This is a genomic window from Pantoea sp. SO10 (assembly GCF_005281435.1).
GTDB lineage: Bacteria > Pseudomonadota > Gammaproteobacteria > Enterobacterales > Enterobacteriaceae > Pantoea > Pantoea leporis.
This window is the reverse complement of sequence record NZ_CP040095.1, coordinates 1379200-1436625: the sequence shown is the minus strand read 5'-3', so window position 1 is coordinate 1436625 and position 57426 is coordinate 1379200. Positions and strand designations below refer to the sequence as shown.

Genomic DNA, 57426 nt, shown 5'->3' with positions numbered 1-57426 from the left:
ATGGCCACGCTCCTCCGCGGCGTCGCGCAGACGCTTACACGAATAGATCGATCCATCGCGAGTGAGAATGGCCATTTTCATTGCAGAGTTCCTTGTGCTTAGCGCGTCGCCCAGCCCTGCTGATGCAGGTAATCCAGTATGAAGGGACGCGTTTCTTTAATAATCAGACGCTGAATCAGCTGACTCCAGGTTTCGGAACGCTGGTTGCTATCACGCTGCTGATAATAGGCGGTAATTTGCTCATCGTATTGCGCCAACAGATTTTTATCGACTGCATGATAGCGGTTTTCATGTACCAGCATCGCGTGCGGCATGCGGGGTTTAACATCGGGTGTATCAGCCGGATGACCGATGCAGAAGCCGAACAGCGGCAGCACAAACTTCGGCAGTTCAAGCAGCTCGGTCACTTCAGCGATGCTGTTGCGAATCCCGCCAATAAATACGCCGCCAAGGCCCAGCGATTCCGCCGCCACCATGGCATTTTGCGCCATTAGCGCGGTATCAACGCAACCGAGCAGCAGCTGTTCAGCACGCCCCAGTTGCGCATCCGGGCAGATCTGTTGATGACGATTGAAATCCGCGCAGAACACCCAAAACTCCGCCGCTGCGCTGACCCAAGGCTGGCCGCCGGTCAGCTGGACCAGCTGCTCGCGCTTAGCGGGATCGGTGATACGAATAATTGAGGAGCACTGTAAAAAGCTGGAGGTCGAAGCCGCTTGTGCCGCTGCAATGATGGCGCTGCGTTGCGCCTCGTCAATGCCCTGTTCGGTAAAAGCGCGAATGGAACGGTGGCTGCACAGTAAATCGATAGTCGGCGTCATAAATTCTCTCCGGTGGTTACTTCTTTTTGTTGGAATGATTGAACAATTGTGGGGCCATCGCCTTCGCCGTGCGCCACATCATCATCCATGCCGCAGGCAGCATCAGCGCGATGCCAAGAAAAAACAGCAGCGTCGCCAGCGGCTTTTTGTCGATGAAATCAGGTGCGCTCACCCAATCGTTAGTAAGCAACAAGGCGCCAATGACGGCAAGCACGCCGAGCACTTCGAGTAGCAACACGGGTTTGGGTAATGTGGCGAGATTACGCATGCGATGGTTCCTTGATTGTTCTTTCAGCGTTAGCCGCATTTTACCCAATGTATAGGCGGTAAGTATTAGAGTAACAGGTATATTCTTCTTCCTTTAAGCAGGATGGGCGGGCATGATGTGACGCATTATTCACGCTGTGATGTGATTCTAGTCACAAAACAGCAGCGGAAGGAGAGAAGCAATGATTGCAGTGATTTTTGGCCGTTCTAGCTGCCCTTACTGCGTACGTGCGAAAGAGTTGGCGGCTAAGCTGACCAGCGAGCGCGACGATTTTAACTATCAGTACGTGGATATTCAGGCCACCGGCATTACTAAAGCCGATCTGGAAGCCCGTGCCGGCAAGCCGGTGACAACCGTGCCGCAGATTTTCCTCGACGATCAGCACATCGGTGGTTACACCGAATTCGCTGCCTGGACCAAAGAAAACCTGGGTATCGAAGCCTAAGAGAACGGGCCTGCGGGCCCGTTTTTGCAGGTGCTATTCGGCTCGCATCGCCAGCATAATCCGCAGCAAGCGCACCAGCAGCGCACCACAGCCCGCCCAAAACAGCGCACTCAAACTCCAGGCCACAATCAACAAGCCGCTGTGCGTCATTGGCACCGCTAGCATTAACCACATCATACCCAGCAGCGTACCGCCTAGTGCGACCCACAAGGTGCTGATAAGCGGACTATCCGGCTGCAGTAGCGCCATCAAACATCCCGGCAGTAAAAACAGCAGTAATTCTGGCTGTCCGCGAACGGCTTGTTCACTGGCGGCGGACCAGAAATGATGTGCATAAATAAACACCAGCGTATAAAGCATCACGCCCAGAATGGATGCTGGCCAGCGATTATTGCGCTGCAACATAATTATCCTCAACTTTGACGTTAACAATTATGAAACTTTTACTGCCCTGATGCGCACGACTGGAAATAAAAAGAAACAGCTGGAGGCGAAAGGAATGAAAACTGCCGATAGCTGAGGGTGTTAATTATGATTAGAATGACGCCGCTTTAGATTTCGGCTTGAACGCTTTTGTTGCAAGAACCTTAACGTTCGGCACAAGATAGCGAAAAAAGTCCCTCTCATCAACTGGTTACAGGTTAAGAAGAAGTTAAACCGTGAACATTAACGTCGCAGAATTGTTAAGCGGAAATGACGTTCTGTTATTATTTGTCGTTTTAGCCCTCGGACTCTGCTTAGGTAAATTACGCCTCGGCTCGGTCCAGCTCGGTAATTCCATTGGAGTCCTGGTTGTTTCGTTGATTTTAGGTCAACAGCATTTCGCCATTAATACTGACGCATTAAGTCTTGGCTTTATGTTGTTTATTTTTTGTGTTGGCGTGGAAGCCGGGCCTAACTTTTTCTCGATATTTTTCCGCGACGGTAAAAACTACTTCTTTCTGGCGATTGTCATGGTGGTCAGCGCGCTGTTAATCGCCCTGACGCTCGGCAAAGTATTCGGCTGGGATATTGGTTTAACCGCGGGCATGTTGGCCGGTTCAATGACCTCAACGCCGGTGCTTGTAGGTGCTGGCGATACGTTGCGGCAAAGTATCAGCGACAGCCATCAGCTCACTTTGATGCAGGATAACCTCAGCCTCGGTTATGCCCTCACTTATCTGGTGGGTTTAGTCAGCCTGATTTTTGGCGCCCGCTATCTGCCGCGCCTGCAGCACCAGGATCTGCCGACTTGCGCGCAGCAAATCGCGCGCGAGCGCGGCCTCGACGCCGATAGCCAGCGCAAAGTGTTTCTGCCGGTGATCCGCGCGTATCGGGTGGGTCCGGAACTGGTGGAGTGGAGCGGCGGTAAAAACCTGCGCGAGCTGGGCATTCATCGCCAGACCGGCTGCTACATCGAGCGTTTGCGCCGCAACGGTATTCTCGCCAGCCCGGACGGTGACGCGATGCTGCAGCTGGGCGACGATATCTCGCTGGTGGGCTATCCCGATGCGCACGCGCGTCTTGATCCCAGCTTCCGTAACGGCAAAGAGGTGTTCGACCGTGATTTGCTGGATATGCGCATCGTCACCGAAGAGATCGTGGTGAAAAATCACAATGCGGTGAACAAGCGCCTGAGTCATCTCAAACTGACCGATCACGGCTGCTTCCTCAACCGGGTGATTCGCAGCCAAATCGAAATGCCGATCGATGACAGCATTATGCTAAACAAAGGCGATGTGCTGCAGGTAAGCGGCGAAGCGCGTCGCGTGAAAAGCCTGGCCGATCGCATTGGCTTTATCGCCATCCACAGCCAAATCACCGATCTGCTGGCCTTCTGCGCCTTCTTTATCGTCGGCTTGATGGTCGGGATGATCACCTTCCAGTTCAGCAATTTCAGCTTCGGCATCGGTAACGCCGCTGGATTGTTGTTCGCAGGCATCATGCTGGGCTTTATGCGCGCTAACCATCCTACATTTGGCTACATCCCGCAGGGTGCGCTGACGATGGTGAAAGAGTTTGGCCTGATGGTGTTTATGGCGGGCGTAGGTCTGAGCGCGGGCAGCGGCTTGCAGCACGGTTTCGGCAGCGCCGGCGCGTTGATGCTGCTGAGTGGCTTGCTGGTGAGTTTGCTGCCGGTGGTGATTTGCTATCTGTTCGGCGCTTACGTGCTGCGTATGAACCGCGCGCTGCTGTTTGGTGCCATCATGGGCGCGCGTACCTGTGCGCCAGCGATGGAGATCATCAGCGATACCGCGCGCAGCAGCATCCCAGCCTTGGGCTATGCAGGAACATATGCGATCGCGAATGTTTTGCTGACGCTGGCCGGTACCCTGATCGTGATAATCTGGCCGCTTTTGCCTTTATAAAAATATTTTTGCGCTGTCCAGAACTTTCTTCTGGGGTCGCAGTCTGAATAAGTGCCACTGCTTTTCTTTGAAATCCCCAAATTGTGGAGCCCGCCGGTCACTGACTTGCGGGTTTTTTTATGGCTGCGATTTGTCGGGTTAATTACTTATCGGCGCTGTCGCTGCAACGAATCTCTTAGGTGCGAGAGTTCATTATCTGTTTTCAGACCCAGCTTGCGCATCCCCGCTTGTTTCTGACCGCTGATGGTCTTAATGCTGCGGGAAAATTTCTCCGCGATTTCTGTCACAGTCATTCCTTCCAGCAAGCAGTACATCACGTCCTGTACTTTTGGTGACAAAACTGAAAGCTGAGACGATAAAGGCAACGATTGTAATTTTTGGCCTGGTGCCCTATCCGCCTTCACTACGCGTTCATGAATTTGTGCCAGCTGCATTGCCATAAGCGGCTCAAGATAGATGTTACCGCTGCCGGCAACCTGCACCGCATTCAGCAACTCACCCTCTGAAGCCGTTTTACTGATAAATCCACTGGCACCGTAACGCAAAGCCTGCGCCACCGTCGCACTGTTGTAAAAGTTTGACGCCACCAGTATGCGCATACCTGGATTACGCAGATGCACTTCTCTGATGAGGTTTAGGCCGTTAGTATCTTGTGGCGCAAGAGCATGGTCCATAATCAACATATCTGCTTCTGTCGTGGCAAACGACGCCCACAAATCCCGACTGTGACTAAAAATGCCCATTACTTTTAGTGTGGGTTCTTGCGTTAACACCGCATTAAGTCCACGCAAAAAAATGGCATGATCGTCCAGCAGATAAATACGCAGTGGTTGTGTGCGGCTGAAAGTCATTTCTCTTTTCCTGTTAACTCTGGTCATTTGGGCGGCAAGCAAGATCGCCCACCATTAACGTGCTGTTTTCACGTTTCGCGTTCGCCGTATCCAGCATGACTTTGCATTGCTTGCCTTCACGCGAATGAATCGTCAATTCAGGCGTATGTTCATGCATATCGGTGACGAAGAATCCGTCACTCTCCGCAATGCCATGTCCCGCATGATTGACCAGTTTTGCGCCAGACATCGGCTCGCCTTTGTGGTCGATAACACGCCCAATCACCGTAACGGTTTTCATCACGCGTACTTTGCCAGACGCCACGCCGCCTTTATTTAAGTGATAAGGCAGCTCTGCAGGCCAGATTTTCAGCGCCGGACCATCATTACCGACAAAATCAATTTGCAGTTGCCCAGACTTCCACGCATTCACCGGCACAAAATTGCGTCCCGCGCCTAGCGTGCTGCTGGTGCCATTGCTATCCCAGGCTTTTAATCTGACGTTAGGATCGTCACTTTCGACATCAATAATCATGCCGGTGTGACTTGCCCAGCTCTCTGGGCTGTGGCTGGCCGACACTTTTCCACCGCCAATCGCCAGCGTGTTGTTCATATTGATGCCGCCACTCAACGATTGTGATGCGCTGGATTGCTGGGCATACACCGAACCGCTGGCATAACGGTGCTTGAAGTCGCTATAAAGATTGCCACCGAGACCATATTGATCGCCGGTTACCCCAGCGGAAAGGCGCTCGATTGGGCCATTTTCGAAAGATTGCACCACGCCTGCTGAAGCAAACATTTCACGTCCGCCGCGATTGTCATTACGGCTGCCTAAGGAAGCCGTCACGTTGCGTTTATTCTCGCCGAGTGAGAACGACAGATTGAGATGGGCTCCGCGGTTGCGTGATGCGCCATTCTGGTTATAAGGACGATCAAATACGTTCAACGTGAGCGAGACCGGCGTATCTTTCACGGAAAGACGCGTGCGCCAGTTGGCATCAACGCCCACGCCATTCTCACGGCTGTTGTGTGTTCCACGCAGTGACAGTGAATCACCGTTCCCCAGACGATGATTAACCGTCGCTCCGCTGTTGTGCTGTTTATTGGTCTTACACGTACTCACCGAGCAGCGACTGCTCTCATCCTGATACCAGCTCTGACTGTGGTTCAGCAGCAAACTGGTCTGCGGTTGCACCTGCCAGCTGAACTGGCTATCAAAACGTGAACCCCATTGGTCACTGACACCCGCGCTACCGTACAAACGCGTGCTCTGGCTGGATTGGATATCAGTTGAAACACCCAACTGATTGCTGCCCGCATTACGTTGCGCTGCGCCGCCCACAATCACCTGTGGATGCAACAGATAATTGGTGCTGATACCGAAGGCCGCATCGCCATCCGCCTGGTTATAGCGGTTATTACCGAGTTGCTTCTCTACACCGCCATAAAGATTGTACTGCCAGCGACGATCGGGATTGCGCCAGCTGGTGGGTTTATAGATGGTCTCTTCCGTACGGCTGATTTCACGGCCATCTTCGACCAGCCGCACTTCAACGCCGTAAATGCCGCCGGGCAAAACAGTGGTATCCAGTTGCTGCATCCCCGTCTGCACGGGTTGGCTGTTAATCAGCACACCATCACGATAAATTTCGGCAATCGAATCGCGGTTAGCGGTGACATAAACGGGATAAAGACTGGCCTGCGCCTGGCTTTCCAATAAGGTGTCGGAACTCCCTACCATCATACCTGCGACGGTATTCACACTGCTGCGGCCAGGCATCACCGGTTGTCGCAGGATCCCTTGAGAATCCGGCATAAATAACCCAGCACGTACCGCTGTGCCGGGCAGTTCACGCTGTAAAAAGAGTGAACTTACACGTGCATCGGTGTTACTGTTTTCAATGTCACTGCGACTGAGCTGGCTGCTGGCTTGCGCGGTCCATTTGCCAATGCTGCCTTCCAACTGCAACCCTTGATACCCCGACCAAGGCTGCTGTTCACCGCCAATCAGGTTAAGTTGGTTGCGTAATATCAATCCACTGCTGCCTTGTTCAGGCAAGGCAATATGCTTCACTTTCCCTTTTTCCTCTTTTGCTGCTGAGGAGCTGATATATAACGTGGTATTGGCCAAGCTGTAATGCAGGCTAATTAACCCTTCTGCACACTCTTGTTCACATTTACCGAGAGGAAATGCATTTTTAAATATATTACTCCAGCGACTACGTGCGGCAGCGGGTAATTTACTTTCAGAAAATTCGGTGAATTTTACTAACTGAACGGTTTTGGCACGAGATAATAAAATCATGGCGTCACCTAGATATTCACCATCCAGCTCGACTTTCGTCAACAGCGGTGCATCAAAGAAGTGTGCACTGAAATCTTCCGGCAGATTATCTGCCTGAGTTACCAGATCTTCCATGGGCACCGCAGATACCGTCAGTGGCAGCATAAATAGCGCCACGGCGATAGCCAGAGTTTTTTTATTAAGTAACAACATGAGTTTATCCGCTAAAAAAAGGACGCAGAATGCGTCCTTTATATCAGAATGCAATTAAGGAATTTCGTGATCGAATACCATGGTAACTTCGCCAGTGTAGCTGCCGCCCTCATAAGTTGGAGTGCCAGTAGGACTCACCACTAATGGCAATGTTTTTTCATCAGCAGCATTGGCTGCTGTAAGTATATCGGCAGCATTCGCAGGCCCAACACCAAGATCCGTAGAACCAACCCGGATAGTTAATGGAATATTATTCGCTGGAGTATCTTCATGATCTAATACTGCAGCGTTCAAAAGGTGTGCGCTAATTTTCCCTTCTGTATTGCGCGCCTGTAGAGTAGTTGAGACATTATTCAGAATATTAGCATTTTCATCCCAAACCATTTCCTGCCTGGTTGAACCGAAACCAGGATCAGAAAATTTAACGTATGAACGTTCTAATGGGATAGTGGCTTCTAATTCAAAATTTAGCTGTTGTTGCTTGTCTGCCACAGCCAGTGAACTTACAGCGACCAGACTAGCTATTAAAGATTTATAAAAAAGTTTCATGGTGTTAACTCACTTAAAAGAGGATATTATCCGAATTTCTTCGGTGTTTTTTTACTACCTTCCAGCAAAGTAAATTGCCAGTTTTTTTGACTTTCTTGCTTCAAATTATGTTGCTTACCTGGCATGAGAATAACTGACGATGCATCGCCACATTTTATCCCCTGACACAATTTGATGCCTTCAAGTTTGATACTGCTGTTACCTTTATTGGTGATAATGATTTTATTATCACGCTGCGCGATATCGGTATCAAATACGACATTTTCAGGTCGTACTATCACCATTGCACCGTAACCGGTTAATATGCTTACGCCTGCATTGAGTGATTTCTTATATTCTTCATACTGTTTTTTTGACTGACCGAACTCATATTGGTCCTTCGGCATGACAGGAATATATCGAACGCGGTAATAACGCTCTTTATCTCTTTTTCCTACAACCACTAACCTTCCAGTTTGCATGCCATTTGCCGGGATAATCATGCGGGAGGGTGTAAAGATTAATCCATCAACTTTTCCACTTGCCGCCGCTGTAGCATCGATTTTTTTCTCTGACTTTCCGCCGTTCGGCAGGTAAGTCACTTCACTCACATCAACTCGGACATAACCGGTGTCATCACCACTATTACGAATTCTTTTTAGCAATGTACTCTTATCGCTTTCAATAAAATCGTACATTGAGCCCACCGTAATTTTAGGAATAGCAGCAGCGTGCAAACTTGCTCCCGCCAGTGCTAAGGCAAGAATAACTTTAAACATAGTAACCTCATTGGAATGAGTGCCACCGGTAAACAGTTGTCCTTGTTAGGCAGCACTTATTTGATGGGGAGTAATATGCCAAAACCTTTTTAGTTCACTCTATGAGAGCACTCTCAAAGCAAGACAATAAGACAAAACCTTCTCAACCTTCAAACCATGAATGAACATCTCAAATATAATGTGCATTAAATTCTGATATATATCTTACATTTTGAGAGTGCTCTCGTTTTCCTCAAGGTCTTATTAAGATAAGATTGCCTGTAGAAAACGTCATTCATCATGATGATGGAGGTTGTTTAAACTTATCACGCCTTCATTTATCACTTACTTTGGAACTACCGGTGAAACTAAAATCCAGTAAAAACCTCCCGCACACCTTATTAAGGTCTTTTTTTTATGGGGCTATTTTGTTTTTGAGTTCATTTTTATTTTTTTCAACATCAGTTCGCGCAGAAACATTAAATGTAACTGCTGAATTTCGTCCCTCAGCAGCCAATCCTCGAGTCGATAAGTTCCATAATACCACACCCGTTGCGGGCTTTTGCCTGGATTATCAGAGGTTTTGTGGAGAGGGTGTTTTTTCAATTGCCACCAACCTGAATGTCAATAATCGTTCCCTTATCGCTGGAAGTAACAATAATAATGAACGTGTTTTTCAGAAATTAGATGCGAACTGGAAAACTATATCATTAACTGATGATGAAACTGGTCTGTCAATTACCGTCCAGTTTCGCTTAATGCTGCTCGGTCAACGCTTCTCACGCTCCGGAGGCGGTTTTGTTATTGCTGATTTTAATTCAGCTGGCGGTAACCCTCAAGGTGGGTGCGGTGGCACGATAGGAGCAGGAAGTGAAAACAGTCACTTTCGATTTGCATGGAACCATAGCTCCTTGCCTGCCTCTTGCTATAGAAACGTAGTTAATATGAATTATACAGATTTCAAGATTAGTGATATTTCTGTCGGTTATGAGATGAAAAGCAGTTCCCCGATGGATATGCCTAATGGAACATTTAAGGGATCAGTTAGTTACTCCGTAGGAAACGGACAGCAGATTGATTTAGGGGCGGGGGATTACTCCGATAATATACTGGAAATTAAAATTGAAGCTCAGATCGAACATGAGTTAAAGTTTGAAATGGTCGGTTCCGAAAAGGTGTCTATGATTCCACCTGGTGGCTGGCAGGATTGGACTTCAAGCGGCGCAACACAATTTAGGCTTGAGGGTACGGGTTCTTTTAGAACCACAGCTTCAGCGCCATTCAGCGTCTATCTCGAATGCCAGCATAAAGTGCTAAACAGTTGTGCTATGCAAAGGGAAGGTGACGATACTCTCGTGCAAGTTGATACAACAATAACAATACCCTTTGTTATTGAACGTGCTAGTGGTGGGGATATTACCAATTGGCCGATATATGTTCGTTCAATACATACTCCCGATTATGTTTTTGAACCAAGATCATACATTAACGGCTTTTTATCGACAGTAAAGTTTAGTGTCAATGAGGTCGAAAGTTTGCGCATGGGTAATTATCCCGGCAGCACTTGGCGCGGAAGCGCTACGCTGATATTTGATGCCGAAATTAACTCACCCTAGCCTTCACACTTTTTATCTTTTGAGGTGGGCGTCATTTTTTCGCCCGCTGCGCACCCGCAAATCTTCATGCAACTTTCATCAAAGTTAAACACTCCAACAACCCGCGATAAGATTAAGAGCGCGACTATGTACGCATAGGCGCGCGGCTTTTAAGCTATCACGCTTATTTTGCAGGCAATTTTGCTCTGCTGTTTTTCGGGTAAACAAGACGAGGACAAGGAATCGGGATGGAAGCATTGAACCACACGCTCTTTTTATGGATCAACGCCACAGAGTATTCACCGCAGTGGCTGATCACTCTGGCGACCTTTATCGCCAAAGATGTGATAGCCATCGTACCGCTGCTGATTGTGGCGCTGTGGCTGTGGGGACCGCGCGATCAGGTGCAGTCTCAACGCGAGCTGGTGCTAAAAACCGGCATGGCGCTGTTGTATGCGCTGAGCATTTCGTGGTGCGTCGGGCAGCTGCTGCCACATCCGCGTCCGTTCGCGATTGGTTTTGGCCATCAGTTACTGTCACACCGACCTGATGATTCCTATCCGAGCGATCATGGCACCACCATTTTCACCTTCGCGCTGGCATTTATCTTCTGGCATCGCCTTTGGTCAGGTGTGGTGTTGCTGGTGATAGGCAGCGCCATCGCTTGGTCACGCGTCTATCTTGGCGTGCACTGGCCGCTGGATATGCTGGGCGGATTCTTGGTCGGCTTGCTGGGTTGTCTGGCGTCGCACATGGCGTGGCAGCTGTATGGCGAACGCATGCTGGCGTTTACGCATCAGGTGTACCGCGCGCTGTTCGCCATGCCGATTAAGAAAGGGTGGATTCGTGAGTAAGCGATGGGGTCGCCATTAATGGCGAGCCTGTAAAAAACGGTGCGCATCAAGCGCACCGTTTTTGTCTTAACTAAACCACTTCCCGAACCAGCCGTGGAATTTCATCATGATGAAATCCCAAATGCGGCCAACAAAGCCACCTTCCGGCACCGCTTCCATCGTCACCAGCGGACGTTGCTCAATGGTTTTGCCATCCAGCTGGAAATCGATAGTGCCCACCACCTGATTCTTCTCCAGCGGCGCTTCCAGCTGCGGTGAATTCAGGGTAAAGCTGGCCTTGAGGTTTTTCATCTGCCCTTTTGGCACGGTGATCGCGGCGTCTTTGGCGACGCCAAGATTGACCTGGCTGCGATCGCCAAACCAAACGCGCTGCTGCGCAAACGGTTTATCGGCCTTAATCGGCGTCACGGTTTCATAGAAGCGGAAGCCCCACGTCAGCAACTTCTCACTTTCGCGGAAACGCGTGGCATCGGTCGCCGCACCGAGCACCACGGAAATCAGCCGCATATCGCCTTCGGTTGCCGACGCCACCAGATTGTTACCCGCGCCGGAGGTGTGACCGGTTTTAATGCCATCCACCTTGAGATTGGTGCTCCACAGCAGACGGTTGCGGTTCATCTGCTTAATCTTATTGAAGGTGAACTCTTTTTCACTGTTGATCGCATACTCTTCCGGCACATCGCTAATCAGGCGCTGGCCGATAATCGCCATATCACGCGCGGTGCTGTACTGCCCTTCGGCGTCCAGGCCGTGTACCGTCATAAAGTGGGTGTTTTGCAGGCCAAAGGCTTTGACGTAGTTGTTCATCAACCCGATAAACGAATCCTGGCTGCCCGCGACATAATCAGCAAGCGCGATACAGGCATCGTTGCCGGATTGAATCACCACACCTTTATTCAGCTCAGAGACCGGAATGCGATCGCCGGGCTTAAGGAACATCAGCGATGAGCCGCGCAGCTTGGGATTGCCGGTTGCCCACGCATCCTGGCCGATGGTAACCATGTCATCGTTGTGAATCTTGCCCGATTTCAGTGCCTGGCCGACCACATAGCTGGTCATCATTTTGGTCAAACTGGCGGGATCGAGGCGTTGATCGGCATTGGATTCCGCCAACACTTTGCCGCTGTTGTAATCCATTAAAATCCAGGCTTTGGCGTCAATTTGCGGTGCCGCAGGTGCCTGTTCAGCCAGGGTGGCTGCGGGGATAAAGAGTAAAAGAAGTGAAGACGCAGCCAACGGCCGCCAGACAGAAGCGAAGGTGTTTTTTCTCATGAGCGTGACCAGATTGTCCTTGTTAAATCTCGGTTTTCTTGCAGGCAAGACATGTCTTGCCCCACGCTAACGGTTCAGGCCAGCGAAAAAAACCGCTCAATCGTAAAGTTTTATAGAGTTTATTAGAGTAACCCTGGCACCAACCGCGCAGCGCCGCCACTTTTGCCCATCTGACTATTCAAAAATTTTGCGTGTAATTCCGATTTTTCGCAGAACGGTTAAGCCAGTCACAAATTTCCGCTAACCTGAACTCAGTCAGCCTGAGGAGAGCCGCAATGGACTTAGCCATTTTCGATTTGGACGAAACCCTGATTTGTGAAGACAGCACCAGCCTCTGGCTGCGCTGGTTGGTTTCACAGGGCTTTGCCCCCGAAGAGATCATCCAGCAGGAGAAAATCCTGATGGAGCAATATCACACCGGTACGTTATCCATTGAAGAGTATATGAACACCACGCTGGCGCCACTCGCCGGCATGGCTACGATGACCGTTGAAGGCTGGGTACGCCGCTTTATCCATCGCGACATCATGCCGCGCGTGTTCCCTGCCGCCCGCGAGCGTATTAAGTGGCACCAGCAGCGCGGCGACACGGTAATGATCATCACCGCCAGCGGCGATCATCTTGCGGTGCCCATCGCCGAACGCCTTGGTGTACACGGCGCGCTGGCGATTGGCGTGGAAGTGGTCGATGAACGCTACAGCGGACAAACCTACGGCACCATGACCTATCGCGAAGGTAAAGTGACACGCCTCAGTGACTGGAAAGCGTTACAGCAAGATCAACGCTTTGAACGCACCTGGGCTTACAGCGATTCGATGAATGATTTACCGCTGCTGGCACATGCCGATCATGCGTGGGTGGTCAATCCCAATCCGCTGCTGCTGCAAGAAGCACAACAGCGCGGATGGGAAGTGTGTAACTGGGCACGCTAACTTAACCGCGTGGGGCGCTGGCTGTGTCTGGCAGCCCCACTTTCAGCAGCTTGCCGTTGGATTCATCGGTTAGCACGTACAGATAACCATCCGGGCCTTGCCGCACATCTCGAATACGCTCACCACGATTTTCCAGCAATCTCTGCTCCTCCACCACTTTCTCGCCGTTGACCTGCAAGCGAATCAAACTCTTCTCTTTCAGCGCACCAATAAACAGGGAATTTTTCCACTGCGGGAAGCGCGCGCTGTTGTAGAACGCCATGCCGCTGATGGCCGGCGAGACTTTCCAGAAATGCAGCGGTTGCTCAGTGCCTTCCACTTCACTGCCCTTTGCTTCCGGCACTTTCTGCCCGCTGTAATCAATGCCATGCGTCGCCAGCGGCCAGCCGTAATTTTTGCCCTTCTCGGGGATGTTGACCTCATCACCACCGCGCGGGCCGTGTTCGCTTTCCCACATTTGCTGCGTCCACGGATTGAGCGCCAGCCCTTGCGGATTGCGCATGCCGTAGGACCAGATTTCCGCGCGCGCGCCTTGACGATCAACAAACGGATTGTCCGGCGGGATTTCACCGTCTTTGGTCAGACGCACGATTTTACCGGAGAGCTTATCCAGCTGTTGCGCGCTGCTGCTGGCGAAGTTGTCACCGAAGGCGATATAGAGAAAGCCCTGGCGATCAAATGCCAGTCGCGTGCCGATATTGGCGCCGCCCGACAGCTTCGGCGTTTGCTCCAGCACCACTTTAAAGCCACTCAGCTGACGGTTGTCATCGCTCAGGCGACCATAACCCACCACGCTACCCGCCCGACCGCTAGCATCGGCGGTGGTGTAGCTGAGCCACACGCGGCGGCTTTCGGCGAAGTCCGGTGCCAGCACCACATCCAGCAAGCCACCCTGACGATTCGCCCACACCTTCGGCACCCCGCCGATCGGTGGCGACAAGCCTTTACCCGGCTGCCAGCTGCGCAGCTGGCCGGATCGTTCAGTGATTAACAGCGTTTGATTATCGGGTAGAAAAGCCACGGACCACGGATGGTCGAGCTTGTCCTGAAGCACCTGAACCTGCACATCGGCAGCGAATAACGGTAAGGACGTGCTTAAAGCGCCAAACAGCAGCGCGGCGGGCAGTAAACGCATGGAATTCTCCTTTATCGCGGTCTGCCGTAAAGCGTAGTCAGCGCGTGACAAAGGATGTGCAGGATTTACAAAACATTAAGCCCGGCACGCCGCCGGGCGAGAATTTACTGTGCGGGGAAGGTCAGCGCATCGCGGACCATCTCGTCGATGCCCGGACGCAGATCGTTAAGTGTGATTGGCGCACTGTTGTTCGGCAGATTTTTACCAAATGCCTTGCGCACCACCTTGATCAGCGGCTTGCCAGTCTGCGCATCCAGCGCTTCCATTTCGAGGAACAGCGCGCTGTTTTGCGTGCGATGTCCAGTCGCTGCCATGGTGCTGGCAACAACAGCGGCAATTGGCACCACTTCATAGAACTGCACGCCTTCATTTTCGGCAGAAACGGCGGTGATAGCGGTTTTAACTACCAGCGTGTGAGGGCCTTTTTGCGTCACCAGCGGTTTACGCTGGGAAATCGCGTGCTTGAGTTGCGTATCGGTATAGCTGCGGATCGCATCCAATGTTTGCTGATCGATACGTGCCGTGGGGTGCGCCGCCGGATAATAGACCACTGGCGTATACACCACGCCTTTATAATCAGCATCATGGTAATCGGGTGAAATCCAGCGCAAGGTCGGTTTACCGCTGGGCGACTCGGTGGCCTTCAACTCACTGTAATCGCCGAGAAATCCTGAATATTGTTGTTGATTAGTCACATGAGAGGTACAGCCCGCCGCCAGTATTGCCAGCGTTAAAACAGAAGCATAAAGGGGAAATCGCATGAGAAAGCCCTTATCAGAGGTAATTGCTTCTCAAGTGTAGGAGGTCGTCAAAAACGTGGCGGGAAATATTAACGAAATGCGAGGATAACCACCTGCAATGCAGGTGGTTAGGCGGAATTACTCGAAGCAGGTTTCCGGGTTTTCCGACAGCGAAATAAAGGATTCACCGCCTTTGGTCAGGGCAATGATTCCGCCACTCTCAATATCATAAACCCATCCATGCAGGCGAATTTTGCCTTTACGCAGCGCTACCGCTACGGAAGGGTGTGTTTTGATATTGTTCAGCTGCGCAATCACGTTCTCTTTCACCATTTCGTTGAGACGCTTCTCAACGGAATCGTAGTTACGCTCTTCCACCACCGCTTTCGCCGCGTTGGCGTAGTGCAACCAGTGATCGACCGCGGGCATGGTTTCCAGATCGGCATTGGAAGCAATGGCGTTCATGGCACCGCAGTTAGAGTGACCACAAATAATAATTTCGGTCACGCCCAAAGCGACAACCGCGTACTCAATGGTAGCGGACACGCCGCCCGGCTCTGGACCAAACGGTGGCACGATATTACCGGCGTTTCGGATCACGAACAGCTGACCCGGCTCCGACTGCGTCACCAGCTCTGGCACCAGACGGCTGTCTGAGCAGGAGATAAACAGGGCTTTGGGATTTTGGTTGGATGCCAAACTTTTGAAAAGATCCTTCCTTTCAGGGAACACATTCTGTTGAAAATTCAGAAAACCTTTGACGATCTCTTGCATATGTCTGCTCTCACATTATCCACTTCTGCCCTGGCAGTGAGGATTCACTATCAGTGCGATTTGAAATTTTCAGCGAAGATAACAACTTACCTTCACCGACCCAACATTTAAGCAAAAGGCGCCAGCTTACACAACTCGGATCGCCACAGAGGGCCATTGCGCCAGCGAGTGAGCCGCACCGCCAACAGAGTTAAGCACAATCATCATGCATTAGTTACCCCATAAGGAGATTCTTACACAGCCTATACATTTTCCCCGGCAACCTCTGTACAATCGCCCCCCTATCCACACTAATTATGATGAATTTTTATCCTTATGAGCCATGTCAAAAATCCACCGCGCGTGGGGTTCGTCTCCCTCGGCTGTCCGAAAAACCTCGTCGACTCTGAACGCATCCTGACGGAGCTGCGTACTGAAGGCTATGACGTGGTGCCACGCTACGATGATGCGGAGATCGTCATCGTTAACACCTGTGGATTTATTGACAGCGCCGTACAGGAATCTCTGGAGGCGATTGGTGAAGCGCTGAACGAGAACGGCAAAGTGATCGTCACCGGTTGCCTCGGTGCCAAAGTGGATCAGATCCGCGAAGTGCATCCGAAAGTGCTGGAGATCACTGGCCCGCACAGCTACGAGCAGGTGCTGTCGCATGTGCACACTTATGTGCCAAAACCAGAACACAATCCGTTCCTGAGTTTAGTGCCAGAGCAAGGCGTCAAACTGACGCCGCGCCATTACGCCTACCTGAAAATTTCCGAAGGCTGCAACCATCGCTGCACCTTCTGCATCATTCCATCAATGCGTGGCGATCTTGATAGCCGCCCAATCGGTTCGGTGCTCGACGAAGCTAAACGTCTGGTTGAAGCGGGCGTGAAAGAGCTGCTGGTAATCTCACAAGACACCTCCGCTTACGGCGTGGATGTTAAACATCGCACCGGTTTCTGGAACGGATCGCCGGTGAAAACCAGCATGGTGAGCCTGTGCGAGCAGTTAGCCAAACTCGGCGTGTGGGTGCGTCTGCACTACGTTTATCCTTATCCGCATGTGGATGATGTGATCCCGCTGATGGCCGAAGGCAAGATTCTGCCGTACCTCGATATTCCGCTGCAGCACGCCAGCCCGCGCATCCTCAAGCTGATGAAGCGTCCCGGCGCGGTAGAGCGCACGCTGGAGCGCATTAAGCGCTGGCGTGAAATCTGTCCGGAGCTGACGCTGCGTTCAACCTTTATCGTCGGTTTCCCCGGTGAAACCGAAGAAGATTTCCAGATGCTGCTCGACTTCCTGCAGGAAGCGCGCCTCGATCGCGTTGGCTGCTTCCAGTACAGCCCGGTAGATGGCGCAACTGCTAACCAGCTGCCGGATCAGGTACCGGACGACGTGAAGCAGGATCGTTTTGATCGCTTCATGCAGCTGCAGCAGAAGATCTCCAGCGAACGTCTGCAGGAGAAAATCGGCCGCGAAGTGCTGGTGCTGATTGATGAAGTGGACGAAGAAGGCGCGGTGGGACGCAGCATGGCTGACGCCCCGGAAATCGATGGCGCGGTTTATCTGAACGGCGATCGTCAGGTGAAAGTCGGCGACGTGGTCCGCGTTAAAGTGGAACACGCCGATGAATATGATCTGTGGGGCACGCGCGTTTAACCATACTTCTGCTGGTGCGCACGCTTGCGCGCCAGATAGTCAGTATCCGCGCGCAGTTTATCCCAGCACGCTTTGAAAACGGCCGCCGCAGCGGCCTTCTCTTTTTCTGTGGTACGCGGCAGTTCGTTGCCCGCCTCGTCATATTTACGCCCGCCCTGATGATTACTGTAGCGGCGTGCACGCGTATAACCCATCTGAATATATTTGCGCGCCATATCCATACCGACAAAATCGTCCTGCGCGCGATATGCCTCAAACAGCTGCATAATCTGCTGTGAAGATTCTTTTGCCAGCTCGACGGTGCGAAAACGCCAGTGCGGCAGAATCTCACTTTTATAGGGCTCGACCATCAGCACGCCCTGCTCGCCGCGCCCCACCTGATACAGCTCAGGCTGCTGGCGAAAATTGATGTGCTTGAAATCCTGCTCGTAGTTAAACGCTTTCATCTGTTTTTCCCGCCTCTCATCGTCCCGTGACGTAATTATTTCCTGCTGGCACTTAAGCGATTTGCTTTTATACCGATAACCTGGATATCAGCCTACTTCCTCAGAGACGCACCTATGTTTAAACGAATGAAAATTGTGACAGCCATCATGATGATATTGGTGGTTTTCACCGCGATGCAGGCGATTTCCGGCTCGCTGTTTTTATCATCACTGATTACCGGACAGCATAATTTCACCACCAGTAATCAGCTGTCACATCAGCAGCGTGAGCTGGCCGACGGTTGGCAAACGCTGGTGAAAACGCGCGTGATCATTAACCGCGTCGCCATTCGTATCCTGAAAAAACAGACGGATGAAGCGTCCGTCGCCGCCATCAACAAACTGCTGATCAGCGCAGGTGCGTCACTGGATGAAGCAAAGCAACATTATGACCTCTACCAGAGCATGCCGCGCATTGCCGGACAAAGCGCTGATTCAGCCAGTGTAGTCGACGCTAAATTTGCTGCCTTCGCAGAATTGCTGAAACAGTCGGCAGCGTTCCTGAAAGCCAATGATTACGCCGCCTATGGCAACCTTGACGCCCAGCAGGCGCAGGACGATCTGGAAGTCGCGTACAAGCAATGGCGCGAGCACAACGTGCAGCTGCTGGCCGAGCGCAATGCGGAATATGATAATAACTATCAGCACATGCTGGTGTTGGTCGCCGTGATGGCGATAGTTGTGGTGCTGTTGCTGGTTGCGGTGTGGATTCTGGTGCGTCGCATCCTGCTGGCACCGATGAAGCAGGTACAGCAGCAGATGGAGCGCTTCGCCGACGGCGATCTCTCCGCCCGTTTGCAGGTGGAAGGCCGCAGTGAAATGGCATCGATTGCCGCCAGCCTCAACCATATGCAGCAGTCGCTGCTCAGCACCATTAACAATGTGCGTGATAGTGCGGATGCGATTTTTGGCAGCGCCAGCGAGATTGCCATCGGCAATAACGATCTCTCTTCACGCACCGAGCAGCAAGCGGCATCGCTGGAAGAGACCGCCGCCAGTATGGAACAGCTGACCGCCACGGTGAAACAGAACGCCGATAACGCGCGTCAGGCCACACAGCTGGCGAAAACCGCCTCGGAAACCGCCGACAAAGGCGGCAACGTGGTGGATGGTGTGGTGAAAACCATGCGCGATATCGCCGACAGCTCGAAGAAAATCGCCGATATCACCAGCGTGATTGATGGCATCGCCTTCCAGACCAACATCCTCGCGCTGAACGCGGCAGTTGAAGCGGCGCGCGCCGGTGAACAAGGACGCGGTTTTGCCGTGGTAGCGGGTGAAGTGCGCAATCTGGCACAGCGCAGCGCTCAGGCGGCGAAAGAGATCAAACTGCTGATTGAGAATTCCGTGCAGCGTGTCAACACCGGTTCGCAGCAGGTGAGCAGCGCCGGTGAAACCATGCAGGAAATCGTCAGCGCTGTTACCCGCGTCACCGATATCATGGGCGAGATTGCTTCAGCGTCCGATGAGCAGAGCCGCGGCATCGACCAGATTGGTCAGGCGGTCAACGAGATGGATCGCGTCACGCAGCAGAACGCCACGCTGGTGCAGGAATCGGCTAACGCCTCAGCGTCGCTGGAGCAGCAGGCCAGCAGCCTCTCTTCTGCGGTGGCCCGCTTCAAAACCGGCACGCGCCAGGCGACTGCGACGGTGGCGAAAGTGGTAAAACCGGTGATAACACCAACCCGCGCGCAGCCTGCCGCCGCGCACAGTAATGACAATTGGGAAACGTTCTAAGACCGGAGTGGTGCGGTTATTGAAGAGGTCGCCATAAATGGCGACCGGACCCACCATCAGGTCTTCAATTTCGGATCCAGCGCATCACGCAAACCATCACCCAGCAGGTTAAACGCCAGCACGGTGAGGAAAATCGCCAGGCTAGGGAAGATGGCGACATGCGGCGCAATTACCATATCGGCGCGCGCTTCATTGAGCATCGCGCCCCACTCCGGCGTGGGCGGCTGCGCGCCGAGGCCGAGAAAGGACAAACTCGCCGCCGTGATAATCGAGGTACCGATACGCATGGTGAAATAGACCACAATCGACGACACCGTGCCGGGCAGGATGTGACGCATAATAATGGTCCAGTCCGACGCGCCAATACTGCGTGCCGACTCGATATAGGTTTGATGTTTCAGCACCAGCGTATTGCCGCGCACCAAACGGGCAAACGCCGGAATGCTGAAGATCGCCACCGCGACAATCACGTTGCTCATGCCGCTGCCCATAATCGCCACCACCGCAATCGCCAGCAGAATGCCGGGGAAAGCGAACAGCACATCGCAGATACGCATGGTGATGCGATCCCACCAGCCTTCGTAATAGCCCGCCAGCAGACCTAAAACGGTGCCGATCAGCGCGCCAATCGCCACCGAGAAGAAACCGGCGATCAGCGAGATACGCGTGCCCACCAGCACACGGCTGAAGATATCGCGCCCCAACGAGTCAACGCCAAACCAGTGCATCAGCGACGGCCCTTCGTTTAGCCGGTCGTAATCGAAATAGTTTTCCGCATCAAACGGCGCAATCAGCGGCGCGATAAATGCCACCACGATCAGCAGCAGCACAAACAGTCCGGCCAGCAGCGCCACATGCTGACGGCGAAAGCGTCGCCAGAATTCGCGCCACGGCGTGCGTACCCGGTTTTCCGTGATAGTCGGCAGGGTTTTCAATGCCGCGGCTCGTCGCCAGTTCTTCAATTGCAACTCCTTACTTGTAGCGAATTGCCGGGTTGATTGCCGCGTACAGCACATCGACAATCAGGTTAATCAGGATGAACTCCAGCGAGAACAGCAGCACTTCGGCCTGAATCACCGGGTAATCGCGCATCTCGACCGAATCCACCAGCAAGCGGCCCAGGCCTGGCCAGTTGAACACCACCTCCACCACAATCGAGCCGCCGAGCAGGAAACCAAACTGCAGGCCCATCATGGTGACCACCGGGATCATCGCGTTGCGCAGGCCGTGTTTCACCACCACCAGCGATTCGCGCACCCCTTTGGCGCGCGCGGTGCGCATGTAATCTTCCTGCATCACCTCCACGAACGACGCGCGGGTGAAGCGTGCCATCACCGCCGCCACCGCTGCACCCAAGGTGATCGATGGCAAAATGTAGTGTTTCCAGCTATCCGCGCCCACGGTCGGCAACCAGCCGAGCTCGACAGAAAACACCTGCATCAGCAGCATGCCGAGCGCAAACGCCGGGAATGAGATGCCCGACACCGCCAGCGTCATGCCGATGCGATCCGGCCAGCGATTGCGCCACACCGCCGAGGTGATGCCAATCGCCATACCGAATATCACCGCCCACACCATGCTGCTGAGTGTCAGCCACAGCGTCGGGAAAAAGCGCGCGGCAATTTCGTCAATCACCGGACGTTTCGAGACCAGCGAATGGCCAAAATCGCCCTGCACCGCATTGATCATAAAGTGCCAGAACTGCTTGATCAGCGGCTGATCGAGGCCGAGATCCTGACGCACCAGCGCCACCACCGAGGCATCCGCTTCCGGGCCGGCAATCAGGCGCGCCGGATCGCCTGGCAGCAAATGGACGAACAGGAACACCAGCACCGCCACAATCAGCAGCGTGGGAATCAGTCCCAGTAATCGTTTGAGAAAATAGTTGAGCATGCGAAGTCCTGCGCAGCATCGGCCAGCCCGCTAAGGCTGGCCGCGTCTGTTACTTCAGATCGGCCTCATCAAAATTGAATGAGGTATCGGGCATGACATAAAAACCGCTGAGGTTTTTATTGTTGGCTGACAGCAGTTGTTCAACCACCAGCGGGATCCACGGATGGTCGTTCCAGATGCGATCCTGCGCGTCTTTGTACAGCTTAGCTTTCTGATCGCGATCGGTGGTTTTCAGCGCATCGGCGAGATCTTTATCCACCTGCGGATTGCTGTAGAACGCGGTGTTGAAGATTGCTGGCGGCCATGAAGTGGTGGCGAACAGCGGCGTCAGCGCCCAGTCGGCTTCACCGGTCGAGGCGGACCAGCCGGTGTAGAACATGCGTACACCGCTCTCTTTCTGCCCTTTGCTCTCTACTTCAGCGGCACGCTGACCGGCATCCATCGCCGTCACTTTCACCTTCACGCCCACCTGCGCCAGCTGCTGCTGGGTGAACTGCAGCACTTTCTGCGCGGTGCTGTGGTTGTGCGACGACCACAACGTGGTTTCGAAACCGTTCGGGAAGCCCGCTTCTTTCAGCAGTTCGCGCGCTTTGGCGGGATCATATTTGATTGCCGGATAGCTCTGCGCAAAGTCGATGCTCGGCGGCACGATGCCGTTGGCTGGCGTGGCGTAACCGGCAAAGGCGACTTTTGCCAGTGCCTGACGGTTGATGGCGTACTCCAGCGCTTCACGCACTTTCGGATTATCAAACGGCTTTTGCGTCACGTTGAGGCTGATGTAGCGCTGCATGATTGACGGCGTGGTGACCACATCGAGCTTGCTGTTGCCTTCCAGCAGTTTGGCCTGCTCGAACGGCACCGGGAACGCAAAGCTCGCTTCGCCAGTTTGCAGCATCGCCGCGCGGGTGTTGTTATCCACCACCGGACGCCAGGTAATGCTATCCAGCTTCGGATAGCCTTTTTTCCAGTAGCCGTCCCACTTCTTCACTTTCACGAAGTCGGTCTGGTTCCAGGTATCAAAGGCAAACGGGCCGGTTCCTACCGGATGGAAGCCGATCTCTTTGCCATATTTCTTCAGCGCGGTCGGGGAAATCATCACCGCCGCCGGATGCGCGAGATTATTAATGAAGGCCGAGAACGGCTGCTTCAGGGTGATTTTCACTGTGGTCGGATCGACCACTTCGGTGGTGGCGATATATTTGAACAGGTTATAGCGTTTGAGATGGTTATCCGGATTGCTGGCGCGATCGAGGTTCACCTTCACCGCTTCGGCATTAAAGTCAGTGCCATCCTGGAATTTCACGCCGGCGCGCAGCTTAATGGTGTAGGTCAGGCCGTCACTGCTCGCCTGATAACTTTCCGCCAGCACGTTGGTCAGCTTCATGTCTTTATCGAAGCCGAACAAGCCCTGATAGAAGGACTTCGCCACCGCCTGCGACAGCGTATCGTTAGCGTCATACGGATCGAGCGTGGTAAAGGTCGAGGCCACCGCAATCACCGCATCTTTCGCCGCCCACGCGGGCAGCGCCAGCGCCGAACTCAACAAACCGGCAGTGATAACCCCTTTTCGCATAATATGGTGCATCGTTATCGTTCTCCTGTAATCCCTGTCATGCGCGACATCCAAAGATGTGCGGTTGTTTGCTGCTCAGGCGCCGCTAATTGCGTGCCGGGCGACAAAATGGCCCGGTGCCACTTCCAGTAAAGGCGCCACTTCTGGCTCATCGCCCAGCGGGCGAATCGGGCTGGGGATCTCATCCACCATCAGCGCCCGCTCACGATGCCGATGGGCCGGATCGGCCACCGGCACTGCGGCCATCAGTTTTTTGGTGTAGGGATGGCGCGGCTGCTCAAATACCGCCTGACGCGGCCCCATCTCCACAATTTGTCCGAGATACATCACCGCCACGCGATGGCTGATGCGTTCCACCACCGCCATATCGTGCGAGATAAATAAGAAAGCGATACCAAATTCACGCTGTAAATCGAGCATCAGGTTGATGATTTGCGCCTGAATCGACACATCCAGCGCCGACACCGATTCATCGGCGATCACCACTTTGGGATTGAGCGCCAGCGCGCGCGCAATGCAGATGCGCTGGCGCTGGCCGCCGGAAAATTCGTGCGGATAGCGCTGCGCATGTTCCGGCAGCAGGCCGACACGCTCCAGCAGCCAGGCAACGCGTTTCTCCGCCTGACGGCGATCCAGCGTTTTGTGCACCAGCAGCGGTTCCATGATCGAAAAACCCACGGTCAAACGCGGATCGAGCGAGGCGTAAGGATCCTGGAAGATAAACTGGATATCGCGACGCAGCGACGCCAGCGCATTGCCCTGCAGCGCATCGATGCGTTGGCCGTCAAAAGTAATGGTGCCGCCCTGGCTGGCTACCAGCCGCAGCAGCGAACGCCCGGTAGTGGATTTTCCGCAGCCGGATTCCCCCACCAGCGCCAGCGTTTCACCGGCATGGAGATCGAAACTGACTTTCTCCACCGCGTGCACGCGGCGTTTAACGCGATTGAGCAAGCCGCCGCGAATATCAAAGCGCGTGACTAAATCGCGCACCTGCAAAATCGGCGGTCGATCGTGACGCACCGTGTCCTGCGGCGCGGCCTGTTCTTCACGTCCGTTGCTATGCAATAAGGGAAATTTAGCCGGTAGCGGCTGACCATGCATCGCCCCCAGTTTGGGCACCGCCGCCAGCAACGCGCGGGTATAGGGCTGCTGCGGGTCGGCAAACAGCTGCTGCACCGACGCGCGCTCTACCACATCGCCGCGATACATCACCTGCACGCGATCGGCCATCTCCGCCACCACGCCCATATCATGGGTGATGAAAATCACCCCCATCTGCATCTCTTTTTGCAGCACGCGGATCAACTGCAGAATTTGCGCCTGAATAGTGACGTCGAGTGCGGTGGTGGGTTCGTCGGCAATCAGCAGCGCCGGTTTGCACGACAGCGCCATGGCAATCATCACGCGCTGGCGCATGCCGCCTGAGAGTTGATGCGGATAGCGTGATAACACATTTTGCGCTTCGGGAATGCGCACCAGATCGAGCATGCGCCGCGCTTCCGCCAGCGCCTGTTGGTGACTTTTGCCCTGATGCAGACGGATGGATTCCGCAATCTGCTCGCCGACGGTGAACACCGGGTTGAGCGAGGTCATCGGCTCCTGAAAGATCATCGCCATATCGGCGCCGCGCACTTTGCGCATCTGACCGTTCGACGCGCGCATTACATCCAGCACCTCGCCATTGCGACGCCGCAGCTGGATATCTCCGCTCACTTCGCCGCCGGCCTGCTGAATCAAGCGCATCAGCGCCAGCGAGGTGACGGATTTGCCCGAGCCGGATTCGCCCACCAGCGCCAGGGTTTCACCGCGATGCAGGTCGAGCGACAGGTTGCGTACCGCTTCGGTAATGCGCCCTTCATGCTCAAAGCGCACGTTAAGATCGCGCACCGCCAGAACCTGCTCTGGCGCAAACTGCAGCTGTTGGTCCGTCATGCCTGCTCCTTAGCTGTCGCGGTAAATCGCTACCTCAACATCGCCATTCACATAGGCGAATCCGCGATACATGCCTTCGCTGTTAAACGGCAGCGCCACATTGCCTGCGGCGTCAATGGCAATCAGCCCGCCGCTGCCTTCCAGCTCCTGCACTTTGTCATGAATGACGTTGGCTGTGGCCTGTTGCAGCGAGCGTCCGGCGTAGTGCATCTGCGCCGCCACGTCGTAAGCGGCGAGCGTACGGATAAACACTTCGCCGGTACCGGTACAGGAGACCGCTACGGTGTCGTTGCTGGCGTAGCAGCCTGCGCCGACTAAAGGCGAATCGCCCACGCGACCGGCCTGTTTGTTGGTCATGCCGCCGGTTGAGGTGGCGGCCGCCAGATTACCCTGAAGATCGAGCGCGACCGCACCGACGGTGCCGAATTTGCGATCCGGGTCCAGCGGATCATCGCTGTGACTGTTTGCTTCGCCGTCGTGATCCAGCACCATCTGCTGGCTGTGCAGCGCGCGCTGCAGCTGCTCCCAGCGCTCCGGCGTGGAGAAGAAATCGGCGTCGACCGGCGCTAAACCTTGCTCAGCGGCGAAGGCTTCTGCGCCCGCACCGATAAACAGTACGTGCGGACTGTTCTCCAGCACCTTACGCGCCGCCAGAATCGGATTGCGGATGTGGCTGACGCCCGCGACCGCGCCGACGTCCAGCGTGCGACCATCCATAATGCTGGCATCGAGTTCATGCGTGCCCTGATGGGTGAACACCGCGCCCTTGCCCGCGTTAAACAGCGGACACTCTTCCAGCAGGCGTACGGCTTCGGTAACGGCATCTAACGCGCTGCCGCCCGCCGCAAGAATTTGCTGGCCTGCGGTAACGATTGCGGTGAGTTGCTGACGATAGTGCTGCTCTTTTTCGGCGCTCATTGCCGCACGCGTAATCGCGCCCGCACCGCCGTGAATTGCGATAACTGCTTTAGCCATAACCGGTACCCTGTTAAGGAATCAGAACCAAAAACACTGATTTAGAATGGTTTTCATCTTTTTTTGGCAATTTTCGACTATAGAAAGGCACCCTCATCTTGTAAAGCAGAAACTGCCTGCGCGGTCATAACCTTTTATTGTGGATTATGCTTTTTTGGTTGTGAGCGGTTTTCCTGGTCGCCATAAATGGCGCCCCTACAAAAAGCCATTCATGGTGACCAACTCTCGCTTAACGGCCACGCATTACCCATAATAGACCGCATCTGAAATTAACCAGACAGAGATGGACATGGAACCTTTTACCGCAGGATTAATCTCCCTCGAAGACGCGCAGCAAAAGATGCTGCAACAGCTGACGCCGATTAGCGATTCGATCAACGTCTCGCTGTTTGAGGCCGCCGGACGCATCACCGCCAGGCCGATTAATTCGCCGCTCGATGTGCCCTCGTTTGATAACTCGGCGATGGATGGTTACGCGCTGCGTCTGGCCGACATCGCACCCGATCGCGTGTTCCCGGTGGCCGGTAAAGCCTTCGCCGGTGCGCTGTTTAACGGGGCGTGGCCCGCGGGCAGCGTAATCCGCATCATGACCGGCGCGCCGATTCCCGCCGGTTGTGATGCCGTGGTGATGCAGGAGCAAACGGAGCAACGCGACGGCGGCATTGTCATTACCGCGCCGGTGCAGGCTGCGCAAAATATTCGTCGCATCGGTGAAGACATTCAGGCGGGCAAACAGGTGCTGGACGCCGGAGTGCGCCTTGGTGCGGCCGAACTGCCGCTGCTGGCGTCGCTGGGGATTGCTGAAGTCAGCGTGCTGCGCAAACTGCGCGTGGCAATCTTCTCCACCGGCGATGAACTGCAGGCGGTCGGCCAGCCGCTGGCGGAAGGTCAGATTTACGATACCAACCGCTTTACCGTGGCGTTAATGCTTAACAAGCTGGGCTGCGAAGTGATCGATCTCGGCGTGATTGCCGACGATCAGGCGGCGCTGCGTACCGCCTTTACCGAAGCCGATCGCCAGGCCGATGTGGTGATCAGCACCGGCGGCGTGTCGGTTGGCGAAGCCGATTTCACCCGTGCGATACTGGAAGAGCTCGGCGCTATCACCTTCTGGAAACTGGCGATCAAACCAGGCAAACCCTTTGCTTTTGGTCGCCTGGCCAACAGCTGGTTCTGCGGTTTACCGGGCAATCCGGTTTCTGCGGCGGTAACCTTCTATCAATTGGTCCAGCCGCTGCTGGCCACCTTAACCGGCCAAACCACGCGCATCATGCCGCTACGCCAACGTGCGCGTGCTACGCAACGTTTGAAGAAATCACCGGGTCGTCTCGACTTCCAGCGTGCGATTCTCAGCCGCGGTGACGATGGCGTGCTGGAAGTGCGCAGCACCGGTGCGCAAGGTTCGCATGTGTTCAGCTCGTTCGCGCTGGCCAACTGCTTTGTGGTGCTGGAGCGCGAGCGCGGCGATGTGGAACCGGGCGAATGGGTGGAGATCGAAGCCTTTAATAGCCTGCTGGAGGGCTAATGAGCGTTGAGTTGAGCGATGAAGAGATGCTGCGCTATAACCGTCAGATTGTCCTGCGCGGTTTTGATTTTGATGGCCAGGAGAAGCTAAAGGCGGCACAGGTGTTGGTGATCGGCCTCGGCGGACTCGGCTGTGCGGCGGCGCCCTATCTGGCCTCGGCGGGTGTGGGACATCTCACGTTGCTCGATTTCGATAGCGTTAGTCTCAGTAATCTCCAGCGCCAGATCCTGCACAGTGATGCGAAAATTGGCGTAGCGAAAGTCGCCTCGGCGCAGCAGCAGTTGGCGGCAATTAATCCGCATTGCCAGCTGGAGCCGATTGATGCGCAGCTGGATGACGCGCAGCTCAGCACGTTAATTGCGCGCCATGATGCGGTGGTGGATTGCACCGATAACGTCGATATCCGCGAGCAGATCAACCGCCTCTGTTTTCAGCACAAGGTGCCGCTGATTTCCGGCGCAGCGATTCGCATGGAAGGCCAGCTCAGCGTGTTTACCTGGCAGCCCGGCGAACCGTGTTATCGCTGCATCAGCCGCTTGTTTGGCGATCAGGTATTAAGTTGCGTGGAAGCTGGCGTGATGGCGCCGCTGGTTGGCGTAGTTGGTGCAATGCAGGCGATGGAAACCTTAAAAGTGCTAACGGCGTTCGGTCAACCCGCTAGCGCACGCTTATTGATGTACGACGCGATGAGCGCGGAGTTCCGCAGCATGAAGGTGGCGCAGGATGCGCATTGTGAAGTGTGTGGTGAACAAGGTCGCCATGAATGACGACCTTACGCGAGGTATAACGCTGGCAGCTGACGTGCATAAAGGCGTGTATGCCGGGTCCGGAGTAAAGCGTCCGCCGCAGGGATGCGGCGGCCGAGGTTACGGGGAAATATTTACAGCGTCTTTACGCAGCGACCCGGCATTTTCACCTGATCGGCGCCGAAACCTCACAAGCCTTAAACAATGCCCTGACTGCGCAGGTAATCTTCATAATTACCCGTGAAGTCGATAATACGATCGGCTTTCATCTCCATCACGCGGGTAGCCAGCGAGCTCACAAACTCACGGTCGTGCGAGACGAAAATCAGCGTGCCTTCGTACATCTCCAGCGCCATGTTGAGCGACTCGATCGATTCCATATCCAGGTGGTTAGTCGGTTCATCCATGATCAGGATGTTTGGCTTTTGCATCATCAGCTTGCCAAACAGCATGCGACCTTTCTCACCACCGGACAGCACCTTAGCGGGCTTGTTGATCTCGTCGTGACCAAACAGCAGACGACCAAGAATACTGCGTACCGCCTGCTCGTCATCGCCTTCCTGCTTCCACTGGCTCATCCAGTCGAAAACTGTCAGATCGTCAGCGAAGTCTTCCGCGTGATCCTGGCCGTAATAACCAATGCGCGCATTCTCAGACCATTTCACTGTGCCGCTATCCGGCGTATGTTCCCCGACCAGCGTTTTCAGCAGCGTAGTTTTACCGATACCGTTGGCACCGAGAATCGCCAATTTCTCGCCGACTTCTAACATCAGGTTGAGTTTATTAAACAGTGGACCGTTATCAAAACCTTTGGTCAGCGCTTCAACTTCCAGCGCATTACGGAACAGCTTCTTATCCTGATCAAAACGGATAAACGGGTTTTGACGGCTGGAGGCTTTAACTTCTTCCAGCTTAATTTTATCAATCTGTTTGGCACGCGAAGTCGCCTGACGCGATTTAGAGGCGTTGGCGCTAAAACGGCTAACGAACGATTGCAGATCGGCAATTTGCGCTTTCTTCTTGGCGTTATCCGATAATAAACGTTCGCGTGACTGGGTAGCCGCGGTCATATATTCGTCATAATTACCCGGATAAACGCGCAGTTCACCGTAATCCAGATCCGCCATGTGCGTGCACACCATATTCAGGAAGTGACGGTCATGCGAAATGATGATCATGGTGCTGTTACGTTCGTTGAGCACTTGCTCCAACCAACGAATGGTATCGATATCCAGGTTGTTGGTCGGTTCATCGAGCAACAAAATATCAGGATTGGCAAATAATGCCTGCGCTAAAAGGACACGCAATTTCCAGCCCGGCGCAATTTCGCTCATCGGACCGTAATGCTGCTCCACAGGAATGCCAACGCCCAGTAATAATTCACCGGCACGTGATTCTGAACTGTAACCGTCCATCTCGCCGTATTCGACTTCAAGGTCGGCCACTTTATAGCCTTCCTCTTCGCTCATTTCTGGCAATGCATATATACGGTCACGCTCTTGCTTCACTGCCCACAATTCATTGTGGCCCATGATCACGGTGTCCAGCACACTATATTGCTCGAAGGCAAATTGGTCCTGACGTAACTTACCGATACGCTCATTTGGGTCGAGGGAAACATTTCCACCCGTTGGCGCCAAATCGCCGCCCAGTATTTTCATAAAGGTAGATTTACCGCTGCCGTTCGCACCGATTAAACCGTAACGATTACCGCCGCCAAATTTAACGGAGATATTTTCGAACAGCGGCTTACTGCCGAACTGCATGGTGATATTGCTGGAAACTAACACGGCATTGACCTTTGTTACGCAGTGGAGGAAAAAACAGCGGGCATTATGCCAGAAGCGGGCACCCGGACGCCACCTCTGCGCCAGAGGCAGACGTTACGTTGGGCTAAAGGTGTTGTTGCTCATAAAGAAATAAAAACAACAAAAAAGCCGGGGGCATTTGCCCCCGGCTCCCACTTACAAGGATTGTGCGGATTATTTGATCAGGAAAGTGTCGAGGCTTTTACCTGAATCCAGCGCTTTTTTAATCGCTGCTGGTGTACGGCCCTGACCGGTCCAAGATTTTACTTCACCGTTTTCGTCGGTATAGGAATATTTTGCCGGGCGTGGTGCACGCTTAGCGCGTTTTTTACCAACTTCCAGAGCGCCCAGTAATTCGTTCGGGTCAATACCATCAGCCAGCAGCATTTCGCGATATTTAGACAGCTTCTCTTCTTTTTCGCGGTTCTGCGCTTCTTCAGCGTTTACTTCGTCACGACGTTCAGTCACGACAACCGTTAATTTTTCCAGAATTTCTTCCAGATCGCTCAATGGCAGTTCACGAGCCTGCGCACGTAATGTGCGAATGTTGTTCAGAACTTTAAATGCGTCACTCATCACAATGTCCTTGCTTAAGGGGGTTAAATAAACTGTAGTGGCAAGATTACCTAATTCAAATAAAAAAATAAATTAATTTTATTGCCCGGATTAATCTGAAGCTGCTTACATATTTCTTACGTTAGGGTTTAAAACGCGGATAACCGCTTTAATTAACCCTGAATTAACAACCGTAATGTGTTCCATATGTAGCAACTGGAATCGATTTCAAAGCAATATTCCCAGGTAATAAACAATCATTTAGCGGCTATTACGCGCTGCAGCATTAGTGAGCATAATGGTAAGCAAGGATTACTGGCGTAACGTAAAACCTGTTTTCATCACGGATTATTATATTGCCCGGGATGAGAGAAGAATCTCATTTTTTCATATCGTGCCGATAAAAAAAGCCGGTGTTTAACCGGCTGCTAAGGGAAATTAATGCACTTCCGTTGCGGGACCAAACACAGAATAGTCTGGCAAATTGACGTTTTGATAAGGTTCCCAGCCACCGCCCAGCGCTTTATATAACGCCACTAAATCGAGCGCACTTTGCATCCGCGCCTGTGTCGATTGCGCTTTAGCTTGCGCCAGTTGTCGCTGCGCATCTAATACATCGAGGAAGGTGGAAATACCCTGACGATAACTGTCGCTGGCCAAATCAAATGCACGTTGCAGTGCGCCGGTGGTTTCATCCAGCGCTATAACCTGCTGCTGATCGGCGCGATAACTGACCAACGCGTTCTCCACATCCTGCAGCGCAGTTAATACCGTTTGCCGATAATCAAGCGCCGCGCTGGCTTGCTGCGCGCGCGCCAGTTTTACGCTGGAGACTAAACGGCCGCCCTGAAAAATTGGAATCGACAGCGACGGACCAACGCTGAAGAAGTGGCTGCTCCAGTCATCCAGATAGCTGGCATCGGTATTTCGCACGCCCAGTTGCCCGGTGAGCGACAAGCTGGGGAACAGCTCGGCAACGGATACGCCAATATTCGCGGTCTGCGCATGCAGCGTGGCTTCAGCCTGGCGAATATCCGGACGTCGGCGCGCCAGCGTTGACGGAATGCCCACCGGCACCAATTTCGGCAAATCAGGCAGCGGTTTTTTGTTCATCAGTTCGTTATCCAGTGCGCCCGGTGTTTTACCCAGTAGCACCGCCAAACCGTTCATCGCCTGCAACTGCTGCGCCTGATATTGCGGCAGCTGCGCATTCAGCGAGGCTAATTGCGCGCGCGCATTTTCCACATCCGTGGTCGGCGCTAAGCCGTTTTGCTGCTGGCTCTTTGTCAGTTCCCAGGTTTGCTGCGCGACCTCTATTTGCTGCTGCAAGGTCGCCAGCACCGCCTGCGAACCGCGCAATTGCAGATAGGCGCGCGCCACTTCGGCTTCCAGCGAGACCAGCGCATCGTTGCGTTGCTCAATGGCCGCCTGCTGCTGCGCATCCGCGGCTTCCATCTGGCGGCGTACTTTGCCCCATAGATCCAGCTCCCAGCTGGCGTCAAAGCTGCCCTGATAAAGGGTGACAGAATGGTCTAAACCGTTCAGCTGGCTGGCGACATCGCTATCAACCTGGTCATAAACGCCGTTGGATTTCAGCAAGCCTTTTAAACCGAGCTGCTGACGGGTCACTTTTGCCGAGCCGTTAAGCGACGGGAATAAACCACCGCGCGCCTGCGCCAGCTGCTCACGCGCCCCGGCAATACGCAGCACCGATTGTTGCAGCGTTAAGTTGCCGGCAATAGCGCGCTCAATAAGGCTATCAAGCTGCGGATCGTTAAAGCTTTTCCACCACAGCGGATTGGTTGCTGCCGCCAGCGGCTTAGACGCTTGCTGTGAAGGCAAATCATGGTAACCGCCAGGTGTGTGCGCCTGCGGCGGCTGATAATCAGGTCCTACGGCGCATCCGGCCAGTAACAGTGACAGCGCCAGCAACGTCAGTGACGGCGTAGAGCGCGAAAACTTACTCATTTTAATGTGCTCCTGCACTGCCTTCGCTCTTGATCGGCGAAAGCAACCAACAAAATGGAATCAATAGCAACGCCACGATACTAAGGCCCGTAAATACGTCGATGTACGCCAGAATGCGGGCCTGCGCGATCATCTCCTGGTAGAGCTGCCCGCTCGCCAGCACCAGCGGATCGCCCACTGCGGTGGTGAAATGACGGATCGAATCAGCCCAATGCTGCAGCGTGAGATTGTAAGGCTCATTGAGCGGCGACATGTTGTGCACCATGGTGGCCGATCGCGTCTGCATGCGTTCGGTAATGCCCGCCGTCGACAGCGAAATTCCGATCGAACCCGCGACGTTACGGAACATGGTGAACAGCGCCGACGCATCGGCGTTTAATCGCTGCGGCACGGTGATGAACGCAATGGTGGTCAGCGGCACAAACAGGAAGCCAAGGCCAATCGACTGCGCGCTGCGCATTAACACCAGCGTGGTGAAATCAACGTTGGGCGTAAGCCGGGTGGAATAGAAGAAGGCGCTGGCAAGGCAGGTGAAGCCGAACGCGATGATGTAGCGCGTTTGCACAATCGGCATCAGCTTCAGCACGATGGGTATCGTCAGCACAATCAATATTGCGCCGGGCGACAGCACCAGCCCCGACCAGGTTGCGGTGTAACCGAGATCCTGCTGCGCCAGTTGGGGAAGTACCACCGAACTGCCGTACAAAATCATCGCCATGCCCGCCATCAGCAAGCCCGCCACCCAGAAGTTACGATCCTTCATTACGCTAAGATCGACCACCGGTTTGCGGGCATACAGCAGCCAATAAATGGCGCCGATAATGCCTATCACCGCCAGCATGGCGAACAGGCGAATGAAGTGCGAGGCAAACCAATCTTCATCTTCGCCACGATCGAGGAACACCTGCAGACAGCCAAGCCCCAGCGTGATCAGGCTGATGCCAATGTAGTCGATCTTCAGGCGGCCTTTATCCCACTTGCGCTCCCACGGCGGATCTTCCAGCAGCTGGTAAATTGCCATTACCGTCAAAATACCGACTGGAATATTAATGAAGAACACCCAGCGCCAGCTGTAGTTGTCGGTGATCCAGCCGCCGAGCGTCGGACCAATCACCGGCGCGACGATAATCGCAATCGACGATAGACCAAAGGCTTTGCCGCGATCTTCCGCTTTGAAGTAATCGAGCAGCACCGATTGCTGTACCGGCTGCAATCCGCCGCCAAAAAAGCCCTGCAGGATGCGGAACAGAATGATCTGCCACAGCTCCGTCGCGATGCCGCACAGGAAGGAGCAGATGGTGAACATCACGATGCAAATCAGGAAGAACTGCTTGCGGCCAAAAAGGCGGCTGAAGAACGCCGAAATGGGCAACACGATGCCGTTCGCCACCAGATAAGAGGTTAAAACCCAGGTCGATTCGTCGTAGCTGGAGGAGAGCGAACCGGCAATGTGTGGCAGCGCGACGTTGACGATGGTGGTGTCGAGGATCTCCATAAACACCGCCAGCGTCACCGTAATGGCGACCAGCCACGGATTGCTGGCCGGACGCCAGCTTTCGCTCGCACTCATTCCACTGTGACCTTCGGCTCAACCGACAAGCCCAGCGGCAGCGGATGATTGGGATCCAATCCTTTATCGATAACGATTTTCACCGGCACGCGCTGCACGATTTTCACGTAGTTGCCGGTGGCGTTTTCCGCCGGGAAGGTGGAGAAACGGGAACCTGATCCCATCTGCACGCTATCAACATGCCCTTCCAGCTTCATATCCGGCCAGGCATCGACACTGATTTCCACTTTATTACCCGGCTTCATGCGCGCCAGCTGCGACTCTTTGAAATTGGCGTTAATCCAGATTTCAGGCGAAACCAGCGAGAACAGCGCGCTGCCAGCCTGCACCAGCGTGCCGAGTTGCACGTTACGCTTGGTGACAAAGCCGTCGTAAGGTGCGCGAACCTGGGTATAAGAGAGATTCAATTCGGCGGTGTTGAGCTGCGCCTGCGCCTGCTCAACCTGCTGCTCACGCGCTTCCACATTGGTTTCCTGCTGGCGGATTTGCAGCTTCACTTGAGAAGCCACTTCAACCTGCGCCTTAGCGCTTTGCAGTTGCGCTTCAGCCGAACGCAATTGCGCGGCGGCGGTATCAATATTGCGCTGTGAAGTGGCACGGGGATCAACACCGCGCTGGCGACGATAATCGGCCTGGGCGTTAAGCAAATTGGCCTGCGCTTTGGCCTGATCGGCGAGAGCTTGATCGCGCTGTGCCGGATACTGCACGCGGGACAAGGCTAACTGCGCCTGCGCCTGATGCAGCTGCGCCTGGGCCAGACCAAGCTGGGCTTTGGCCTGATCGCGCTGCGCTTCACTGTCGCGCGGATCGATCTCCACCAGCAAATCGCCCTGCTTCACGCGCTGGTTATCGCGCACCAGCAGCTTGACCACATATCCGGCCGCTTTCGGCGCGATGGTCACCGCATTGCCTTCGGTAAAGGCATCATCCGTGCTTTCGATATTGCGCGTGGTGAGCCAAAACCATAATCCCACCACGATCATAATCACCACCACAATGGCGAGAAAAATCAGAGGTTTTTTTCCGGGACGTTTACGTTCTGGTTCGTTGTTATCTTGATGGGTATTAGCGGTTTTTTGCGGATCCTGCTGATCGCGTTCAGACGGTTGATTCTGGTTTTCCATAATTTTTCATCGTAGGCAGTTGTCCCGATTCCCGGGCAAAAACGGTCAACATAACCTTAGATGGGAAATTGACAAATGCCAATGCAACTTTACACAAGCCGACATTGGCACGGTGCTAACGCATGAGGTGTAACAGCAGCCATCCGCCTAACATCGACCAGGCCAGCATCGGGATGGAAAACAAGTGGAAACGCCACCAAACGCGCGCGTCCTGCGCCATCCGCAAGGCAATCAGGTTGGCGAGCGAACCCGGCAATAAGCCAAATCCGCCGATATTCACTGCCCACGCCAGCACCTCCGACGGTGGCACTTTCTGCAAAAGCAGAATGGTGGCGGGAACGTTACTAATGAATTGCGACAAGCCAATCGCCAGCAAATAGATTCCGCCCTCGCCTAGCTGACCGATAGCGGCAAAGTGCGGCTGCAGCCAGGACAAATGCATCAACAGGAAGACATCGATAAACATCGCCACGAACACCAGCAGCAAACTCCAGTCGATGCTGATCAACACGCTGCGCGCCATGATCAGGAAACAGGCCGCCACCAGCAGCAGCGCCCAGCCGGTCATTTTCAGCTCGAGCGCGACGATAAATACGATATACAGCAGCACGCTAATCGTGAACAACGGTTTGCGCCACGCCTGAGTTTCACTCTGCTCATGCTTTTGGATCGCGCGCGCCGGGAAACTCCACCAGGTTAACGCCATCAGCGAAAGCAGTAAAAATGCCGCCAGCGGCGCCATCTGCGCAATGAAACCGGGCACGCTAAGCGTGCCGTGACTCCACAGCAGAATGTTTTGCGGGTTACCAACCGGCGTCAGTAAGGAACCCGCGTTCACTGCCAAGGCTTCGAAAATGATCAGGCGCGAAATAGGCAGCCGCGAGAATTTACGCAGCGTCAGCGTGAGCGGCACCAGAATAAACAGCGCAACATCGTTGGTGAGAAAAGTTGAGAGCAACGCGGCGGCGCACACCATGAATAACGCTAATGCGCGTTCATGCTGGAAACGCTGAATCAGACGTGCGCCGAGCACATCAAAATAGCCGCTGTTTTCCAGCCCTTTGGTCAGCATCAGTAAGCCGGTGAGCGTCATGATGGTATGCCAGTCCACAGCGGAAGGCAGTTGCGACCAGCGGAAATTCGCCAGCGGCAACATGATCACACCCAACAGCAATAACAAATGCAAAATACGATCGCGCATAAAAGAACGAAGCAGATTGGGCATGATGGCGGAAGGCCTTGTAGTTAGCGATTCTCGTAGAATTTCTGGAACACGGCCAAAGTTTCATCACTGACGTGATGCTCCAGGCCTTCTGAATCACGGCGCGCGGTTTCCGGGCTAACGCCCAGCGCCAACAGGAAAGTTTCAACAATATGATGGCGGACGCGGCTCGCTTCAGCCAGCTTCTCGCCTTCGGCGGTGAGGAATACACCGCGATACGGCACTTGCTCAACCAAACCGGTGGTGCCAAGACGCTTTAACATTTTCGCTACGGTCGGCTGGGAAACGCCCAAACGTGCAGCCATATCCACCTGACGCGCTTCGCCAAATTCACGAATCAAATCAGAGATTAATTCAACGTAGTCATCGATCAGCTCACGACGATGCGCCTCGCGCACCTGACGAAATCCTTCGACATGCTCCTCTATCTCTTTTAGCGGGCCCTGGGGCATGTTGGTGGCGATTTTTGCACGACGACTCATCTAACTTCCTCTTTATTATCTGCCGCACTTTACCTGCGGTGCGGGCTGGCTGCGCCCATTGTAAACCAGGCACAAATAAGCACAAATTTTTCCTAAATAGTGTTGGCTAAAGAGTATAGCCAGTGCTATCTTTGTTGATAATGTAAGCGAATAGCTTATAAAGGCTACAAAGAAATGTCGTCATTCACTCGGGAGGTGAACATGACTACCATGAAAAACTGCCTCGACTGTGGCAAATGTTTCCAGGCTGAACAAAGCAAACCGGCTTTTGAGCTGAAATCGCTGCTGTGCCTGTTGACCCGCTCGCCGTTTGCGCTGCGCTTGATGCTGATTGAAAAGCTCACCGGCAAACAGCTGGTTGAACGTCCGTGCCCAAAACTGATCTGGCGCGGCTAATGTTCCCGACGCATACAAATTCCAATAAAGCCCGCTCATGTAGCGGGCTTTGTGTTTCTGGCGGCAGGTAAATCGTTAATCGCGCCCATAAAAAAACGGTCCCGAAGGACCGTTTATTGTGCAACTGGTCTAAGCAAGAACTTAGAAGCTGTAACCTACGCCAGCAATCCAGGTGCCAACGTCAACGTTGCGGATACGGCTCTGCTCGTAACCCACGTCAACAGCGATGTTTTCGATTGGGTTGAACTGCATGCCCGCACCGTAAGAGAAACCGTAGTCGCTTGAATCAGACTTAGAACGTACTGAATTGTCGTTCTGCTGGTATTTACCGTAACCCACACCAACAACACCGTAGATGCTCGCCCAGTCGTTCAGACGGTAAGCAGGACCACCGGTGATGCCATAGTACTGAGCTTTGTTATAAGCGCCAGCATCAGTACGATCTTTCTCGGTATAGGTGAAAGAACCGATCCAACCCAGTGGGTTAGTACCGTCTTCGTAACGATATTTCAGGTTGAAGCCGTTTGCTTTGTTAGCAACGCCTTGATAATCGCTCTGAGCGTAACCACCGGTGACGGTGCTTTGTGCCATGGCAGAACCTGCAGAAACTGCAAGTACACAAGCCAATGCTGAAAGACATGCAATTTTTTTCATAACCACCTCAAATGTGAATATACTTCTCTCCTGACAACGCTCTAAATATAACAAAAAACAGCAAGAAACTCTGCCCGCATTTTGTTGTCTAACAGATTGTTTGGTGTAACAGAAAGTTAATGAAGTTTCCTATGTCATTCATTTTACTTATAAAAAGCATCATATTCCTGCAACATAAATAACGATCACAAAAAATGCCTTTAAGTAAATTCCTAAACTAACCTGACGTTTCTTTACGGAAATGGCACTAAAAATGGCCAAATTCTGACCTGTCAGCGCGTTTTATTTCCCCGATTCGCGTCTCCTTATTTGCCTGAGATTCCATTACACTGAGCGCTTGTTGCTCTACTGTTAATAAATAAAAGGAATGGATTACAGGATGTCTGCCCCTCTGACGACCAAAAATATGGCTCCGGTGTTGTTCCCTATTGCTGTGCTGCTGATTGCCATGCTCTCACTACAGGGCGGCGCTTCACTGGCAAAATCGATGTTTTCCACCGTTGGCGCCACTGGCATTACCGCGCTGCGTCTTGGTCTTGGCACCCTGATTCTCTGCATTATCTTTAAACCCTGGCGTTTGCGCTTCACGCGCGAGCAGCGCAAACCGCTGCTGATGTACGGTTTAGCGCTGGGCTGCATGAACTATCTCTTCTATTTAGCGATTCGCACCGTGCCGCTGGGCGTTGCAGTCGGATTGGAGTTTTTGGGTCCGCTGACTTTGGCGTTGATCGGCGCGCGTCGTCCGCTTGATTTTCTTTGGGTGCTGCTGGCGGTGGCGGGTTTGTGGTTCCTGTTGCCCATCGGTGAAGGGATGAGTCATATCGATCCGCTCGGTGCGTTGCTGGCGGTAGGCGCGGGTGCCTGCTGGGCGGTGTACATCCTTGCAGGACAGCGTGCCGGCGCGGAGCATGGTCCGGCGACGGTGGCGATGGGTTCGCTAATTGCCTCGGTGATTTTTGTGCCGCTCGGCCTGACCTTTGCCGCGCCGGGCATCTGGCATTGGGAAGTGTTGCCGCTGGCACTGCTGATCGCCCTGCTCTCCAGCGCCATTCCCTATTCTTTAGAGATGATGGCGCTGACACGACTGCCAGCACGCATTTTTGGTACCTTAATGAGTCTGGAACCGGCGATGGCGGCGTTATCAGGCATGTTATTCCTGGGCGAGCTATTGACGCTGAAGCAGTGGATTGCGCTGCTGGCGATCATCATCGCCTCGGCTGGTTCAACGCTCACCATGAAACAAAAAAGCGCAAAAATAAGCGAAGTGGACATTACGCATCCGCAATAAATATTCAACAATTCAGCCTGCTGTGCGGCAGGCTAAATATAGAAGCATTCTCATTATCATTTTTAACGCGGTATTAAGATTTTTCCGTTATTATTTTGCAACACGTTTAATAAATAATTAACACTCCTCACAAGCATATGTGTTAACTGAAATAATCGTCAAGATGCACAATCCCTGAGCAATGTTAAGGTTTATCTATTCCTGTCATTGATTTAATTAGCCCTGCAAGTTAAAAAACTGCTGCTATACTTATTTCCGTGCTTGATTAGGACAACCATCAATAAGAGGACATTAATGATGAGTACCGCAAAACTGGTTAAAACTAAATCGTCTGATCTGATTTACACCCGTAATGACGTCGCTGACAGCGATAAAAAAGCGACCATCGAGGTGCTCAACCGTCTGGTAGTGGAGTTTATTGACCTGTCGCTGATCACCAAACAGGCGCACTGGAACATGCGTGGCGCCAACTTCATTGGCGTACATGAGATGCTGGATGGTTTCCGTACCGCCATTACCGATCATCAGGACACTATCGCTGAACGTGTAGTTCAGTTAGGCGGCGTGGCGCTGGGTACCACTCAGATCGTCAACGATAAAACACCACTGAAAAGCTATCCGTTGAACATTCATAGCGTGCAGGATCACCTGAAAGCGCTGGCCGATCGCTATGCGATTGTGGCGAATGACACGCGTAAAGCTATCACTGAAGTCAGTGATGAAGATACCGCTGATATCTTCACTGCGGCATCGCGCGATCTGGATAAATTCCTATGGTTTATCGAATCGAATATTGAATAAATTTCAGTGTTATAACGAAGGCGGGTTATCCCGCCTTTTTTTACGTCTGTAACATTGTGGTGCTTTTTTTGACGTTGTTAACATTTCCTTAATCCCTTCTTTCGCTCTCCCCGCCCTTGGTGCACACTGTGCCTGCACCACAACAGCACCACGCACCAAAATGAAGCGCCAATAAGGTGCAAAACTTTTCTTCTGCGCAAAATCGTGTCAGCAAGTGCTTAAAACTACTGATTTCGAGCAAAATGAAAAGTTGGCATAATTTTTTCATATGATAGGCCGTACATCGGGCCACCAGGCCTGAGGGGTAATAAGGAAAAAAATGATGAAGTCATTGATTAAAGTCTCCGTGGCCGCGCTGGCGCTGGCCTTCTCGCTTTCCTCCACCGCAGCAGACAAAAAACTGATCGTCGCGACTGACACCGCATTCGTTCCCTTCGAGTTCAAACAAGGCGATAAATACGTCGGTTTTGATATCGATCTGTGGGATGCCATCGCGAAAGAACTGAAACTCGATTACGCCTTCAAGCCAATGGATTTCAGCGGCATCATCCCTGCGCTGCAAACCAAAAACATTGACCTGGCGCTGGCGGGTATCACCATCACCGAAGAACGTAAAAAAGCCATCGAGTTCTCTGACGGCTACTACAAAAGCGGCCTGCTGGTGATGGTGCGCGAGAATGAAAAAGACGTTAAGAGCATTGACGATCTGAACGGCAAAGTGGTGGCGGTGAAGAGCGGCACCGGTTCGGTGGATTACGCCAAAGCGCACATCAAGTCTAAAGATCTGCGCCAGTTCCCTAACATCGACAACGCGTACATGGAGTTAGGCACTAACCGTGCTGACGCCGTGCTGCACGATACGCCGAACATCCTGTACTTCATCAACACCGCCGGTAAAGGCCGCTTCAAAGCGGTAGGCGAGTCAATTGAAGCGCAGCAGTATGGCATCGCGTTCCCGAAAGGCAGCGACGACCTGCGTGAAAAAGTGAACGGCGCCCTGAAAACTCTGCGCGACAACGGCACTTACAACACCATCTATAAAAAATGGTTCGGTACTGAACCAAAATAATTGCGGCCTGAGCCGATTTTTCCAGCAGGGGGCCTGACACTCCCTGCTTTTTACATTTCCACGCAACAGATTTTGGAGTCACACCATGGAGTTTGACTGGAGCGTCATTTGGCCTGCCCTGCCGATTTTAATCGAAGGCGCCAAAATGACCCTGCTGATCTCGGTCCTCGGCCTGGTCGGCGGTTTAATTATCGGTTTAGTTGCCGGTTTTGCCCGCGCCTACGGCGGCTGGATCACCAACAACATCGCCTTAGTCTTCATCGAACTGATTCGCGGTACGCCAATCGTGGTTCAGGTAATGTTTATCTACTTCGCCCTGCCGATGGCTTTCCCGGATCTGCGTATCGATCCGTTCAGCGCGGCGGTGGTCACCATCATGATCAACTCCGGCGCTTATATCGCGGAAATCACGCGCGGTGCGGTACTGTCGATTAATAAAGGCTTCCGTGAAGCGGGTCTGGCGCTGGGTCTGTCGCGCCGCGAGACCCTGCGTTATGTGATCATGCCGCTGGCCCTGCGCCGTATGCTGCCACCGCTGGGTAATCAGTGGATTGTCAGCATCAAAGATACGTCGCTTTTTATCGTGATTGGCGTGGCCGAACTGACGCGTCAGGGTCAGGAGATCATTGCCGGTAACTTCCGCGCGCTGGAGATCTGGAGCGCCGTTGCCATTATCTATTTGGTTATTACGTTGGTGTTGAGCTTTGTGCTGCGCCGTATTGAGAAAAGGATGAAAATTCTGTGATTGAATTTAAAAACGTCTCGAAGAATTTCGGCCAGACTCAGGTTCTGCACAACATCAACCTGAAGATTAATCAAGGCGAAGTGGTGGTGATTATCGGACCTTCCGGTTCCGGTAAATCCACGCTGCTGCGCTGCATCAACAAGCTGGAAGAGATCACCACCGGCGAGCTGATCGTCGATGGTATGAAGGTCAATGATCCGAAAGTGGATGAGCGACTGATTCGTCAGGAAGCAGGCATGGTGTTCCAGCAGTTCCATCTGTTCCCACAGATGAGCGCGCTGGATAACGTCGCCTTTGGTCCGATTCGCGTGCGTGGTACGAAGAAAGAGGAAGCGCATAAGCTGGCGCGTGAGCTGCTGGGTAAAGTGGGCCTCGCCGAGCGTGCACACCACTTCCCGTCTGAGCTTTCCGGTGGTCAGCAACAGCGCGTGGCGATTGCGCGTGCGCTGGCGGTGAAACCGAAGATGATGCTGTTTGATGAGCCAACCTCAGCGCTGGATCCCGAGCTGCGTCACGAAGTACTGAAAGTGATGCAGGATCTGGCGGAAGAAGGCATGACGATGGTCATCGTGACGCACGAAGTCGGTTTCGCCCAAAAAGTGGCTTCGCGTCTGATCTTCATCGACAAAGGCACCATCGCTGAAGATGGCAACCCGGACGATCTGATCACCAACCCGCCGAGCGACCGTCTGCGCGAGTTCCTGCAGCACGTATCCTAAGCTCTGCCATCAAACCGTCGCCCATTTTCGGCGGCGGTTTTTTACATGCAGCATTTGTAGTGGCGCGATTTATCGCGCCACTACGGCAGGTACCACGATTCAATTTTCCTTTTCAAAATCTTCACCTTCCATCACTGACTATACTTCTCTCTTGTGCCGCTGCGCGAAGCTAAAGGAGAAAAGCGATGTCGTCTGCCAGCCCACCATGGCGTTCAGCCGTGTGGTTACTCTTCAGTTTTTTCACTCTGTTTCTCATTCCCCCGGCGCAGGCCGTTAATCTGCCGCAGGCGGCCGTCGCAGCACAGCAGTCGCAAACCCCGGCAGCGGATAATAAAGCCGAAGGCGAACCCAACTTAGACGAGAAAAAAGCCGCCTATGCCGCGCTGGCGAATATTCTGGATAACAACGCCTCGCGTCAGGAACTGATCGATCAGTTACGTCAGGCTGCCAACAGCCAATCCACCAGCGACCAACCGGTGCTGGCGCCGCCGCAGGCCAATCGGGACGATCTCACGGTACTGGAGAGCGTCACCAGCGTAACGCGTGAATACGGCGGCGCGGTGGCCGCGCAGTTTGTGCAACTGCATGACAACATCACCAATGCGCCACACAAATCCTTTAACCAGCAAACCTTCTTCAACGCGCTGAAATACTTCGCTGCGCTCTCCGCCGCGGTGTTTGCATTTTACTGGCTGACACGCCGCCTAATGTGGCCGGTGTGGCGCCGCATGGGCCGCTGGGGACGCGATCAAAACCTTGAGCGCACCAAGTGGCTGCACTTGCCCGCCACTATCTTGATGGCCTTTGTGCTCGATATTGTGCTGCTAGCGCTGACGCTGTTTGTCGGTCAGATCATCAGCGACAACTATCACAACAACAACCGCACCATCGCCTATCAGCAAGGCCTTTTCCTTAACGCTTTCGCGCTGATTGAGTTCTTTAAAGCGGTGCTGCGGCTGATATTCTGCCCGCGTTTCCCTTCGCTGCGCTTCTTCCACTTAACCGATGCGCGCGCCAGCTACTGGAACACACGTTTGAGCTGGCTAAGCGGCACCATCGGTTACGGTTTACTGGTGGTGGTGCCGATTGTCTCCAATCAGGTGAATATTCAGGTGGCGGCGCTGGTCAACATGCTGATTATGGGGATCATGACCGGCTGGGCGCTGTGGCTGATTTTCCGCAACAAAAGCAACATCCATCATGAACTGTCGCGTCTTGCCGATCGCAGCTTGAGCTTCTTTGCGCTGTTCATCCGCGCCTTTGGCATGGTGTGGCACTGGCTGGCCAGCGCCTACTTTATCGCGCTGTTCCTGTTCTCGATCTTCAATCCCGGCGACAGCCTGAAGTTTATGATGTCCGCCACGGTGCGCAGCCTGGCGATCGTGGTTATCGCCGCGCTGATTTCCGGCATGCTGACGCGCTGGATTGGCAAAACCGTCACGCTGTCGCCCGACATGCGCCGCAACTATCCCGAGCTGCAAAAGCGCGTGAACGATTGGGTGAAAGCGCTGCTGAAACTGGCGCGCGTGGTCACGGTGTTTGCCACGCTGTTGCTGCTACTCAACGCATGGAATCTGTTTGATCTCTGGCACTGGCTCACGCTTGGCGCCGGCCAAAAAATGGTGGATGTGCTGATTCGTATCGTGATCATTGTGCTGCTGTCGGCAGTCGGCTGGACGCTGCTGGCAAGCCTGATCGAAAGTCGCCTCGCCTCGGATTCGCACGGCCGCCCCATGCCGAGCGCACGCACCCGCACGCTGCTGACGCTGTTTCGTAACGCGCTGGCGGTAGTAATAAGCACCATCACCATTATGATTTTACTGTCGGAAGTGGGCGTCAATATTGCGCCGCTGCTAGCCGGTGCCGGTGCGCTCGGTCTGGCGGTATCATTCGGTTCGCAAACGCTGGTGAAAGACATCATCACCGGCATCTTTATCCAGTTTGAGAACGGCATGAACACCGGTGATTTAGTCACCATTGGCCCGATCACCGGCACCGTAGAGCGCATGTCGATTCGCTCGGTGGGCGTGCGTCAGGATACTGGCGCGTATCACATTATTCCGTGGTCATCGATCACCACCTTCGCCAACTTTGTGCGCGGCATCGGCTCGTTCGTGGCGAACTACGATGTGGATCGCAGTGAAGATACCGAACGCGTTAACCAAACGCTGCAGGGCGCGGTGAAAGAGCTGCTGGAGAACCCGGAGATTCGCGGCATGGTGATTGGCGAGCCGAGTTTTGCCGGATTAGTGGGATTAACCAACCAATCCTTTACCGTGCGCGTGTCGTTCACCACCCAGCCGCTGAAGCAGTGGACGGTACGTTTTGCGCTGGATGATAAGGTGAAGAAGCATTTTGATGCGGCCGGCATTAAAGCGCCGCATCAAACGGTAGCAGTGATGCAAACCGGCAGCGATATTCCCTCCGCTGCCAGCTTACCGGCGTTGCCGCCGGCGCAATGAGGTTAGCGTTTCAGCCGTTTGGCGCGCGTCGCCGGCGGCTGGAACGTCCAGGCGATAAAGCGGCTCTGCTTCTGCCCTTGCGCCATTTCGATGATGCGCACTTCATAAGCATCGAGATCGCGCAGTTGGTCGCGCAGCGCCGGTAAATTCTCTTTGCGCGAGACCAGCGAGGTGAACCAAATAATGGCGTCTGAGTGCGTCACGCTTTCAGCGATCATTTGACCAACGAACTTGCGCTCGCCGCCGTCACACCACAATTCGTTGTGATGGCCACCAAAATTAAGCGGCGCATTTTTGCCTAAGCCAAGGTTGCGCGTTTTGCGCTGACCCACGCTGGCCGCCTCTTCCGCAGATGAATGGAAAGGCGGATTGCACAGCACCGCATGATAGCGTTCGTTCTTATGCACCACGCCGGCGAAAATCGCCGAGGCCTCTTTTTGCCGACGCAGACGCACGCCGCGCTGCAAGCCCGGATTACTCGCCACAATCTGCCCGGCCACGGTAATCGCTTCGGCGGTGATATCGGTGCCGGTGAAGCGCCAGCCATATTCGGCGTTGCCAATCAGCGGATAGATGCAGTTCGCGCCGCAGCCGATATCCATTACATCCAGATCGCGTGGAACCACGCCACCGTTGTCGCTCGCCAGCAGATCGGCCAGCGCATGCACGTAATCGGCACGGCCCGGCACCGGCGGCGTCAGATAACCTGCAGGTAGCTGCCAGTTGAGGTTATAGAACAGCTTCAGCAGCGCCTGATTCAGCAGCATCACCGCTTCAGGATCGGCGAAATCCACCGACAACTCGCCGTAGCCGTTGGGACGCACTTTCACCGCCAGCGGCGGATGGGCTGCGGTCAGAGCAGCAAAATCATAACGGCCCTGGTGGCGGTTACGCGGATGGAAAGGTGACGTGGCGGCTGGCTTGTTCATAGTTTCTCCGGAAAATAGCGCGGGCGTAAGATACTCTGGCTAGCGGCATCGCACAATGCGCTTAATCGAATTCACCGTATTAGATGAGATTAGTGCACCACACTCAGGTTCTCTTATAAGGATGGTTATGACTCGTCAGCGTTACTCTTATCAGCCCCGCGCGGGACACGGTTTGCCGCACGATCCGTTGAACGCCATCGTCGGCCCTCGCCCAATCGGCTGGGTCAGCTCGCAAAGCGCCAGCGGGGTTCGCAATTTAGCGCCCTACAGCTTCTTTAACTGCTTTAACTATCATCCGCCGATTATTGGTTTTGCCAGCAGCGGCTGGAAAGACAGCGTACAAAATATCTCAGAGACCAAAGAGTTTGTCTGGAATCTGGCCACGCGTCCGCTGGCCGAGGCGATGAATGAGAGCTCCGCATCGGTGCCGTCAGAACAGGATGAGTTTGCGCTGGCGGGATTAACGCCGCTTGCAGCGTCACACGTCAATGTCAGCATGGTGGCGGAAAGCCCGGTGAATTTTGAGTGTAAGTTGACGCAGTTGATTCAGTTGCAGGATGCCCAGGGCCAGCCGATTGATAGCTGGCTGGTGCTGGGCGAAGCGGTCGCCATTCATATTGATGAAGCCCTTCTGGAAGAGGGTATTTATCAAACGGCCAAAGCACAGCCAATCCTGCGTGCCGGAGGCCCGTCGGCCTATTACGGCATCAGCGAAGAACTGCGTTTCGATTTGGTGCGGCCGGACGCTCGCCGCTGATCCTTGGTCAGGTCGCCGTAAATGGCGACCATGTTACAAACCGCTCTTCAACACCTCTACCGCCCGCGCGATCTCCGGTGCCAGCCAGCGGTCTTCCTGCCAGTTGGCAACCACCGCGCGCAGGCGACGCAATGCCTGCGCCGTTCCCTGCGCCAGCTGCTCTTCGCCGTGGAAATCCAGCGCCTGCGCCGCCAGCAGATACTCGATCGCCAGAATCTGCCACACGTTGCCCACCAGCTTCAGCAGCTTCAGCGCCGCGCCGGTGCCGAGGCTGAGATGATCCTCCTGCAAACCCGAGGTCACATAGTTATCCAGCACCGCTGGCTGCGCCAGCTGGCGATTCTCCGCACAGAGTGACGCCGCCACATACTGCGCAATCATCATGCCGGAGTTAACGCCCGGCTGCGCCACCAGAAACGCCGGCAAGCCGCTCACCAGCGGATTGACTAAACGATCAAGCCGCCGCTCGGCGATACTGCCGATTTCCGCCATGGCAATCGCCAGCAGATCCGCCGCCATCGCCACCGATTCGCCGTGCGGGTTAGCCTGCGACACTACGCGCCAGTTATCCGCCGTGCCGAGCACCAGCGGATTATCGGTGCAGGCATTGAGTTCGGTTTCAATCTGGCGCGCCGCGTGATCGAACTGATCGCGGCTGGCGCCATGTACCTGCGGCATGGATCGCAGGCTGAGCGCATCCTGAGTGCGAATGCCAACGCTGGTCGCCAGCAGCGGGCTATCACTCAGCAATGCGCGTAAGCGCTGACCGCTTATCTGCATGCCCGGACTGGCTTTCAGCGCGATCACTTCGGCATCAAAGGCCACCCGCTGTCCACGCAGCGCCTCAAAACTCATCGCACCGGTGACATCGGCCCAATCCAGCAAACGCGCCGCATCATCCAGCGCCAGGCAGGACAAGCCGGTCATGCACGGCGTGCCGTTGACCAGGCTCAAACCCTCTTTGGCCCCCGGACGATAAGGCTGTAATCCCGCCAGCGTTAACGCCTGCGCCGCGGGCATGATCTGGTTTTGATACTCCACGTCGCCGACACCAATCAGCGCCAGACCGATATGCGCCATATGGCTGAGGTAGCCGACCGAACCCTGCGACGGCACCTGCGGCGTAATCTGCTGATTGAGCAGCGCCAGCAGATGCTGCACCAGTGCCACCGACACGCCCGATTTGCCGTGGCTGTAATTGGCAATCGCCGCGCACAGAATGGCGCGCGCCTGCTCACGCGTCAGTAGCGGCCCCACGCCACAGGCATGACTCAGCAGCGTATTGCGCGACAGCTGGCTGAGCTGATCTTCCGGCAGCGTGATGTTGCACAGCGCGCCGAGGCCGGTATTGATGCCGTAAGCGATCTGGCCGCTGGCGACAATCTCATCGACAATCGCGCGCCCCTGCGCAATGCGCTGCCAGGCGCTGACGCTCAAACTGAGTTCCGCGTTGTGCCGCGCCACCTGCACCAGCTCTTGCCAGGTTAATGAGCTGTCGCCCCATACGATGGTCATGCTGGCTGCTCCGCGCCGTGATGGCTGGAGATAAACTGCTTAAAGCGCTGCGATCCCTGGGCGCCAAACATCTCTTCCGGCGCGCCCTGACAATCAATGGTGCCCTGATGCATAAACACCACGCGGTTGGAGACGTTGCGCGCAAAGCCCATTTCGTGCGTCACCACCAGCATGGTGCGCCCCTCTTCCGCCAGGCTGCGCATCACTTTCAGCACTTCGCCCACCAGTTCCGGATCGAGCGCCGAAGTCGGTTCATCAAACAGCATCACTTCCGGATCCATCGCCAGCGCGCGGGCAATCGCCACGCGCTGCTGCTGGCCGCCCGAGAGTTGCGCCGGGTAGAAATCTTTGCGATTGAGTAAGCCAACGCGATCCAGCAGTTGCTCCGCCTGGGCGATGCAGCTTTTCTTGTCGCGCTTCAGCACATAGTGCGGCCCTTCAATGACGTTTTGCAGCACCGTCATGTGCGACCAAAGATTAAAGCTCTGGAACACCATGCCAAGGCGTGAACGCAAACGCTCAATCTGTTTCGGATTGGCCGCCAGCTGATGGCCGCGCGCATGGCGTTTCATCTCAATGGTTTCGCCGCCGACGCTCACTACGCCAGCATCCGGCGTTTCCAGCAGGTTGATGCAGCGCAGCAAGGTACTTTTGCCCGAGCCGCTGGCACCAAGAATCGAGATGACATCGCCTTGATGCGCCTGTAGCGAAATGCCTTTCAGAACTTCCATCGCGCCAAAGGATTTATGGATATCAGTGGCGGATAAGGTAACGGGTGATGTGGAATGCATATTACTCTCCGGCAAGCGGTTTAACGGCGGGCATCGGCTTTTTTGCGACACGATGCGCCGGGGTCAGACGGCGCTCTAACAGCGCGTACAGCTGGACGATAATAAAGTTGAGGATCAGGTAGATCGCCGCCGCACAGACAAACACTTCCATGCTGCGATAGGTACGCTGAATGATCTGCTGCGCCACGCCAGTCACGTCCCACACGGTGACGAGGCTGGCGAGCGCGGTGGATTTCACCAGCAAAATCGCTTCGGTGGAGTACGCCGGCAACGCATAGCGCAGCATGATCGGCGCGATAATGCGGCGCAGCAGCAGCCAGCGTGACATGCCGCAGGCGAGACCGGCTTCCACTTGTCCAGCCGGCACGGCGAGCAGCGCTCCACGCAAAATCTCAGCGGTGTAAGCTGCCGTACAGAGTGACAGCGCCAGTACCGCGCAGATAAATGGCTCGCGCAGGAACGGCCAGACGAAGCTGTGGCGGATGACGCCAAACTGGCCAAGACCGTAATAGATGAGAAACAGCTGAATCATCAGCGGCGAGCCGCGAAACACCAGAATGTAGCCGCGTGCGAAGCCGCTCAGCACCCGCCAGCGGCTCATGCGCAGTGACAAAATGCCAATCGCCAATATGCCGCCGCAGAGAAAGGCGCTGATAAACAGGCCAAGCGTCACCGGCAGCGCGGCGCTCAGCTTGAGTAAGGTATCCGAGAGAAAAGCGAAGTCGATCATGCTGCTGCTCCTTAATGCTGCGTCGCAGTGCGACTTTGCCACGCGCGACCAAGGCGCGACTCTGCCCGACGAAACGCATGATTAGACACCAGCGTCAGCACCAGATAACAGGCAGCGCCAACCAGATAAAACGTGAAGTAATCGCGCGTGGATCCCGCCGCAACCTGGCTGGCGCGCATCAGCTCGACGATGCCGGTAACCGACACCAGCGCCGAGTCTTTCAGGCTCATCTGCCACACGTTCGACATGCCCGGCAGCGCGTAACGCACCACCTGCGGCAGCAGAATGCGTTGCGCGATGCGCCAGCGCGGCATGCCAATCGCCACCGCCGCTTCCACTTCGCCTTTGGCCAGCGCCAGACGCGCCGCGCGATACACTTCACCCTGATACGAACCCGAGATGAGCCCGATGGCCAGCGCCCCAATCAGGAACGGCGGCGCTTCGATAAAGCCATCTGCGCCGAACATCTGCCCAACCAGCGTAATCAGGCCGGATCCACCAAAATAGAACAGGTAGATCACCAGCAGTTCCGGGATGCCGCGAAACACCACCGAATAGCCTTCACCCAACCAGCGCAGCCAGCGCTGAGGCGATAATTTGGCGGCCGCCACACCGGAACCGACCACCGCACCAATCATCAGCGCCACCAGCGACAGCAGCAGCGTGGTGCAGGCGGCGCTCAGGATCAGGCGGCCCCAACCATCAGCACCAAAACTCAGCAGGCTCATCATCTTTCACCTCACTTACGGAGTTACGTCAGTTTTAAACCACTTCTCACTGAGCTTTTTCACCGTGCCGTCAGCCAGCGCGGCATGGATCGCTTCATCGAGCCTGGCTTTCAGATCGTTATCCGCCATGCGTACGCCCATCGCTTCGCCCTCGCCCCAAATTGGACCGCCGAGCTGTGGGCCGCTGAAGACCAGATTGTTGTTCTCTTTGCGCGCCAGCATCGATTGCGCAAAGGTCACGTCATCGAACACCGCATCGATACGACCGGATTGCAGATCGAGCATCGCATCCGCCGAAGAGGTGTATTCGCGTACCTCGGTATCGCCTTTGAAGTACTTGTCGATAAAGGGCGTGTAAACCGTGCCGGAGGCGATACCAATGGTTTTGCCCTTCAGCGCCGCTTTCAGTGGGGCAATTGCCGCGTTGATCGCTTTCTCATCGTCATGCAGCTTGATGATGTTGTGATCGGCCGGCAGCAGCGGGCTATCTTTGGTGGTGATAAAGGTGGCGGGCGTTGAAGCGTATGGCGTGGTGAAGTTAACCACTTTTTTGCGCTCTGGCGTGATGACAATCGCATCCATGATCACGTCATATTTTCCGGCGTTGAGGCCGGCGATCATGCCGTCCCAGTTCTGCACCACCAGCTTGCACTGAATGCCCATGCGCTTGCACAGGTCTTCCATCAGTTCCGGTTCAAAGCCGCCCAACTTGCCGCCCGGCAGCGTCAGGTTCCAGGGTTCGTAGCTGCCTTCGGTAGCGATGGTGATCGATTTCCACTCTTTCGCCTGGACGGCAATGCCGCTAATCATCAGGCTGGCAAACAGGGTCGTGAGGCAAAAACGGCGAATCGGGGCGCGGTGCGTCATGCGGCATCTCCTGGCTATTAATCGAATTTGGCAGTCTCTGCTTATGCAATATTTGCAGATGACCTTTCATGTATATACAAGTTAGCGTGCGGCAGATCATTGTCGGCATGAGCTTTTTGTGAGCCAGCCAGTATAAAAATTCATAATCGCTGCGCGGTCTTTACTTGTACATACAACCTAGCAAGCACTATGCCAAATCGGCAAAGCCGCAAATTCAGGGAGATGGTCACGCGATGGACGTAATATTGCACCGCGAGGAGGCAAGGTGTGCATTGTGGTAGTGCAGGATCACGAATCGTAGCGGCGCGATTAATCGCGCGTATGAATGGCGACCACATTGCCAATCTGAATAACGTGCAATAAATTGCGCCGCTACGAATAGGTGCGGGGGATTTACTTAGGTTTACCGGCGTCTAAAAACGCCTGCATCAGCGGTTTCAGTACCTTCTGCAGCTGCGCTGCGCGATCCTGCTGCCAGGCAAACGGCGGGGTTTCATCCATATAATTGAGCTGCGCCAGCTCCAGCTGCACCGCCTGCACGCCTTGATCCGGCTGGCCGTAGGCGCGGGTAATATAGCCGCCTTTAAAGCGTCCGTTCGCGATCCAACTGTAATCGTTTTGCGCATGACACACCTGTTTGATCGCATTGATCACCGCCGTTGAACAGCTGGCGCCATCATTGGTACCGATGTTGAGATCCGGTAAACGCCCCTCAAACAGCCGCGGGATCACCGAGGCGATCGAGTGCGCATCAAACAGCAGCGCGTAACCATGTTCAGCTTTCAGGCGTGCCAGCTCCTGCTGCAGCTGTTGATGGTAAGGCTGCCAAATCGTGTCCAGATAACCCTGGCGTACCTCGGCGCTCGGCGTTTTACCCGGTGCAAAGGTGGGGCTGCCGTCGAACAGGGTTTCCGGATACAAGCCGGTGGTCGCCGTGGTGTAGAGCGGCTGATTATCCGCCGGGCGATTAAGGTCAATAACAAAACGTGAATAGTGACCAATTAACACGCTGGCGCCGAGATCGCGCACAAAATCGTACAGCAGCGGCAAGTGCCAATCGGTATCCGGCAGGCCGCGCGCTGCGTCGCTCAGGCCGGCATCCACTTCCGGCGTTAACTGCGTGCCGGCGTGAGGAATGCTGACCAGCAGCGGAATCTTACCGGCGGTAAAATGAAAAGGTGTCATTGCGCTTCTCCACGATAAATAACCTGGCACGGCAATTCGCCGCCCAGCCAGTAAACCAGCTCAGCCGGACGCGCCAGCGGCCAGTGAACAAAATTCGCCACCTTGCCCGCTTCCAGCGAACCGTGCGAGTGCTGTAATCCCAGCGCTTTGGCGCCCCACAAGGTCACGCCCGCTAACGCCTCTTCCGGCGTTAAACCAAACAGCGTGCAGCCCATGTTCAACATCAGTCGCAGCGAAAGCGCCGGTGAGGTGCCCGGATTGGCATCGCTGGCCACCGCCATCGCTACGCCGTGTTCACGGAACAGTGTTACCGGCGGACGCTGGGTTTCACGCAACAGATAAAACGCGCCCGGCAGCAACACCGCCACGGTGCCGTGCTGCGCCATCGCTTGCGCATCCGCTGCGGTGGCGTACTCCAGATGATCGGCGGAGAGCGCACCGTAACTGGCCGCCAGTGCCGCGCCGCCCAGCGCCGAAAGCTGCTCGGCGTGCAGTTTCACCGGCATGCCCAATGCTTTGGCGGCATCAAAGACCGTGCGAACTTGCTCAGGAGAAAAGGCCAAATGCTCGCAAAACGCATCCACCGCATCCGCCAACCCTTCTGCTTTCACCTGCGGTAACAGCCGCTGGCAGATGATATCGATCCAGCCTTGCGGATTGTCTTTAAACTCCGGTGGGAAACCGTGCGCGGCTAAGCAAGTGGCCTGCACATCGGCAGGCACCGTTTCCGCCAACTCACGAATGGCGCGCAGCATGGTCAGTTCGCTGGCTTCATCGAGACCGTAACCGGATTTGATCTCTACCGTGGTGACGCCTTCCGACAGCAGGCGATCCAGCCGCCAGCGCGCACTTGCCACCAGCTCTTGCTGCGAGGCCGCGCGGGTGGCGCGCACCGTGGAGAGAATGCCGCCGCCCTGCGCAGCGATTTTTGCATAGCTCACACCATTAAGGCGCTGCTCAAACTCCTGGCTGCGATCGCCGCCAAACACCAGATGCGTATGGCAATCCACCAGACCGGGCGTGATGATGCCGCCGGAAAATTGGTGCTGTTTGCGCGCGGCAAAAGCCGGGCATTCGCTGCGTGGCCCCACCCAAATCAGTTTTCCCTGATCGACCGCCAGCGCACCGTCGGCAATCAGATTGTAGTGCCCGTCACGCATCGTAACGATGTCGGCCCCCAGCCACAGGCTGTCGATCTGCTCTGTTTCTGCCATCCCACTCCCCTTCGCGTTCGGCGATTTACACTGCGCTTCAAAGTATGTATATGTATATACAACTTTCCGCCATGCAGGATCAACCATGACAACCTATTTTGCCCCACGCGCACTGCTGGCCGACGGCTGGCATGAGCGCGTGCTGATTACCACCAACGCAACCGGACAGATCACCCAACTCGCGCCCAACAGCGAGCCCGGCGATGCCACGCGTCTTGCCGGACCGGTGATTCCGGCGATAGCGAATCTGCATTCACACGCCTTCCAGCGCGCGATGGCGGGATTGGCTGAAGTGGCGGGCGATCCGCAGGACAGCTTCTGGACATGGCGCGATTTGATGTATCGCATGGTGCAGCGCCTGTCGCCCGAGCAGGTTGGTGCTATTGCCACGCATCTCTACATCGACATGCTGAAAGGCGGCTACAGCCAGGTGGCGGAATTCCACTATTTGCACCACGATGCACACGGCAAACCCTACGCCGATGATGCCATGCAGCTGGCACTGATGGCGGCAGCGGAGACCGCCGGCATCGGCCAAACCTTGCTGCCGGTGCTCTACAGCTACAGCGGTTTTGGTTCGCAACCGGCCAGCGACGGCCAGCGCCGTTTCATTCAGCAAACCGACGCTTACCTGCAACAGCAGCAGCGCGTGGCGAGCTGGAGCGCGGATAAGCCGCTGCTTAATCATGGCATCTGCTTCCATTCGCTGCGCGCGGTAAATGAAGCGCAGATGCACGAAGTATTAGCCGCCTGCCCGCAGGATGTGCCGGTGCACATTCACGTTGCCGAGCAGGAGAAAGAGGTTAACGACAGCCTGGCGTGGAGCGGTGAGCGTCCGGTGGCGTGGCTGCTCAATCGCTTCGCGGTCGATCAGCGCTGGTGCTTGATTCACGCCACCCATCTTGATGACGACGAAATTCAGCGCATGGCGGCGAGCGGCGCGGTGGCGGGATTGTGTCCGACCACGGAAGCCAACCTCGGCGACGGCATTTTCCCAGCGGTGGAGTACATCGCGCGCGGCGGCCGCTGGGGCATTGGCTCCGACAGCCACGTGTCGCTTAGCGCATTGGAAGAGCTGCGCTGGATGGAGTACGGCCAGCGACTGCGCGATCGCCGTCGCAACCGCATCACCTTGCCGAATCAACCTTCCGTGGGCGATCTGTTGTGGCAGCAAGCCGCACAGGGTGGCGCGCAGGCGTGTGGTTTGTCGGCGGGTGAACTAGCGATCGGCAAACGTGCTGACTGGCTGGTGCTGGCAGAAGACGCGTTCCTCAGCAGCGTCAGCAGCACATCGCTGTTAAACCGCTGGCTGTTTGGCGGCCAGCGTGAACAGATCCGCGACGTGTTTGTGGCGGGCAAACAGGTGATTAGCGAAGGCCATCATGCGGCAGAAGAGCGTGCAGCAGCGAACTTTGCCGAGGCGATAAGGGCGTTACAATGAGCACCCGTTTTGCCTACGACCAGCTTCCGGTCAGCCGCTGGCGCAACGGCGGCGGAGAAACACGAGAAATCGTCAGCTATCCGCCGGGCGACGCGCAGTTTGCCTGGCGCGCCAGCATCGCTACCATCTCCGCCGACGGGCCGTTTTCACCTTTTCCCGGCATCGATCGCGTGATTACCTTACTTCACGGCGACAGCGTTTTACTTGAGAGTGAACAGGCTCAGCAGCGCTTAACCCCGCTGCAGCCGTGGGCGTTTCCCGGTGAATGGGCGATTGAAGCTAAAATTTCTGGCAGCTGTCAGGATTTCAATATCATGACGCGGCGCGACAGCTGGCGATCGGCGGTGAACATCGCACAAGAAACGGTCAGCAGTGAAAACGGCGTGGCGTGGGTGGTGGCGGGAACATGGCAAACTTCAGCCGGAGAGATTATGGCGGTGGATCAGGGGATCTGGTGGTTGGATGAAAAGCTTGAGCTGGCACCACAAACGCCGGATGCCAGACTGTTATTTGTCACGCTTAGCCGTGTCCTCTAAAGCGCCCCAGCAACTTATAGCGCGATCCCGGATAAAGCAGGCGCGCGTAGGTCACAATCTTGTTGTCGCTCCACGTCTGACGACGAATCAGCAAGCACGGCTCATGTTCATCCAGCGCCAGATGCTTACGCTGGCGCAGATCCGGCAGCACCGCTTCCACAATATGCTCACCGGCGGTCAGCGGCGCAACGCGCATCAAATAGGTGTACGGCGTCAGCTGATGATAATCCTGGCTGAGATAATCCGGCGCCACCAGCGGATTGACCAAGCGATCTTCCAGCTGTACCGGCAGATCGTTTTCGTAATGCACAATCAGCGAATGGAACAGCGTTTGCCCGGTGGATAATCCCAGCACCGCCGCCTGTTCCGGATCGGCCTTCATCTGCCCAATCGACAAAATCTTGCAGCTGTGACGATGGCCGCGCTGCGCGATCTCATCGGCGATGTTGTGCACTTCCAGCATCGCGGTGTAGCCCTTCATCTCCGCGACAAAGGTGCCCACGCCCTGCATGCGCACCAGAAAACCCTCGCTGGTGAGTTCACGCAGCGCGCGATTAATAGTCATACGACTGACGCCCAGCTCGTTCACCAGTTCACTTTCAGACGGCACGCGCTGGTTGGCTTTCCAGTGACCTTCGCGGATTTGGCTGATGATCGCCTGCTTCACCCGCTGGTAAATCGGCGCAGGCTCATCGCCCATCGCCGCAGCCAGCTGTGCTACTGCTGTTTGCTCCGCCATTTCCTGTTCCTTTAAAGAATAATGCCCAAAGTTTACTGTCTCAGCCCGTAAATGTATATACATCTAATTGTGCAAGGCGCCCAGCATTGGTGCAGCTTTCGCCCTGCTCCGGTGCAATCCCGCTGCGTTTACACCGCATAACGCGCATTGCGTCGTATTTCACAGAACGTGAACAATCTGGCATAGCGCTTGCTACTTGTATAGACAAGATTAGACACTTATGCTTCACTCATCGCAATCCACGGCAAATCGGACAGCCACATCGCAAAATATCGGCGTCCCATTCATGCCAGATCACTTGTATAGACAGGAGTAGACTATGTCAGGTTCGGTTCAGGAAATTCGCCTCGTTCCCGGTGAAGTGGACCTCGCTACCTTGCGCACCATCTATCAAAGCAAGGTAACGCTCACGTTGGCCGATGACGCGCGCGCAGCGATTGCGCGTGCCCATGAAACCGTCGATGCCATCGTCGCATCCGGCAACGTGGTGTACGGCATCAACACCGGTTTCGGCAAGCTGGCGCAGACGCAGATCCCTTCGGCGCGGCTGGCCGAGCTGCAGCGCAATCTGGTGCTGTCGCACAGCGTTGGCCTCGGCGATTTGCTGCCGGACAATGTGGCGCGTCTGGTGGTCGCAACCAAAATTATCAGCCTGGCGCGCGGTCACTCTGGCGTGCGTATCGAACTGATTGAAGCGCTGCTGGCGTTGTTCAACGCCGGCGTGATGCCGTGCATCCCGGAGAAAGGTTCGGTGGGCGCGTCAGGCGATCTGGCCCCGCTGGCACATCTTTCACTGATGCTGCTGGGCGAAGGTCAGGTACGCG

At 54.8% G+C, this 57426-nt stretch carries 55 protein-coding genes (2 of these 55 cut by a window edge); 20 read left to right on the top strand and 35 right to left on the bottom strand.

Annotation, left to right across the window (positions count from 1 at the left end; genetic code table 11):
• The 3 genes in view from rimK to FCN45_RS06630 are tightly spaced (at most 17 nt apart) and all read right to left on the bottom strand, a layout consistent with a single transcriptional unit that may run on beyond the window.
• Nucleotides 1–81: the start of a 30S ribosomal protein S6--L-glutamate ligase gene (rimK, locus tag FCN45_RS06640; RefSeq protein ID WP_137385472.1), read on the bottom strand. The gene continues 822 nt to the left of window position 1, outside the view; the window shows 81 of its 903 coding nt (coding positions 1–81); it begins with the start codon at nt 79–81; the stop codon falls past the left edge of the window.
• A gap of 17 nt (nt 82–98) precedes the next feature.
• The gene (gene nfsA / locus FCN45_RS06635) at nt 99–821 is read right to left on the bottom strand and encodes an oxygen-insensitive NADPH nitroreductase (RefSeq protein ID WP_101760988.1); all 723 of its coding nucleotides are present in this window, start codon (nt 819–821) and stop codon (nt 99–101) included.
• A 16-nt stretch (nt 822–837) separates the two neighbouring features.
• Nucleotides 838–1089 (bottom strand): DUF1418 family protein, encoded by a 252-nt coding sequence (locus FCN45_RS06630; protein WP_137385471.1) that lies wholly within the window; start codon nt 1087–1089, stop codon nt 838–840.
• Nucleotides 1090–1270: 181 nt separating this feature from the next.
• Between FCN45_RS06630 and FCN45_RS06625 the strand changes: the two genes are divergently transcribed.
• Entirely contained in the window at nt 1271–1534 is a 264-nt protein-coding gene (locus FCN45_RS06625) for a GrxA family glutaredoxin (protein WP_007887673.1), read from the top strand.
• Between the two features lie 33 nt (nt 1535–1567).
• Here FCN45_RS06625 and ybjM read toward each other — a convergent pair whose 3' ends face one another.
• Nucleotides 1568–1939 carry an inner membrane protein YbjM gene (gene ybjM, locus FCN45_RS06620; RefSeq protein ID WP_137385470.1) on the bottom strand — a complete coding sequence of 124 codons (372 nt, stop codon included), beginning with the start codon at nt 1937–1939 and terminating at the stop codon, nt 1568–1570.
• A 254-nt stretch (nt 1940–2193) separates the two neighbouring features.
• On the opposite strand from ybjM, the gene FCN45_RS06615 reads away from it, so the two are divergent.
• Nucleotides 2194–3882 carry an aspartate:alanine antiporter gene (locus FCN45_RS06615; RefSeq protein WP_101760991.1) on the top strand — a complete coding sequence of 563 codons (1689 nt, stop codon included), beginning with the start codon at nt 2194–2196 and terminating at the stop codon, nt 3880–3882.
• Between the two features lie 146 nt (nt 3883–4028).
• On the opposite strand, the gene FCN45_RS06610 is transcribed toward FCN45_RS06615, so the two are convergent.
• Genes FCN45_RS06610 through FCN45_RS06595 form a run of 4 tightly spaced genes read right to left on the bottom strand, consistent with a single transcriptional unit; the run spans nt 4029 to nt 8519 of the window.
• Nucleotides 4029–4733 carry a response regulator transcription factor gene (locus FCN45_RS06610; protein WP_168197450.1) on the bottom strand — a complete coding sequence of 235 codons (705 nt, stop codon included), beginning with the start codon at nt 4731–4733 and terminating at the stop codon, nt 4029–4031.
• Between the two features lie 13 nt (nt 4734–4746).
• The gene (locus FCN45_RS06605; protein WP_137385468.1) at nt 4747–7212 is read right to left on the bottom strand and encodes a CS1-pili formation C-terminal domain-containing protein; all 2466 of its coding nucleotides are present in this window, start codon (nt 7210–7212) and stop codon (nt 4747–4749) included.
• 54 nt (nt 7213–7266) lie between these two features.
• On the bottom strand, nt 7267–7761 hold the full coding sequence (locus FCN45_RS06600; protein ID WP_137385467.1) for a CS1 type fimbrial major subunit: 495 nt from the start codon (nt 7759–7761) through the stop codon (nt 7267–7269).
• A 26-nt stretch (nt 7762–7787) separates the two neighbouring features.
• On the bottom strand, nt 7788–8519 hold the full coding sequence (locus FCN45_RS06595) for a hypothetical protein (protein WP_137385466.1): 732 nt from the start codon (nt 8517–8519) through the stop codon (nt 7788–7790).
• Nucleotides 8520–8860: 341 nt separating this feature from the next.
• Between FCN45_RS06595 and FCN45_RS06590 the strand changes: the two genes are divergently transcribed.
• On the top strand, nt 8861–10114 hold the full coding sequence (locus tag FCN45_RS06590; protein ID WP_137385465.1) for a hypothetical protein: 1254 nt from the start codon (nt 8861–8863) through the stop codon (nt 10112–10114).
• A 227-nt stretch (nt 10115–10341) separates the two neighbouring features.
• Nucleotides 10342–10947 (top strand): undecaprenyl-diphosphate phosphatase, encoded by a 606-nt coding sequence (gene ybjG / locus FCN45_RS06585; protein ID WP_137385464.1) that lies wholly within the window; start codon nt 10342–10344, stop codon nt 10945–10947.
• 66 nt (nt 10948–11013) lie between these two features.
• Here the strand turns inward: ybjG and FCN45_RS06580 are convergent, their stop codons facing one another.
• The gene (locus tag FCN45_RS06580; RefSeq protein WP_101760993.1) at nt 11014–12219 is read right to left on the bottom strand and encodes a serine hydrolase; all 1206 of its coding nucleotides are present in this window, start codon (nt 12217–12219) and stop codon (nt 11014–11016) included.
• A gap of 275 nt (nt 12220–12494) precedes the next feature.
• Between FCN45_RS06580 and FCN45_RS06575 the strand changes: the two genes are divergently transcribed.
• Nucleotides 12495–13151 (top strand): HAD family phosphatase, encoded by a 657-nt coding sequence (locus FCN45_RS06575; protein ID WP_137385463.1) that lies wholly within the window; start codon nt 12495–12497, stop codon nt 13149–13151.
• Between the two features lies 1 nt (nt 13152).
• Here FCN45_RS06575 and FCN45_RS06570 read toward each other — a convergent pair whose 3' ends face one another.
• The 3 genes from FCN45_RS06570 to FCN45_RS06560 form a co-directional block, all read right to left on the bottom strand.
• Nucleotides 13153–14286: a PQQ-dependent sugar dehydrogenase gene (locus FCN45_RS06570; RefSeq protein ID WP_137385462.1), complete on the bottom strand. Its 1134-nt coding sequence runs from the start codon at nt 14284–14286 to the stop codon at nt 13153–13155.
• A 104-nt stretch (nt 14287–14390) separates the two neighbouring features.
• Complete coding sequence (locus FCN45_RS06565; protein ID WP_101760996.1) at nt 14391–15047, bottom strand: DUF3313 domain-containing protein; 657 nt, start codon at nt 15045–15047, stop codon at nt 14391–14393.
• A gap of 117 nt (nt 15048–15164) precedes the next feature.
• On the bottom strand, nt 15165–15800 hold the full coding sequence (locus FCN45_RS06560; protein WP_101760997.1) for a carbonic anhydrase: 636 nt from the start codon (nt 15798–15800) through the stop codon (nt 15165–15167).
• A 315-nt stretch (nt 15801–16115) separates the two neighbouring features.
• Between FCN45_RS06560 and rimO the strand changes: the two genes are divergently transcribed.
• Nucleotides 16116–17441, top strand: a complete 1326-nt coding sequence (rimO, locus tag FCN45_RS06555) for a 30S ribosomal protein S12 methylthiotransferase RimO (protein WP_101760998.1) — start codon at nt 16116–16118, stop codon at nt 17439–17441.
• Here the strand turns inward: rimO and FCN45_RS06550 are convergent.
• Complete coding sequence (locus FCN45_RS06550; RefSeq protein ID WP_101760999.1) at nt 17438–17887, bottom strand: DUF4385 domain-containing protein; 450 nt, start codon at nt 17885–17887, stop codon at nt 17438–17440. The two genes, rimO and FCN45_RS06550, sit on opposite strands and share 4 nt — an antisense overlap.
• Before the next feature lie 114 nt (nt 17888–18001).
• Here FCN45_RS06550 and FCN45_RS06545 point away from each other — a divergent pair, with 114 nt between their 5' ends.
• Nucleotides 18002–19663: a methyl-accepting chemotaxis protein gene (locus FCN45_RS06545; RefSeq protein WP_137385461.1), complete on the top strand. Its 1662-nt coding sequence runs from the start codon at nt 18002–18004 to the stop codon at nt 19661–19663.
• A gap of 56 nt (nt 19664–19719) precedes the next feature.
• Here the strand turns inward: FCN45_RS06545 and gsiD are convergent, their stop codons facing one another.
• The 5 genes from gsiD to FCN45_RS06520 form a co-directional block, all read right to left on the bottom strand.
• On the bottom strand, nt 19720–20625 hold the full coding sequence (gene gsiD / locus FCN45_RS06540) for a glutathione ABC transporter permease GsiD (protein ID WP_101761001.1): 906 nt from the start codon (nt 20623–20625) through the stop codon (nt 19720–19722).
• Nucleotides 20626–20635: 10 nt separating this feature from the next.
• A complete protein-coding gene (gsiC, locus tag FCN45_RS06535) occupies nt 20636–21556 on the bottom strand; it encodes a glutathione ABC transporter permease GsiC (protein WP_061717203.1) in 921 nt (306 codons plus the stop codon).
• Between the two features lie 49 nt (nt 21557–21605).
• Nucleotides 21606–23141, bottom strand: a complete 1536-nt coding sequence (gsiB, locus tag FCN45_RS06530) for a glutathione ABC transporter substrate-binding protein GsiB (protein ID WP_137385460.1) — start codon at nt 23139–23141, stop codon at nt 21606–21608.
• A gap of 63 nt (nt 23142–23204) precedes the next feature.
• A complete protein-coding gene (gsiA, locus tag FCN45_RS06525; RefSeq protein WP_101761003.1) occupies nt 23205–25061 on the bottom strand; it encodes a glutathione ABC transporter ATP-binding protein GsiA in 1857 nt (618 codons plus the stop codon).
• A gap of 9 nt (nt 25062–25070) precedes the next feature.
• On the bottom strand, nt 25071–26036 hold the full coding sequence (locus tag FCN45_RS06520) for an isoaspartyl peptidase/L-asparaginase family protein (RefSeq protein ID WP_101761004.1): 966 nt from the start codon (nt 26034–26036) through the stop codon (nt 25071–25073).
• Nucleotides 26037–26325: 289 nt separating this feature from the next.
• On the opposite strand from FCN45_RS06520, the gene moeA reads away from it, so the two are divergent.
• Together moeA and moeB are read left to right on the top strand one after the other, a co-directional pair.
• Nucleotides 26326–27561 carry a molybdopterin molybdotransferase MoeA gene (gene moeA, locus FCN45_RS06515; protein WP_305790961.1) on the top strand — a complete coding sequence of 412 codons (1236 nt, stop codon included), beginning with the start codon at nt 26326–26328 and terminating at the stop codon, nt 27559–27561.
• Nucleotides 27561–28328: a molybdopterin-synthase adenylyltransferase MoeB gene (gene moeB, locus FCN45_RS06510; RefSeq protein ID WP_137385458.1), complete on the top strand. Its 768-nt coding sequence runs from the start codon at nt 27561–27563 to the stop codon at nt 28326–28328. Before moeA ends, moeB begins: the two co-directional genes overlap by 1 nt.
• Before the next feature lie 176 nt (nt 28329–28504).
• Here the strand turns inward: moeB and FCN45_RS06505 are convergent, their stop codons facing one another.
• The 7 genes from FCN45_RS06505 to mntR form a co-directional block, all read right to left on the bottom strand.
• Entirely contained in the window at nt 28505–30097 is a 1593-nt protein-coding gene (locus tag FCN45_RS06505; RefSeq protein ID WP_064741202.1) for an ABC-F family ATPase, read from the bottom strand.
• Between the two features lie 192 nt (nt 30098–30289).
• On the bottom strand, nt 30290–30691 hold the full coding sequence (locus FCN45_RS06500) for an H-NS family nucleoid-associated regulatory protein (RefSeq protein WP_101761007.1): 402 nt from the start codon (nt 30689–30691) through the stop codon (nt 30290–30292).
• A gap of 417 nt (nt 30692–31108) precedes the next feature.
• Complete coding sequence (locus tag FCN45_RS06495) at nt 31109–32638, bottom strand: efflux transporter outer membrane subunit (RefSeq protein ID WP_101761008.1); 1530 nt, start codon at nt 32636–32638, stop codon at nt 31109–31111.
• 1 nt (nt 32639) lies between these two features.
• The gene (locus FCN45_RS06490; RefSeq protein ID WP_137385457.1) at nt 32640–34208 is read right to left on the bottom strand and encodes a DHA2 family efflux MFS transporter permease subunit; all 1569 of its coding nucleotides are present in this window, start codon (nt 34206–34208) and stop codon (nt 32640–32642) included.
• Complete coding sequence (locus FCN45_RS06485) at nt 34205–35332, bottom strand: HlyD family secretion protein (protein ID WP_137385456.1); 1128 nt, start codon at nt 35330–35332, stop codon at nt 34205–34207. The genes FCN45_RS06490 and FCN45_RS06485 overlap by 4 nt, the downstream gene beginning before the upstream one ends.
• A gap of 115 nt (nt 35333–35447) precedes the next feature.
• Complete coding sequence (locus FCN45_RS06480) at nt 35448–36557, bottom strand: SLC13 family permease (protein ID WP_137385455.1); 1110 nt, start codon at nt 36555–36557, stop codon at nt 35448–35450.
• 20 nt (nt 36558–36577) lie between these two features.
• Nucleotides 36578–37036 carry a manganese-binding transcriptional regulator MntR gene (mntR, locus tag FCN45_RS06475; protein ID WP_101761012.1) on the bottom strand — a complete coding sequence of 153 codons (459 nt, stop codon included), beginning with the start codon at nt 37034–37036 and terminating at the stop codon, nt 36578–36580.
• A 201-nt stretch (nt 37037–37237) separates the two neighbouring features.
• Between mntR and FCN45_RS06470 the strand changes: the two genes are divergently transcribed.
• Nucleotides 37238–37432: a hypothetical protein gene (locus tag FCN45_RS06470; protein WP_101761013.1), complete on the top strand. Its 195-nt coding sequence runs from the start codon at nt 37238–37240 to the stop codon at nt 37430–37432.
• A 141-nt stretch (nt 37433–37573) separates the two neighbouring features.
• Here the strand turns inward: FCN45_RS06470 and ompX are convergent, their stop codons facing one another.
• Nucleotides 37574–38086 (bottom strand): outer membrane protein OmpX, encoded by a 513-nt coding sequence (gene ompX, locus FCN45_RS06465; RefSeq protein ID WP_101761014.1) that lies wholly within the window; start codon nt 38084–38086, stop codon nt 37574–37576.
• A gap of 379 nt (nt 38087–38465) precedes the next feature.
• Between ompX and rhtA the strand changes: the two genes are divergently transcribed.
• The 6 genes from rhtA (at nt 38466) to ybiO (ending at nt 45170) form a co-directional block, all read left to right on the top strand.
• Entirely contained in the window at nt 38466–39374 is a 909-nt protein-coding gene (gene rhtA, locus FCN45_RS06460; protein WP_101761015.1) for a threonine/homoserine exporter RhtA, read from the top strand.
• Between the two features lie 297 nt (nt 39375–39671).
• Nucleotides 39672–40175, top strand: a complete 504-nt coding sequence (gene dps / locus FCN45_RS06455; protein ID WP_036620516.1) for a DNA starvation/stationary phase protection protein Dps — start codon at nt 39672–39674, stop codon at nt 40173–40175.
• Between the two features lie 322 nt (nt 40176–40497).
• Nucleotides 40498–41244: a glutamine ABC transporter substrate-binding protein GlnH gene (gene glnH, locus FCN45_RS06450; protein ID WP_036647919.1), complete on the top strand. Its 747-nt coding sequence runs from the start codon at nt 40498–40500 to the stop codon at nt 41242–41244.
• An 85-nt stretch (nt 41245–41329) separates the two neighbouring features.
• The gene (gene glnP / locus FCN45_RS06445) at nt 41330–41989 is read left to right on the top strand and encodes a glutamine ABC transporter permease GlnP (RefSeq protein ID WP_007887744.1); all 660 of its coding nucleotides are present in this window, start codon (nt 41330–41332) and stop codon (nt 41987–41989) included.
• Nucleotides 41986–42708: a glutamine ABC transporter ATP-binding protein GlnQ gene (gene glnQ / locus FCN45_RS06440; protein ID WP_101761016.1), complete on the top strand. Its 723-nt coding sequence runs from the start codon at nt 41986–41988 to the stop codon at nt 42706–42708. The genes glnP and glnQ overlap by 4 nt, the downstream gene beginning before the upstream one ends.
• Before the next feature lie 185 nt (nt 42709–42893).
• Nucleotides 42894–45170, top strand: coding sequence for a mechanosensitive channel protein (gene ybiO / locus FCN45_RS06435; protein WP_137385454.1), 2277 nt, complete (start codon nt 42894–42896; stop codon nt 45168–45170).
• A gap of 2 nt (nt 45171–45172) precedes the next feature.
• Here ybiO and rlmF read toward each other — a convergent pair whose 3' ends face one another.
• A complete protein-coding gene (gene rlmF / locus FCN45_RS06430) occupies nt 45173–46099 on the bottom strand; it encodes a 23S rRNA (adenine(1618)-N(6))-methyltransferase RlmF (RefSeq protein ID WP_137385453.1) in 927 nt (308 codons plus the stop codon).
• A gap of 127 nt (nt 46100–46226) precedes the next feature.
• Between rlmF and FCN45_RS06425 the strand changes: the two genes are divergently transcribed.
• Entirely contained in the window at nt 46227–46856 is a 630-nt protein-coding gene (locus FCN45_RS06425; RefSeq protein ID WP_137385452.1) for a flavin reductase family protein, read from the top strand.
• A 33-nt stretch (nt 46857–46889) separates the two neighbouring features.
• Here FCN45_RS06425 and hutH (FCN45_RS06420) read toward each other — a convergent pair whose 3' ends face one another.
• From hutH (FCN45_RS06420) to hutI, 7 genes are all read right to left on the bottom strand, one after another.
• A complete protein-coding gene (gene hutH, locus FCN45_RS06420; protein ID WP_137385451.1) occupies nt 46890–48371 on the bottom strand; it encodes a histidine ammonia-lyase in 1482 nt (493 codons plus the stop codon).
• Nucleotides 48368–49162 (bottom strand): ABC transporter ATP-binding protein, encoded by a 795-nt coding sequence (locus FCN45_RS06415; protein WP_101761021.1) that lies wholly within the window; start codon nt 49160–49162, stop codon nt 48368–48370. The genes hutH (FCN45_RS06420) and FCN45_RS06415 overlap by 4 nt, the downstream gene beginning before the upstream one ends.
• Nucleotide 49163: 1 nt before the next feature.
• Complete coding sequence (locus FCN45_RS06410; RefSeq protein ID WP_137385450.1) at nt 49164–49892, bottom strand: ABC transporter permease; 729 nt, start codon at nt 49890–49892, stop codon at nt 49164–49166.
• Nucleotides 49893–49903: 11 nt separating this feature from the next.
• A complete protein-coding gene (locus FCN45_RS06405) occupies nt 49904–50623 on the bottom strand; it encodes an ABC transporter permease (protein ID WP_137385449.1) in 720 nt (239 codons plus the stop codon).
• Nucleotides 50624–50635: 12 nt separating this feature from the next.
• The gene (locus tag FCN45_RS06400) at nt 50636–51487 is read right to left on the bottom strand and encodes a transporter substrate-binding domain-containing protein (RefSeq protein ID WP_137385448.1); all 852 of its coding nucleotides are present in this window, start codon (nt 51485–51487) and stop codon (nt 50636–50638) included.
• 393 nt (nt 51488–51880) lie between these two features.
• A complete protein-coding gene (hutG, locus tag FCN45_RS06395; RefSeq protein WP_137385447.1) occupies nt 51881–52672 on the bottom strand; it encodes an N-formylglutamate deformylase in 792 nt (263 codons plus the stop codon).
• Nucleotides 52669–53886: an imidazolonepropionase gene (gene hutI / locus FCN45_RS06390; RefSeq protein ID WP_137385446.1), complete on the bottom strand. Its 1218-nt coding sequence runs from the start codon at nt 53884–53886 to the stop codon at nt 52669–52671. The genes hutG and hutI overlap by 4 nt, the downstream gene beginning before the upstream one ends.
• 85 nt (nt 53887–53971) lie before the next feature.
• Here hutI and FCN45_RS06385 point away from each other — a divergent pair, with 85 nt between their 5' ends.
• Complete coding sequence (locus tag FCN45_RS06385) at nt 53972–55327, top strand: formimidoylglutamate deiminase (protein WP_137385445.1); 1356 nt, start codon at nt 53972–53974, stop codon at nt 55325–55327.
• Nucleotides 55324–55863 carry a HutD family protein gene (locus FCN45_RS06380; RefSeq protein ID WP_137385444.1) on the top strand — a complete coding sequence of 180 codons (540 nt, stop codon included), beginning with the start codon at nt 55324–55326 and terminating at the stop codon, nt 55861–55863. Before FCN45_RS06385 ends, FCN45_RS06380 begins: the two co-directional genes overlap by 4 nt.
• On the opposite strand, the gene hutC is transcribed toward FCN45_RS06380, so the two are convergent.
• Nucleotides 55847–56602, bottom strand: coding sequence for a histidine utilization repressor (hutC, locus tag FCN45_RS06375; RefSeq protein ID WP_137385443.1), 756 nt, complete (start codon nt 56600–56602; stop codon nt 55847–55849). The two genes, FCN45_RS06380 and hutC, sit on opposite strands and share 17 nt — an antisense overlap.
• 319 nt (nt 56603–56921) lie before the next feature.
• Between hutC and hutH (FCN45_RS06370) the strand changes: the two genes are divergently transcribed.
• Nucleotides 56922–57426, top strand: partial view of a histidine ammonia-lyase gene (gene hutH / locus FCN45_RS06370; protein WP_137385442.1) — the 5' end (the start) only. It continues 1049 nt past the right edge of the window; the window shows 505 of its 1554 coding nt (coding positions 1–505); it begins with the start codon at nt 56922–56924; the stop codon falls past the right edge of the window.

Coding starts and splice junctions, on each gene's coding strand:
- nfsA (WP_101760988.1), bottom strand. CDS start 821: ATGACGCCGACTATCGATTTACTGTGCAGCCACCGTTCCATTCGCGCT.
- FCN45_RS06630 (WP_137385471.1), bottom strand. CDS start 1,089: ATGCGTAATCTCGCCACATTACCCAAACCCGTGTTGCTACTCGAAGTG.
- FCN45_RS06625 (WP_007887673.1), top strand. CDS start 1,271: ATGATTGCAGTGATTTTTGGCCGTTCTAGCTGCCCTTACTGCGTACGT.
- ybjM (WP_137385470.1), bottom strand. CDS start 1,939: ATGTTGCAGCGCAATAATCGCTGGCCAGCATCCATTCTGGGCGTGATG.
- FCN45_RS06610 (WP_168197450.1), bottom strand. CDS start 4,733: ATGACTTTCAGCCGCACACAACCACTGCGTATTTATCTGCTGGACGAT.
- FCN45_RS06605 (WP_137385468.1), bottom strand. CDS start 7,212: ATGTTGTTACTTAATAAAAAAACTCTGGCTATCGCCGTGGCGCTATTT.
- FCN45_RS06600 (WP_137385467.1), bottom strand. CDS start 7,761: ATGAAACTTTTTTATAAATCTTTAATAGCTAGTCTGGTCGCTGTAAGT.
- FCN45_RS06595 (WP_137385466.1), bottom strand. CDS start 8,519: ATGTTTAAAGTTATTCTTGCCTTAGCACTGGCGGGAGCAAGTTTGCAC.
- ybjG (WP_137385464.1), top strand. CDS start 10,342: ATGGAAGCATTGAACCACACGCTCTTTTTATGGATCAACGCCACAGAG.
- FCN45_RS06580 (WP_101760993.1), bottom strand. CDS start 12,219: ATGAGAAAAAACACCTTCGCTTCTGTCTGGCGGCCGTTGGCTGCGTCT.
- FCN45_RS06575 (WP_137385463.1), top strand. CDS start 12,495: ATGGACTTAGCCATTTTCGATTTGGACGAAACCCTGATTTGTGAAGAC.
- FCN45_RS06570 (WP_137385462.1), bottom strand. CDS start 14,286: ATGCGTTTACTGCCCGCCGCGCTGCTGTTTGGCGCTTTAAGCACGTCC.
- FCN45_RS06565 (WP_101760996.1), bottom strand. CDS start 15,047: ATGCGATTTCCCCTTTATGCTTCTGTTTTAACGCTGGCAATACTGGCG.
- FCN45_RS06560 (WP_101760997.1), bottom strand. CDS start 15,800: ATGCAAGAGATCGTCAAAGGTTTTCTGAATTTTCAACAGAATGTGTTC.
- rimO (WP_101760998.1), top strand. CDS start 16,116: ATGAGCCATGTCAAAAATCCACCGCGCGTGGGGTTCGTCTCCCTCGGC.
- FCN45_RS06550 (WP_101760999.1), bottom strand. CDS start 17,887: ATGAAAGCGTTTAACTACGAGCAGGATTTCAAGCACATCAATTTTCGC.
- FCN45_RS06545 (WP_137385461.1), top strand. CDS start 18,002: ATGTTTAAACGAATGAAAATTGTGACAGCCATCATGATGATATTGGTG.
- gsiC (WP_061717203.1), bottom strand. CDS start 21,556: ATGCTCAACTATTTTCTCAAACGATTACTGGGACTGATTCCCACGCTG.
- gsiB (WP_137385460.1), bottom strand. CDS start 23,141: ATGCACCATATTATGCGAAAAGGGGTTATCACTGCCGGTTTGTTGAGT.
- gsiA (WP_101761003.1), bottom strand. CDS start 25,061: ATGACGGACCAACAGCTGCAGTTTGCGCCAGAGCAGGTTCTGGCGGTG.
- FCN45_RS06520 (WP_101761004.1), bottom strand. CDS start 26,036: ATGGCTAAAGCAGTTATCGCAATTCACGGCGGTGCGGGCGCGATTACG.
- moeA (WP_305790961.1), top strand. CDS start 26,326: ATGGAACCTTTTACCGCAGGATTAATCTCCCTCGAAGACGCGCAGCAA.
- moeB (WP_137385458.1), top strand. CDS start 27,561: ATGAGCGTTGAGTTGAGCGATGAAGAGATGCTGCGCTATAACCGTCAG.
- FCN45_RS06500 (WP_101761007.1), bottom strand. CDS start 30,691: ATGAGTGACGCATTTAAAGTTCTGAACAACATTCGCACATTACGTGCG.
- FCN45_RS06495 (WP_101761008.1), bottom strand. CDS start 32,638: ATGAGTAAGTTTTCGCGCTCTACGCCGTCACTGACGTTGCTGGCGCTG.
- FCN45_RS06490 (WP_137385457.1), bottom strand. CDS start 34,208: ATGAGTGCGAGCGAAAGCTGGCGTCCGGCCAGCAATCCGTGGCTGGTC.
- FCN45_RS06485 (WP_137385456.1), bottom strand. CDS start 35,332: ATGGAAAACCAGAATCAACCGTCTGAACGCGATCAGCAGGATCCGCAA.
- FCN45_RS06480 (WP_137385455.1), bottom strand. CDS start 36,557: ATGCCCAATCTGCTTCGTTCTTTTATGCGCGATCGTATTTTGCATTTG.
- mntR (WP_101761012.1), bottom strand. CDS start 37,036: ATGAGTCGTCGTGCAAAAATCGCCACCAACATGCCCCAGGGCCCGCTA.
- FCN45_RS06470 (WP_101761013.1), top strand. CDS start 37,238: ATGACTACCATGAAAAACTGCCTCGACTGTGGCAAATGTTTCCAGGCT.
- ompX (WP_101761014.1), bottom strand. CDS start 38,086: ATGAAAAAAATTGCATGTCTTTCAGCATTGGCTTGTGTACTTGCAGTT.
- rhtA (WP_101761015.1), top strand. CDS start 38,466: ATGTCTGCCCCTCTGACGACCAAAAATATGGCTCCGGTGTTGTTCCCT.
- dps (WP_036620516.1), top strand. CDS start 39,672: ATGAGTACCGCAAAACTGGTTAAAACTAAATCGTCTGATCTGATTTAC.
- glnH (WP_036647919.1), top strand. CDS start 40,498: ATGAAGTCATTGATTAAAGTCTCCGTGGCCGCGCTGGCGCTGGCCTTC.
- glnP (WP_007887744.1), top strand. CDS start 41,330: ATGGAGTTTGACTGGAGCGTCATTTGGCCTGCCCTGCCGATTTTAATC.
- ybiO (WP_137385454.1), top strand. CDS start 42,894: ATGTCGTCTGCCAGCCCACCATGGCGTTCAGCCGTGTGGTTACTCTTC.
- rlmF (WP_137385453.1), bottom strand. CDS start 46,099: ATGAACAAGCCAGCCGCCACGTCACCTTTCCATCCGCGTAACCGCCAC.
- FCN45_RS06425 (WP_137385452.1), top strand. CDS start 46,227: ATGACTCGTCAGCGTTACTCTTATCAGCCCCGCGCGGGACACGGTTTG.
- hutH (WP_137385451.1), bottom strand. CDS start 48,371: ATGACCATCGTATGGGGCGACAGCTCATTAACCTGGCAAGAGCTGGTG.
- FCN45_RS06415 (WP_101761021.1), bottom strand. CDS start 49,162: ATGCATTCCACATCACCCGTTACCTTATCCGCCACTGATATCCATAAA.
- FCN45_RS06410 (WP_137385450.1), bottom strand. CDS start 49,892: ATGATCGACTTCGCTTTTCTCTCGGATACCTTACTCAAGCTGAGCGCC.
- FCN45_RS06405 (WP_137385449.1), bottom strand. CDS start 50,623: ATGATGAGCCTGCTGAGTTTTGGTGCTGATGGTTGGGGCCGCCTGATC.
- FCN45_RS06400 (WP_137385448.1), bottom strand. CDS start 51,487: ATGACGCACCGCGCCCCGATTCGCCGTTTTTGCCTCACGACCCTGTTT.
- hutG (WP_137385447.1), bottom strand. CDS start 52,672: ATGACACCTTTTCATTTTACCGCCGGTAAGATTCCGCTGCTGGTCAGC.
- hutI (WP_137385446.1), bottom strand. CDS start 53,886: ATGGCAGAAACAGAGCAGATCGACAGCCTGTGGCTGGGGGCCGACATC.
- FCN45_RS06385 (WP_137385445.1), top strand. CDS start 53,972: ATGACAACCTATTTTGCCCCACGCGCACTGCTGGCCGACGGCTGGCAT.
- FCN45_RS06380 (WP_137385444.1), top strand. CDS start 55,324: ATGAGCACCCGTTTTGCCTACGACCAGCTTCCGGTCAGCCGCTGGCGC.
- hutC (WP_137385443.1), bottom strand. CDS start 56,602: ATGGCGGAGCAAACAGCAGTAGCACAGCTGGCTGCGGCGATGGGCGAT.